53 protein-coding genes and 2 tRNA genes (1 of these 55 cut by a window edge) are annotated in these 56,146 nt (G+C 65.0%); 19 read left to right on the top strand and 36 right to left on the bottom strand.

Annotated elements, in window-relative coordinates:
- The 12 genes from ACSC1S_RS18520 to ACSC1S_RS18465 all read right to left on the bottom strand — a co-directional run.
- Positions 1-218: the beginning of a 5-formyltetrahydrofolate cyclo-ligase gene (locus tag ACSC1S_RS18520; RefSeq protein ID WP_435365582.1), read on the bottom strand. Its footprint begins 502 nt before the window's first position; 218 of the gene's 720 nt are visible here — the first part of the coding sequence; its start codon is at positions 216-218; its stop codon lies off the left edge, out of view.
- Entirely contained in the window at positions 215-1,039 is an 825-nt protein-coding gene (locus ACSC1S_RS18515) for an alpha/beta hydrolase (protein WP_435365581.1), read from the bottom strand. Before ACSC1S_RS18515 ends, ACSC1S_RS18520 begins: the two co-directional genes overlap by 4 nt.
- Positions 1,040-1,121: 82 nt before the next feature.
- Positions 1,122-1,712: a hypothetical protein gene (locus tag ACSC1S_RS18510; RefSeq protein WP_435365580.1), complete on the bottom strand. Its 591-nt coding sequence runs from the start codon at positions 1,710-1,712 to the stop codon at positions 1,122-1,124.
- Positions 1,713-1,887: 175 nt separating this feature from the next.
- A complete protein-coding gene (locus ACSC1S_RS18505; RefSeq protein WP_435365579.1) occupies positions 1,888-2,856 on the bottom strand; it encodes a sugar phosphate isomerase/epimerase family protein in 969 nt (322 codons plus the stop codon).
- A gap of 4 nt (positions 2,857-2,860) precedes the next feature.
- The gene (locus tag ACSC1S_RS18500; RefSeq protein ID WP_435365578.1) at positions 2,861-3,955 is read right to left on the bottom strand and encodes a Gfo/Idh/MocA family protein; all 1,095 of its coding nucleotides are present in this window, start codon (positions 3,953-3,955) and stop codon (positions 2,861-2,863) included.
- Between the two features lie 541 nt (positions 3,956-4,496).
- Entirely contained in the window at positions 4,497-5,564 is a 1,068-nt protein-coding gene (locus ACSC1S_RS18495) for a TrmB family transcriptional regulator (protein ID WP_435320583.1), read from the bottom strand.
- Positions 5,565-5,669: 105 nt separating this feature from the next.
- Positions 5,670-5,870: a DUF8005 family protein gene (locus tag ACSC1S_RS18490; RefSeq protein ID WP_435320582.1), complete on the bottom strand. Its 201-nt coding sequence runs from the start codon at positions 5,868-5,870 to the stop codon at positions 5,670-5,672.
- Between the two features lie 2 nt (positions 5,871-5,872).
- Positions 5,873-7,054, bottom strand: a complete 1,182-nt coding sequence (locus ACSC1S_RS18485; protein WP_435365577.1) for an ABC transporter ATP-binding protein — start codon at positions 7,052-7,054, stop codon at positions 5,873-5,875.
- Between the two features lie 6 nt (positions 7,055-7,060).
- Positions 7,061-7,990, bottom strand: coding sequence for a carbohydrate ABC transporter permease (locus tag ACSC1S_RS18480; protein WP_435320580.1), 930 nt, complete (start codon positions 7,988-7,990; stop codon positions 7,061-7,063).
- A 1-nt stretch (position 7,991) separates the two neighbouring features.
- Positions 7,992-8,954 (bottom strand): carbohydrate ABC transporter permease, encoded by a 963-nt coding sequence (locus ACSC1S_RS18475; protein ID WP_435365576.1) that lies wholly within the window; start codon positions 8,952-8,954, stop codon positions 7,992-7,994.
- Between the two features lie 8 nt (positions 8,955-8,962).
- On the bottom strand, positions 8,963-10,447 hold the full coding sequence (locus ACSC1S_RS18470; protein WP_435365575.1) for an extracellular solute-binding protein: 1,485 nt from the start codon (positions 10,445-10,447) through the stop codon (positions 8,963-8,965).
- A 281-nt stretch (positions 10,448-10,728) separates the two neighbouring features.
- Positions 10,729-11,352, bottom strand: coding sequence for an alpha/beta hydrolase (locus ACSC1S_RS18465; protein WP_435365574.1), 624 nt, complete (start codon positions 11,350-11,352; stop codon positions 10,729-10,731).
- A 101-nt stretch (positions 11,353-11,453) separates the two neighbouring features.
- Here ACSC1S_RS18465 and ACSC1S_RS18460 point away from each other — a divergent pair, with 101 nt between their 5' ends.
- From ACSC1S_RS18460 to ACSC1S_RS18440, 5 genes are all read left to right on the top strand, one after another.
- Positions 11,454-13,631, top strand: a complete 2,178-nt coding sequence (locus tag ACSC1S_RS18460; RefSeq protein ID WP_435365573.1) for a DNA/RNA helicase — start codon at positions 11,454-11,456, stop codon at positions 13,629-13,631.
- 206 nt (positions 13,632-13,837) lie between these two features.
- Positions 13,838-14,662, top strand: coding sequence for a methyltransferase domain-containing protein (locus tag ACSC1S_RS18455; RefSeq protein ID WP_435365572.1), 825 nt, complete (start codon positions 13,838-13,840; stop codon positions 14,660-14,662).
- Between the two features lie 119 nt (positions 14,663-14,781).
- Positions 14,782-15,732 carry a DUF7351 domain-containing protein gene (locus tag ACSC1S_RS18450; RefSeq protein WP_435365571.1) on the top strand — a complete coding sequence of 317 codons (951 nt, stop codon included), beginning with the start codon at positions 14,782-14,784 and terminating at the stop codon, positions 15,730-15,732.
- A 130-nt stretch (positions 15,733-15,862) separates the two neighbouring features.
- Positions 15,863-16,801 carry a DUF7351 domain-containing protein gene (locus ACSC1S_RS18445; protein ID WP_435365570.1) on the top strand — a complete coding sequence of 313 codons (939 nt, stop codon included), beginning with the start codon at positions 15,863-15,865 and terminating at the stop codon, positions 16,799-16,801.
- A gap of 49 nt (positions 16,802-16,850) precedes the next feature.
- Complete coding sequence (locus ACSC1S_RS18440; RefSeq protein ID WP_435365569.1) at positions 16,851-17,627, top strand: SDR family NAD(P)-dependent oxidoreductase; 777 nt, start codon at positions 16,851-16,853, stop codon at positions 17,625-17,627.
- An 18-nt stretch (positions 17,628-17,645) separates the two neighbouring features.
- Here ACSC1S_RS18440 and ACSC1S_RS18435 read toward each other — a convergent pair whose 3' ends face one another.
- From ACSC1S_RS18435 to ACSC1S_RS18425, 3 genes are all read right to left on the bottom strand, one after another.
- Positions 17,646-18,080 (bottom strand): MaoC/PaaZ C-terminal domain-containing protein, encoded by a 435-nt coding sequence (locus ACSC1S_RS18435; protein ID WP_435365568.1) that lies wholly within the window; start codon positions 18,078-18,080, stop codon positions 17,646-17,648.
- A 139-nt stretch (positions 18,081-18,219) separates the two neighbouring features.
- Positions 18,220-18,471: a hypothetical protein gene (locus tag ACSC1S_RS18430; RefSeq protein ID WP_435365567.1), complete on the bottom strand. Its 252-nt coding sequence runs from the start codon at positions 18,469-18,471 to the stop codon at positions 18,220-18,222.
- Positions 18,472-18,566: 95 nt separating this feature from the next.
- Positions 18,567-19,610, bottom strand: coding sequence for a M48 family metalloprotease (locus ACSC1S_RS18425; protein WP_435365566.1), 1,044 nt, complete (start codon positions 19,608-19,610; stop codon positions 18,567-18,569).
- 269 nt (positions 19,611-19,879) lie between these two features.
- On the opposite strand from ACSC1S_RS18425, the gene ACSC1S_RS18420 reads away from it, so the two are divergent.
- The 5 genes from ACSC1S_RS18420 to ACSC1S_RS18400 all read left to right on the top strand — a co-directional run bounded on the left by ACSC1S_RS18420 (position 19,880) and on the right by ACSC1S_RS18400 (position 25,044).
- Complete coding sequence (locus ACSC1S_RS18420; RefSeq protein ID WP_435365565.1) at positions 19,880-21,019, top strand: DUF4129 domain-containing protein; 1,140 nt, start codon at positions 19,880-19,882, stop codon at positions 21,017-21,019.
- Entirely contained in the window at positions 21,016-21,702 is a 687-nt protein-coding gene (locus ACSC1S_RS18415) for a DUF7269 family protein (RefSeq protein ID WP_435365564.1), read from the top strand. Before ACSC1S_RS18420 ends, ACSC1S_RS18415 begins: the two co-directional genes overlap by 4 nt.
- On the top strand, positions 21,699-23,045 hold the full coding sequence (locus ACSC1S_RS18410) for a DUF58 domain-containing protein (protein ID WP_435365563.1): 1,347 nt from the start codon (positions 21,699-21,701) through the stop codon (positions 23,043-23,045). Before ACSC1S_RS18415 ends, ACSC1S_RS18410 begins: the two co-directional genes overlap by 4 nt.
- Positions 23,042-24,571, top strand: coding sequence for a DUF7519 family protein (locus tag ACSC1S_RS18405; RefSeq protein ID WP_435365562.1), 1,530 nt, complete (start codon positions 23,042-23,044; stop codon positions 24,569-24,571). The genes ACSC1S_RS18410 and ACSC1S_RS18405 overlap by 4 nt, the downstream gene beginning before the upstream one ends.
- A 65-nt stretch (positions 24,572-24,636) precedes the next feature.
- Complete coding sequence (locus tag ACSC1S_RS18400; RefSeq protein ID WP_435365561.1) at positions 24,637-25,044, top strand: universal stress protein; 408 nt, start codon at positions 24,637-24,639, stop codon at positions 25,042-25,044.
- A gap of 111 nt (positions 25,045-25,155) precedes the next feature.
- On the opposite strand, the gene ACSC1S_RS18395 is transcribed toward ACSC1S_RS18400, so the two are convergent.
- From ACSC1S_RS18395 to ACSC1S_RS18375, 5 genes are all read right to left on the bottom strand, one after another.
- Complete coding sequence (locus ACSC1S_RS18395) at positions 25,156-25,536, bottom strand: aldehyde dehydrogenase family protein (protein ID WP_435365560.1); 381 nt, start codon at positions 25,534-25,536, stop codon at positions 25,156-25,158.
- A 91-nt stretch (positions 25,537-25,627) separates the two neighbouring features.
- Entirely contained in the window at positions 25,628-26,086 is a 459-nt protein-coding gene (locus ACSC1S_RS18390; protein ID WP_435365559.1) for a pyridoxamine 5'-phosphate oxidase family protein, read from the bottom strand.
- A complete protein-coding gene (locus tag ACSC1S_RS18385) occupies positions 26,086-26,520 on the bottom strand; it encodes a universal stress protein (RefSeq protein ID WP_435365558.1) in 435 nt (144 codons plus the stop codon). The genes ACSC1S_RS18390 and ACSC1S_RS18385 overlap by 1 nt, the downstream gene beginning before the upstream one ends.
- A gap of 81 nt (positions 26,521-26,601) precedes the next feature.
- Positions 26,602-27,549: a DHH family phosphoesterase gene (locus ACSC1S_RS18380; protein ID WP_435365557.1), complete on the bottom strand. Its 948-nt coding sequence runs from the start codon at positions 27,547-27,549 to the stop codon at positions 26,602-26,604.
- 316 nt (positions 27,550-27,865) lie between these two features.
- A complete protein-coding gene (locus ACSC1S_RS18375; protein ID WP_435365556.1) occupies positions 27,866-28,732 on the bottom strand; it encodes an MBL fold metallo-hydrolase in 867 nt (288 codons plus the stop codon).
- A gap of 91 nt (positions 28,733-28,823) precedes the next feature.
- Between ACSC1S_RS18375 and ACSC1S_RS18370 the strand changes: the two genes are divergently transcribed.
- Positions 28,824-29,135 (top strand): DUF5802 family protein, encoded by a 312-nt coding sequence (locus ACSC1S_RS18370; protein ID WP_261653092.1) that lies wholly within the window; start codon positions 28,824-28,826, stop codon positions 29,133-29,135.
- Positions 29,123-30,184, top strand: coding sequence for a CapA family protein (locus tag ACSC1S_RS18365; protein WP_435365555.1), 1,062 nt, complete (start codon positions 29,123-29,125; stop codon positions 30,182-30,184). Before ACSC1S_RS18370 ends, ACSC1S_RS18365 begins: the two co-directional genes overlap by 13 nt.
- A gap of 5 nt (positions 30,185-30,189) precedes the next feature.
- On the opposite strand, the gene ACSC1S_RS18360 is transcribed toward ACSC1S_RS18365, so the two are convergent.
- The 3 genes from ACSC1S_RS18360 to ACSC1S_RS18350 form a co-directional block, all read right to left on the bottom strand.
- The gene (locus tag ACSC1S_RS18360) at positions 30,190-30,618 is read right to left on the bottom strand and encodes a DoxX family protein (RefSeq protein ID WP_435365554.1); all 429 of its coding nucleotides are present in this window, start codon (positions 30,616-30,618) and stop codon (positions 30,190-30,192) included.
- A gap of 204 nt (positions 30,619-30,822) precedes the next feature.
- Positions 30,823-31,932: an RNA ligase gene (locus ACSC1S_RS18355; protein ID WP_435365553.1), complete on the bottom strand. Its 1,110-nt coding sequence runs from the start codon at positions 31,930-31,932 to the stop codon at positions 30,823-30,825.
- A gap of 86 nt (positions 31,933-32,018) precedes the next feature.
- Positions 32,019-32,873, bottom strand: a complete 855-nt coding sequence (locus ACSC1S_RS18350) for an MBL fold metallo-hydrolase (RefSeq protein ID WP_435365552.1) — start codon at positions 32,871-32,873, stop codon at positions 32,019-32,021.
- Between the two features lie 374 nt (positions 32,874-33,247).
- On the opposite strand from ACSC1S_RS18350, the gene ACSC1S_RS18345 reads away from it, so the two are divergent.
- The 3 genes from ACSC1S_RS18345 to ACSC1S_RS18335 all read left to right on the top strand — a co-directional run bounded on the left by ACSC1S_RS18345 (position 33,248) and on the right by ACSC1S_RS18335 (position 36,600).
- On the top strand, positions 33,248-33,910 hold the full coding sequence (locus tag ACSC1S_RS18345) for an RNA ligase partner protein (protein WP_435365551.1): 663 nt from the start codon (positions 33,248-33,250) through the stop codon (positions 33,908-33,910).
- A gap of 329 nt (positions 33,911-34,239) precedes the next feature.
- Positions 34,240-35,631 (top strand): metal-dependent hydrolase family protein, encoded by a 1,392-nt coding sequence (locus tag ACSC1S_RS18340; protein WP_435365550.1) that lies wholly within the window; start codon positions 34,240-34,242, stop codon positions 35,629-35,631.
- A gap of 804 nt (positions 35,632-36,435) precedes the next feature.
- Complete coding sequence (locus ACSC1S_RS18335; protein ID WP_435320554.1) at positions 36,436-36,600, top strand: hypothetical protein; 165 nt, start codon at positions 36,436-36,438, stop codon at positions 36,598-36,600.
- Positions 36,601-36,715: 115 nt separating this feature from the next.
- Here the strand turns inward: ACSC1S_RS18335 and ACSC1S_RS18330 are convergent, their stop codons facing one another.
- The gene (locus ACSC1S_RS18330) at positions 36,716-36,901 is read right to left on the bottom strand and encodes a hypothetical protein (protein WP_435320553.1); all 186 of its coding nucleotides are present in this window, start codon (positions 36,899-36,901) and stop codon (positions 36,716-36,718) included.
- Between the two features lie 107 nt (positions 36,902-37,008).
- Here ACSC1S_RS18330 and ACSC1S_RS18325 point away from each other — a divergent pair, with 107 nt between their 5' ends.
- Together ACSC1S_RS18325 and ACSC1S_RS18320 are read left to right on the top strand one after the other, a co-directional pair.
- A complete protein-coding gene (locus ACSC1S_RS18325) occupies positions 37,009-38,199 on the top strand; it encodes a CBS domain-containing protein (protein WP_435365549.1) in 1,191 nt (396 codons plus the stop codon).
- 111 nt (positions 38,200-38,310) lie between these two features.
- Positions 38,311-38,700, top strand: a complete 390-nt coding sequence (locus ACSC1S_RS18320; RefSeq protein WP_435365548.1) for a nuclear transport factor 2 family protein — start codon at positions 38,311-38,313, stop codon at positions 38,698-38,700.
- A 110-nt stretch (positions 38,701-38,810) separates the two neighbouring features.
- Here the strand turns inward: ACSC1S_RS18320 and ACSC1S_RS18315 are convergent, their stop codons facing one another.
- The 7 genes from ACSC1S_RS18315 to ACSC1S_RS18285 all read right to left on the bottom strand — a co-directional run bounded on the left by ACSC1S_RS18315 (position 38,811) and on the right by ACSC1S_RS18285 (position 47,642).
- The gene (locus ACSC1S_RS18315; protein WP_261653082.1) at positions 38,811-39,065 is read right to left on the bottom strand and encodes an MTH865 family protein; all 255 of its coding nucleotides are present in this window, start codon (positions 39,063-39,065) and stop codon (positions 38,811-38,813) included.
- Between the two features lie 273 nt (positions 39,066-39,338).
- Positions 39,339-41,285 (bottom strand): archaea-specific SMC-related protein, encoded by a 1,947-nt coding sequence (locus tag ACSC1S_RS18310; protein ID WP_435365547.1) that lies wholly within the window; start codon positions 41,283-41,285, stop codon positions 39,339-39,341.
- A 48-nt stretch (positions 41,286-41,333) separates the two neighbouring features.
- Positions 41,334-41,939 (bottom strand): rod-determining factor RdfA, encoded by a 606-nt coding sequence (gene rdfA, locus ACSC1S_RS18305; RefSeq protein ID WP_435365546.1) that lies wholly within the window; start codon positions 41,937-41,939, stop codon positions 41,334-41,336.
- 39 nt (positions 41,940-41,978) lie between these two features.
- Positions 41,979-44,084, bottom strand: coding sequence for a dipeptide ABC transporter ATP-binding protein (locus tag ACSC1S_RS18300; protein WP_435365545.1), 2,106 nt, complete (start codon positions 44,082-44,084; stop codon positions 41,979-41,981).
- Position 44,085: 1 nt separating this feature from the next.
- Positions 44,086-44,988, bottom strand: a complete 903-nt coding sequence (locus ACSC1S_RS18295) for an ABC transporter permease (RefSeq protein ID WP_435365544.1) — start codon at positions 44,986-44,988, stop codon at positions 44,086-44,088.
- The gene (locus ACSC1S_RS18290; RefSeq protein WP_435365543.1) at positions 44,988-45,968 is read right to left on the bottom strand and encodes an ABC transporter permease; all 981 of its coding nucleotides are present in this window, start codon (positions 45,966-45,968) and stop codon (positions 44,988-44,990) included. Before ACSC1S_RS18290 ends, ACSC1S_RS18295 begins: the two co-directional genes overlap by 1 nt.
- Positions 45,969-45,974: 6 nt before the next feature.
- Positions 45,975-47,642, bottom strand: coding sequence for an ABC transporter substrate-binding protein (locus tag ACSC1S_RS18285; RefSeq protein ID WP_435365542.1), 1,668 nt, complete (start codon positions 47,640-47,642; stop codon positions 45,975-45,977).
- 493 nt (positions 47,643-48,135) lie between these two features.
- On the opposite strand from ACSC1S_RS18285, the gene ACSC1S_RS18280 reads away from it, so the two are divergent.
- Positions 48,136-49,383, top strand: a complete 1,248-nt coding sequence (locus ACSC1S_RS18280) for a Zn-dependent hydrolase (protein WP_435365541.1) — start codon at positions 48,136-48,138, stop codon at positions 49,381-49,383.
- 248 nt (positions 49,384-49,631) lie between these two features.
- Complete coding sequence (locus ACSC1S_RS18275) at positions 49,632-50,453, top strand: IclR family transcriptional regulator (RefSeq protein ID WP_435320542.1); 822 nt, start codon at positions 49,632-49,634, stop codon at positions 50,451-50,453.
- Positions 50,454-50,627: 174 nt separating this feature from the next.
- On the opposite strand, the gene ACSC1S_RS18270 is transcribed toward ACSC1S_RS18275, so the two are convergent.
- The 5 genes from ACSC1S_RS18270 to ACSC1S_RS18250 form a co-directional block, all read right to left on the bottom strand.
- Positions 50,628-52,097 (bottom strand): TROVE domain-containing protein, encoded by a 1,470-nt coding sequence (locus tag ACSC1S_RS18270; protein WP_435365540.1) that lies wholly within the window; start codon positions 52,095-52,097, stop codon positions 50,628-50,630.
- 1,575 nt (positions 52,098-53,672) lie between these two features.
- On the bottom strand, positions 53,673-53,990 hold the full coding sequence (locus ACSC1S_RS18265) for a hypothetical protein (protein WP_435365539.1): 318 nt from the start codon (positions 53,988-53,990) through the stop codon (positions 53,673-53,675).
- A 3-nt stretch (positions 53,991-53,993) separates the two neighbouring features.
- Positions 53,994-54,067: transfer RNA gene (locus tag ACSC1S_RS18260), tRNA-Glu, on the bottom strand.
- Positions 54,068-54,322: 255 nt separating this feature from the next.
- Positions 54,323-54,398: transfer RNA gene (locus ACSC1S_RS18255), tRNA-Asp, on the bottom strand.
- Positions 54,399-55,078: 680 nt separating this feature from the next.
- Positions 55,079-55,894: a DUF7839 domain-containing protein gene (locus ACSC1S_RS18250; protein ID WP_435365538.1), complete on the bottom strand. Its 816-nt coding sequence runs from the start codon at positions 55,892-55,894 to the stop codon at positions 55,079-55,081.
- Positions 55,895-56,146 lie beyond the last annotated feature (252 nt).

Below are 56,146 nucleotides of genomic sequence, written 5' to 3'. Positions count from 1 at the left end.
AGCGCGGCCCGCCGGAGGGGCTTCTGTGGCGAGTCCGGGTTCGCCTTGATGGTCGTGGCGGCCTGCCACTCCTCGGTCTCGGTGATGCGCTCGGCGGCCTCGTCACAGCCCTTGAAGTTCGGGATGCGACCGTGGGGAGGGAACGGGAACCGGGCCTGATTCTGCGCCTCCAGGGCGTCCCAGATCCGCTCGCGGAGGTCCTGCTTGTCGACCGTCATTCGAGCAGGAACCGCATCGCGTTCGGGAATCGACGCGCCCACGCGGATTCGTGGTGAATCGCCCCCTCGTCGAGGACGAATTCGAGCTGGGAGTCGTCGTAGCCCTGTTCCCGAAGCACGTCGCGCATCCGTTTCGCGTCGGTCACGTAGGCCTCCTGCAGGTCCTCGTCGTCGTCACCTTCGGCCGTTCCCACGTCCATGTAGATGCGTCCCGAATCCCGGGTCTGGTCGGCCATGTAGTCGAAGATCTTGCCTTCGGTCCACCAGAACGCGGGGCTGAACACGCCGGCGAAGCCGAAGGTGTCGGGGTACTCGAAGAACCCGTACAGGCTCACCAGCCCGCCGAGCGAGGAGCCGGCGAGCCCGGTCGATGCCGTGTCGTCCCGGGTCCGGAACGCCTCGTCGACCATCGGTTTGATTCGCTCGACCAGCACTTCGAGGTAGTCGTCTGCGCCGCCACCGCCGAACTCCTCGTGGGCATACGGGGTGTACTCCAGCTGCCGGTCGTCGTCCGCGTTCGGGATACCGACGACGATGGCGTCGATGCCCTCGTCGGAGAGGGCCTGCATCGTTTCGTCGACTTCCCATTCGCCGGAGTAGCTCGCAACCTCGTCGAACAGGTTGTGCCCGTCGTGCATGTAGACGACGGGGTACGCTTTCCCGGAATCCTCGTAGCCCGGCGGGAGGTGAACCAGCAGTTCCCGGTCGGCGGCGAGCCGCGGGTCCGAGAACCTCGACGAGACGCGCAGGTCACCGACGACGGTCGCGTCGGGGTCGCCCTCGTAGGGACGCCAGTCGAGTGTCGTGCTCGTGGTCGTCATCGGAACTGGGTTCCCACGGGCCGGTGCTAAAACTTTGTGTCCGGTCACGGATTCCGGCTGTCTGGTCGGAGCTGTCTCCAGCCTACCGGTCCCAGAGGTCGTACACCTGGTCGGGGAACGACGAGAACCAGAACGTCACCGCGACGTACAGCCAGAACAGCTGCACGAATCCCGACGTCGACAGCGCCAGCTGGGCCGCCGGGAACACCACCACGCCGAGCAACACGGGCGCAGCTTTGACCAACCCGAGTTCCCACCGGCCCCAGTGGACTCCCGGCTCGAACGACAGGTAGGCGTCGCCGCCGAGGACCACGACCAGCGACTCGACACGCCCCCGGCAGATGACGACGCCCACCGCGTGGGCGAGTTCGTGGGCGACCGAGGCCGGGAGCGTGAACAGCGAGTAGAAGACCGCGACGTACGAGGGGCCGCCGGGTGTCACGCCGACCGGTTCGCCCCGGTCGCCGTAGAGGCTGATGGGCTTCGCGGCGGCAGCCGGCAGTGGCCCGGTCGCGACCGTGAGTGCGGCCGCGACCGCACCGACGCCCGAGACGAGGATCGCCAGCGTCAGCCAGGTGTTGGTCCCGCCCTGCAGCGCGACCATCACGCTCGCGAAGACGAGGATGCCGCCGTTGAGGGCGAGGTTGCCGCGGGCGTCGGCGAGTGGGTTCACTGTCTCTCTGTCTGTGGTCTAGGGGTCGCTCATGATAAGCACTGAGGTGAGGTATCAGAAAGTCGCTGAGTGTCACGCTACGTGGGACGACACTCCACGACCAGCAGGTTGGCGACGGCCCCTCCCGGGCGACGAGTGACTTGATTCCTGATGACACCGATGTTGGGCAGGCTCGCTACACCCAGAACGCGTCCTCCCACGGCTCCGTCTCGAAGACAGTCCGCTTGAGCAACTCGACTGCTTTCTCCAGTCCTTCCACCGAGGAGGTCAGCGAGTCCTCGTGTTCGATGCTCAAGGCACCGTCGTAGCCGACCATCCGGAGGGTCGAGACGACGTCCTTCCAGTGCTCTTCGCCGTGGCCGTAGCCGACCGACCTGAACAGCCAGGAGCGGTCTATCTCCTCGGTGTAGTCGGTAGTGTCGAGGACGCCCTTCACCTCAGCGTTCTCGGAATATACCTTCGTGTCCTTCGCGTGGAAGTGGTGGATGGCGTCCTTCTCACCGAGGAACCGAATCGCCTTCGTCACGTCGATACCCTGCCAGTAGAGGTGTGAGGGGTCGAAGTTCGCACCGACTCGCTCGTTGGTCGCCTCACGGAGTTTCATCATCCCGGTCGGTTCGTAGACCAACATATTCGGGTGCATCTCGATTGCCAGGTCGACGGCGTGCTCGTCCGCAAAGGCCGCGAGGTGGGACCAGTACTCCGTCGCGACCTCCCACTGGTACTCGTGGGCGTCGGCATGGACAGTCGGCCAGGGCGCGGTGACCCAGTTCGGAACCTCGTCATTTGGACCCCCAGCAGGAAGCCCCGAGAAGCAGGTGACGGTGTTCACATCCAGCTGTGCGGCGAGTTCGATCGCCTCGCGAAGTTCTCTATCTGCCGTCGCGGCCGTCTCCTCGTCCGGGTGCAGCGGATTGTTGTGCGTCGCGAGCGCGCTCACGGAGATGTCGTGTTCGTCCAGCAGCGCGTGGAGCTTCGACTGCGCGGCAGGGTTATCGAGGTGCTTCTCGCGGTCGAGATGGGGCCCTCCGGGGAAGCCGCCGCATCCGAGTTCGACGGTATCGACGTCGAGGTCCGAGAGATACGTCAGCGTCTCCTCGAGTGACCGGTCCCCGAATGGCGCGGTGAGCACACCGATGTCCATCGAGTCAGTCACCTCCTGGAATCGGCGGGGTGCTCTCGGTCACTGCGACGGTTCGGTCGTTCTCCGAGGACCGGTAGATAGCGTCGATGACACGCTGGACGGTAACGCCTTCTTCGACGGTGTTACAGCCGGGGTGTACTCCGTCGCTGACCGCCTCGAGGAAGACGGCCTGCTCGGCTCGATGCATATTGCTCTCACTCGTTTCGATGTCACTGTCGATGAGGCGGTCGGTGCTACCCTTCTCGGCGTCGAGCAGTGTCAGTTCCTGTGCCTTCCGGTCGAATCGTGCGCCACCCTCGGTCCCACGGATGAAGAACTCGTGCGTGGTCGGCCGATTGGCTGCCCAGGCGACTTCGAGCGAGATGCTTCGGCCGTCGGCACATCTGATGAAGGCACTCGTCGAATCGTCCACGTCAAATCCCTCGGGACCGGCATCCTCGCCCCACATTTCGACGAAGGCGTAGTCGTCCCGTCCGCCGAACTGCGAGCGCGTGACGCCCGAAACCTCGACGACTTCCGGGTAGTCGAGGAAGTGTAACGCGAGGTCGATGGCGTGTACGCCGAGGTCGATGAGGGAGCCACCACCGGAGACGTCTTTGGTAGTGAACCACGACCCACGGCCGGGGACTCCCCGCCGCCGGACGTAATTCGCCTCGATGTGCGTGACCTCACCGAGCCGACCCTCGCGGATGTACTCCGTGAGGACCTCGACGACGTTACTGAATCGATTGCTGAATCCCACCATACAGAAGCCGTCGGCGTCCTCGGCGGCGTCTGCGATACGCTCTGCACTCTCCAGCGAATGTGCGAGCGGTTTCTCCAGCAGGACATCGAGGCCCGCTTCGAGCGCACCGACCGCGTACTCCTCGTGGAAGCGATTCGGTGTGGTGACGATGACTGCGTCGACGGCGTCGTAGAGCGCAGCAGCGTCCTCGTACGCCTGCGCGTCGAACTCCGATTCGAACCGTTCACGGGCAGCAGGAGCGATGTCGAGGCCACCAACGAGGGCCGCATCGAGTTCCTGAAGTTGCGCGGCGTGGTGGCGTCCGATGTTCCCGAGGCCGACGAGACCGACCTGCGGCTGCTGTTCCGCACTCATTCGTGACACCCCCCATCGAGTCGGGTTCCCGTCGTCGGTCTCTGCTGCTGTCGCAGTCGGGAGACGTTCCGGTGACAGGTCTCGATTCGAATCTCTACGGTCTGTCGAGGTCTGTGTGTTGCATTCATCTTTGTTTCCGGTCCGCAAGCGACACGGTCCCTGTTAGAACGGTCAACGAGCCAGGGGCATATAATTCTACCGAACCTTAAACAAGTATTTGATTCAGATTTTTTGAAGTGGTGTTCGCACCCATCTCTGGCGCTGTTCGTACTCAGTTCATGTGCTACAGACAGTTCGCCACCGTCCACTCACAGATTTCCTGACCCCACAAGAGAGCAGCATTCCATCGCATCGGTCGCACTGATGCGACGAGTGGTTCAGCTACTACATGGTTCAGCTGCCGAATGATGCGTGAAGGGAGAGGTATTCGGGAGAAAACGCAGCACAAAATCTAACCCGGAGCTGAACGCGATCGTCCGCGAGAAGACCGTTCGAGAGAACCGACCGCACGGGTTCCCGGTTGCCAGAGAATGGTTCCGTACTACGCGCTCTCACTGAGCGTGACCGAGGTGGCCTCGTAATCTTCGATGAACGCCTCGGGTCCACCGAAGCTCACCTCACCGTCGTCGGTTTCGAGAGAGAGGCTCACCTCTAACGTGTAGTCGTTCGTCGTCGGCTCGACGAACGCCTGTTTCACCCGGCTTACGACCCCGGAGAACTCCTCACCGGATTTCGTCGTGACGGTGGCCGTGAGGTCGGTGCCCAGTTGCTGATGACGGAACGCCTGGAAGACCGCCTGTCGGAACCACTCGTACGTTCTCGGGAGCGGGTCGGGGTCGGACACGTACACCTCCGTCGATGCTGGCCAGTACGCACTGAGATACACACCGTGAACAGCACCCGTGAGATGGCGCTGTGAGACCGTCACGGACTCCTTGTCCATGTGCGGACCAGTGAGGAAGTTCGGGTCACCGATCATCGCAGATTCGTCGTCGACCGCGTAGAAGAACGGAAGTGCTGCATCCCAGCAACGAACGGCGTCTGCAGCCCCGGCAAATCGAGTCGCATCCGACTCGTATCGGTCCATCGTCTCCACGTTTGCGAGTAACAGAAAGACCTGGACGTCGCGGGCGAGCGCAGCCCGAAGTTCCGTCTCGATCTCGGGATAGATGGATTCGGGAACCGCGACTATCGCCTCCTTCTCGGCCTGCCCGATGGCGTTTCGAAGCCGCTTCAATGCCGTCTCACGCGACTTTACGATCTGAATCTCGGGAGCCTTCGAACTGACGTCGTTGAACCGGTCGTCCAGGGACGGGGTGAGCGATTCGAGTCGCGAAGAGAGATTCCCGATCGCTTCCTGTGGCGGCAACGCACGGATAGTGGTCGGTGATGCGTAGTCTTTCACCTGAACGAGTCCCTTCTTCTCGAGGCGGTCGGTGATACTGTAGACCGCCTGCTGTGAAACGTCGGCATCTTCGGAGATGGTGCTCGTGGTCGCTTCACCCCGGGACAGGAGCGCCAGATACACGTCTATCTCCTTGTCCGAAAACCCGAAGGTCCGCAGCTCTTCTCTGAGCTGTGGTTCGTCCTGTTTACCGTTCTGAGTCATTAGTCGTGGGTTGCGTTTCCGTGCTGATTTTTCTGTCCATTCCCCGGTGATCGACTCCTCGTGCGACCGCGTGACTGTGAGCGTGTGCGAGATTCCCCATATCGTTCAGTGGAGTCGTGGCTCGTTGTCAGCACGGTCCTGCTGGGCGTCGTCGGTTCGCATCAGTTGCCACCCCTGAACGAGCTGCCGAGCCTTCGGGGCAAGCGTTCGCCGACAGTCACGGACGAACGCGTAGATGCCGTAGACCCAGAAGAAGAACAGCACCGTCACCGCGCTGACGTACAGAGTGGTGATCGTGTCGAACATGGTCAGTCCGCAGTGGTGCCACTCTGGGTTGGCTGCTGTCCTTCGGAGACGGTCTCCAGGTTGTGGGTGATCGCCTCCCCGGTCTCCTGGTCGAACAGATGGAGGTTCTCTCGGTCGAAGAAGATTTCGACGTGCTCGTCCTCCGAGATCTCTGTGTCCGGGTCGACACTCATCATCAACTGGTTGGACTGCCGCTGTGCGTCGTCCATGTCGGTAGTCTCACTGTCTCCGTGCAGGAGGTAGACGAATATCTCGTTGCCCATCGGCTCCAGAACGTCAGTGACCGTGTCGAGGCCGGTCGTCGGGTGACGTACCTGGCCATCCTGTCCGGAGTGATGGACGTCCTCCGGGCGAACACCGAGCGTCACTGCATCGCCCACGGAGAGGTCGAAGTCGGCAGGGTCGAACTGGATAGAGACCGACGCAGATTCGAACCCGGTGGCCGAAACCTCGCCCTCGATGAAGTTCATCGACGGCGACCCGATGAAGCCGGCGACGAACAGGTTCGCTGGCTCGTTGTAACACGTCAGCGGCGGCGCGATCTGCTGCAGTTCGCCGTCGTTGAGGACCGCGATGCGGTCCGACATGGTCATCGCCTCCGCCTGGTCGTGCGTGACGTAGATGATGGTGGTGTCCAGCTCCTTGTGCAGGCGCTGGAGTTCCGTCCGCATGTGGACCCGAAGCTTCGCGTCGAGGTTCGCCAGCGGCTCGTCCATCAGGAACGCTTCGGGTTCCCGGACGATTGCGCGACCGATGGCCACCCGCTGGCGCTGGCCCCCAGATAGTTCCGAAGGCTTGCGGTCCAGGAGGTCCTCTATCTGGAGGATGTCCGCCGCACGCTGGACGCGGCGTTCGGTTTCAGCCGTCTCGAAATTACGGAGTCGTAGCCCGAAGCTGATGTTATCGAAGACGTCCATGTGCGGGAACAGCGCGATGTTCTGGAACACCATCGCGATACCCCGGTCCTTGGGTGGGAGATTCGTCACGTTCTTTCCACCGATGGACACGTCACCCTCGGTGGGCAACGTGAGCCCGGCGATGGTCTCCATGGTCGTGGACTTGCCACAGCCCGATGGGCCGACCAGACTGACGAACTCCCCGTCCCTGATGTCTATGCTCAAGTCGTCGATAGCCGTTACGTCTGCGTACCGTTTCGTTACGTGTTCGAGTTCAACGTTTCCCATGTGAAATCACTCCTTGACCGCTCCGGCGGTCAATCCGCTGACGATTTTTTCCTGTGCGACGACCACGAGTAGTGCGACCGGCAGGATGCCGATGAGACTCGCTGCCGCCATGTAGTTGTACAGACTCGTGTACTGGCTCTGGAAGGCCAGGATTCCCCACACGAGTGGTGCGCCGTTCTCGGGTTGTCCCGTCGTCATCAGGAACGAGAAGAAGAACTCGTTGTACACCGCGATGAACGTCAGGATGCCCGCGGTCGACAGACCGGGGGCCGAGAGTGGCATGATGACCCGGAACAGTGCGCCGAGTCGGGTCGTTCCCTCGACGCGCGCCGCGTCCTCCAGGCCGTCCGGAATCTGGCTGTAGAACGTCGTGAGGATGAACACCGAGAGCGGCAGGAACAGGCCACTGAACGGGACGATTATCGCCCCCACGGTGTTGAACAGGTCTGGGCTCTGGATGCCGAAGAGCATCATGTTCCCGGTGAACAGCTTGAACAACGGAAGGATGAACGCCGCTGGGGGGAAAAAGGAGATGATCAGCAACAGCAGTAACAGCCCGCCCTTCCCACGGAATTCGAGCCGTCCGAACGCGTATCCAGCCAGACTCGAGACGAGCAGCACGTAGACCGTCGTCGCGGTGGCGATGACGAAGCTATTGAAGATGTACAGGTGGAGCGGGACGATGTTCCACATGTCCAGGAACACCGAGATGTTGAACCCGCGTGGGACCGGCCCCAGGTTCACGATGAGGTCGTTCGGCGTGAGCGCGAGCACGACCAGCCAGTAGATCGGGAACAGCGTCGTGAACATGAAGAACAGAAGTGCGACGATGAACATCGCTCTGTGGACCGTCCCCGGGTCCTCGATGGCACGCCTGACCCACTGGGTGAACGGGCCACCGCCGTCCTGGTCGTCGGTTTGCTGGGCGGTCGCCATCTTAGACGCTCCCCCCGATTCCCCGCAGACTGCTCACGAACTTGACCAGGTACACCATGATGAACAGGCTGATTATCGTGGCGGTGAGGAAGGCCAACGTTGCCGACGTGCCGAACCGGTTCGAACGGAATGCCGAGATGACGAGACAGGTCATCGACGGGACGGTCCGGCAGCCCGACAACACCTCGATGACACCGTACACCTTCAGGGCACCAAGGGTCCGGAACAGCATGCCGACCATCACCGCAGGGAGCACCAGCGGAAGGGTGATCAGCCTGAATCGCTGCCAGGTGGTCGCACCGGCGACCTTGCTCACGTCGTAGAGACTTCGGTCGATGCTCTGCATCCCCGCGAGGATGATCAGCGCCATGAACGCGGAGGTCTTCCAGGCGTCGGTGAGCGTGATGAGTATCAGTGAGTCCTTCGTGTTCGACAGCGGCGTCGAAGAGAAGAGGCCCAGTTCCTGCAGAGGTGCGACCAGGAACCCGATGCTCGGCTCGAACAGGAGATAGAACATCATTCCCTGGACCACCACGGGTACGGCCCACGGAAGGAGAATCGCCATCCGGACCCACGCCCGGCCACGGAACTCCTGGTCGAGTATCAGGGCCTGTGCGAGCCCGATGAGCGTCTCCAGGGCCACGCTCCCGGCAGTGAACGCGATGGTGAGCCCGACGGCGTACCAGAACGAGCCCGGTAGCACCGCATTTCGTTCCCCAGTCAATACTGCAACGTAGTTCTCGGTGCCGACGAATTCGCCCACGGAGACGCCAGAGAGTGCGTCCGCGTGGAGTGACATGGTGAACGTATCCACGAGGGGCCACAGTGCGACCGCACCCACCATCAGGAACGCCGGCAGTATCAGGAGGTACGCGTACAGCTCCTCTGGAAGCGTTTCGATCTTGTTGGCGATGGCGTAATCCGGACGCGGGATGCCGTTCGCCCGTCTATTGTCAGTGCTCATTGGCTTGTTCACACGGACTGTTCTTCGATGTCCTTCAGCGTGGTCGCGAGCTTGTCCATTGCCTGTTGCGGTGAGTTGCCGCTACCCTTCTGCAGTGCCTTGTTCACGGCACTGGCGATGGCACCGGATTGGTCCGGCCAGGCGGTGGTTACGGGCCGTGGGATGGCGTTGTTCCCCGCGGTCTGCAGGGCGTCCATGTACCGCCCCATCACCGGAAGGTTCCGTGCCGAATCGGAGTTGAAAACCGCCGATTTGGGGGGCAAGAGCCCCAGGGTCTCGAATTGCCATAGCTGGAACTCCTCAGACATCTTCGCCTTCAGGACCTCCACGACGGCATCCTTCTTCTTCGAGTTGGGATTGACCACAGAGTTCCAGCCTCCCAGCGCGGATGCGGTCCCACCGGTGCCAGGGAACTGGGCCTCGCTTTCCGTGACGCCGTACGGCAGCGGCATCACACCGAGCTTCTCGCCCAACGCATCTTCCGCACCGTTGATGGCGATCGAGTAGGGCCAGTTCCGGTGCATGACGGCGTTGCCGTTGGTGAACGGCTTCCGTGAGGTCTCCTCGGTCCAGCCCAGGGTCGCCGCAGGGGCGATGTTCCCCGTGATGTCCATCCCGTACTTGTCGTCCTCGCCGTGGATGAACGTCCGGACCATCTCGATAGCTTTCACGGCCCCGGCTTCGTTGACCGTGACGGGTCGTTCGTTGACCGGTCCGAACAGATTGTCGACGCCACCGAAGTACGCACCGCCCCACGTGGTCATCCACTCGTTGAAATCACAGCACGACAGCCCGCCGTAGCTGTCTGCCTGGAAGGTGTAGCCGTACTTGACGCCGTTCTGTTCCTTGACGTCGGCGGTTATCTCGGCAAATCGGCTCCAGGACATCGGCTCGGTCTGCCAACCCTCGGTGTCGTACCCGGCGTCCTCGACGAGGTCCTTGCGGTACTGCATCGTCGGGAAGTCGGGGAACGATGGGACGCCGTAAAGCGTCCCGTCGGGCGAACTCGCCGAGGCGACGCTGGCATCGAAGTAATCGTTCTTGATGGTACTGACCATGCTGTCGTCCAGCAGGTCTTCCAGGCTCTCTACTTGCCCCCGCTGGATGAACGGAATCGTCCAGCCGGAGTCCATGGTGAGAATGTCCGGTTCGTCACGACCTGCCGATAACCAGGTCCGGTACTGGTTGAGCAGTTCGTCGGTCGTCGAAGGGCCGTCCACGACCTCGACGAAGATGTCTTCGGAGAGGCCCGCGTTCCACAACGACTCTCGCAGCTCGTCTTTGACCTCGGGCGATTCGTTGGCCCCGACGCCGGAATACTGCCGAACGATGGTCTGGTCAGCATCTGCTTTCTCCGGTCTGTCTCCACCGCCTCCGAACCCACCGATACATCCAGCGAGGCTGGCCACACTGCTCGTTGCGCCAGCCACCTGGACGAATCGGCGGCGTGATACCGTTGGCCGCCTCGTGTTCTCCTTGCCACTATTACTCATGCTACGTCTGCCATTGTGACACAATCCATAATAAAGATACTGAATCAAGTAATTGATTAAGATTTTCTGCGGTGGCGAGGAGGCCAGTTCACCACGGGCAGGCAAGAGCAGAATATCACGATGAGGGGGCAGAAGAGCATATAGTTCCACGTAAGGCTCCAGACAAGACTAATCCAGCCATCGAACCACTTCTTCCAGACCCGCCAGAACCTGATGACGACTGCCGCTCGGGGACTGTGAGTTGCACTCCAGAAAATCGCCCACGAGGACTGGGACGGCCGTCAGTCGCCCAGAAAGTCGACCGTCTCCTCGACGACTCGCTGCTCGTCGGTCCGGAACGAGTGGTTCTCACCGGGGAGTTCGACCACCGCTCCCTCGGGCAAGTGCTCGGCCAGGGCGGTCGCGTTCTCGACCGAGACGGCCTCGTCCTCGTCACCCTGCAGGATTCGGGTCGGTACGTCGACCTCGGCCAACTCCGAGGCGGTGATGGACGGCAACTCGTCGTGTTCGCCGAACAGGATGGCGGGGGCCCAGAGCACGAGGCGGTCGGCGCGGTCGGCGGGGAGGTGCCGGAGCGCGAGACGGCCACCGAAGCTCTTTGCGACGACGCTCACGGAGCCAGGGTCGCGGTCCCGCAGGAACTCGACGCCAGCACGAAGCTCCGCCCGGAAGTCCGCGGTCGTCTTCGCGTCGAGGTCGTCGTGGTCCTCCCAGGTGACGAAGCGCGCGACCAGATACCCGCGTTCCGCGGCGGCCTCGGCGACGCGGTCGAACACGTCGCCGTAGGGCCCGTGCCCTGCACCCGGCACCACCAGCACAGCGCCCTCGACCGTACCCGTCGGTTCGTTCAGGCGACCTGGGTAGCTCGTTCCATCGACCTCGAGAGTCACGTCGGTTCGGTTCATAGTGGCACATCCGACATGAGTGATGTAAGCGTTGTCCCGGGACATCGGTCCCGTCGTGCGGTCCCGAAACTATTTGCCTGCTCCGGGTCCAGTCGGCGGACGTGGAGTTCATCGCGTCGGGCGAAACCGCAGGACACGCGGGGGCGGATGCCGAGCAGTCGGTCTGGCAGGCCATCACGAGAGCCTTCGGTCCCGGTGACGAGGGCGTGGCGTACTGGCGCTACCCCATCATCGACCCGAACGGCGAGTCGTTCGACCGCGAGGTCGACTTCCTGCTGTTGCATCGCGACATCGGTCTCGTCGTCGTCGAGTGCAAGGGCTACCAGCCGGACCACATCGCGGCCATCGAGGGCGACCGCTGGCGACTGCAGGGCACCCGGCAGTCGAGTGCGACACCATACACACAGGCCCGTGACCAGGGGTTCCGGCTGGTCCGCCACCTCCGGAAGGAGCCCACCCTGGTCGACGACCGGGGGAACTGCACAGTCCCGCTGCACTTCTTCGTCGCACTCCCGAACGTCGACCGCGAGGCGTGGGACCGGCGATTCGGTGGCCTCCCGTCGGCCCCTCCCGTGATTACCGGGGACGAACTCACGCCTGGAGGGTTGCGCGACCGGCTCGAACGGACCCCTGGCGACGGACTGACCAGCGAGAAGTTCCGGGCCGCCAGGGCGGTACTCTCGGGCGGTCAGCCCATCTCGGGCGACCGTGACGGGCCGGCGTCGGGCGACGAACCGGAAGGCGAGAGCAAGGCCGAACTCGCCGCCCACGTCGACCGCGGGCTGAAGCGACTTGACCGCGAGCAGGAGGAGATGACGCTGCAGGTTCCCGACGGCCCACAGCAGATTCGGGGCATCGCGGGGTCGGGCAAGACCGTGTTGCTGGCAGGCAAGGCGGCCCAGTTGCACGCCCGGCACCCGGACTGGCGCATCGTGGTCACCTTCCAGACCCGGAGCCTCTACGAGACGGTCGTCGAGACCATCCGGCGGTACTACCGGCATTTCGCCAGCGGCGACCCGGACTGGACCCGGCTGCAGGTGATGCACGGCTGGGGCGGCAAAACCCGCCGTGGACTGTACTCCGAGGCCGCACAGGCTGCCGGGGTCGACCCGCGAACCTACAGCGAGGCCCGCGCAGAGTTCGAGGAGTCCGGCGACGAAGACGACGTGTTCGGGGAGCCCTCGGGCACTGGTGGGGACCCGGACCGCGACCTCCTGCACCACTGCTGTGCCGAAGTCCTCGACGAAGGCGACCCACAGGAGCGCTACGATGCGATTCTCGTGGACGAAGCCCAGGACTTCGACCCGGCGTTCTTCCGGCTCTGTCACGCGGTGTTGCGCCCGCCGAAACGGCTCGTCTGGGCCTACGACGAGGCACAGAGCCTGCAGTCGCTGTCGGCACCCAGCCCGACCGAGATATTCGGCACCGACTCGCGGGGACGACCCAGGGTCGACCTCAGCGGGGCCTACGAGGGCGGGGTCCAGAAGAGCCGCATCCTCCGGAAGGCCTACCGGACGCCCCGGCCCGCCCTCCTGCTCGCCCACGTCTTCGGGATGGGACTCTGTCGGGACACCGGCGCCGTCCAGGCGCTGACGACCCAGTCCGGCTGGGAGGACCTCGGCTACGAGATCGAGGGCGACTTCCGGCGGTACGGGGAGCCGGTGACGCTTCGCCGGCCACCCGAACACAGCCCGCATCCACTCGCAGGGGTTCCTTCGGCGCGCCCGTTCGTCCGGGTCGAGCGGTTCCCCGACCGCGGGGGCGAACTCGACTTCGTCGCCGATGCCATCGCCCGTGACCTCCGGCAGGGTGAGCTCGACCCGGCACAGGTCATGGTCGTCACCCTGGGCGATGTCGGGGAGTCCCGAACCGCGGGGAGCAGACTCGCCGACCGCCTTGGTCGCCGCGGTATCGACGCGAACCTGGTCTGGGACGGTGACCCCGACGTGTTCACCGAGGCCGGTGCCGTCACCATCTCACGGGTCAACCGCGCGAAGGGGAACCAGGCCCCGCAGGTCTACGTCGTCGGCGTCGACACTGTCGCCGACTCGACCCGACGCGCCTCGCTCGTCCAGCGCCGGAACGAGGCGTTCGTCGCCATGACGCGGACCACCGCCTGGGTGACCGTGTCGGGAAGCGGTGACGAGGAGCGCCTGTTCGACGAGCTGACCAGCGTCGCGGCGCAGGTCTCCGGCCAGGACCCCGTCGTAACGTTTCCAGCACCGGAACAGAGCGCCCTGGCGCGGACGATGCTGGACGCGACGCTCGACGTGTTCTGACGCCGATTCTGAAAGTTGTTGGATATCCAACCGTACTCAGCTACGCAGAATCGGTTTATGTCCCCCAAGCGACTGAATCGGTAACGGAAATCCGAGGATTTCGTAATGCCCAGGAGCCTCAGACCCACCAAGCGCGAACCGACGCAGACGAGCCGACCGTTCTCTTTGACGTTATACCTGTCACTTCCGATGAGGCGGTGTGCCTGATGATTCGAGACGACGAGTTGCTCTCGACGGCCGGGCGAACCGCGGACTTCACCGAGAGACTGTTAGACAGTCTGGCGGCCGCCGGATGTGACCTCGACGACCTCACACCCGCCGACATCACCGTCTTCGAAGACCTGCACGTACAGGGCTTCGAGGCGACCCTCGAACTGGCCGCGCTCGCGGACGTCGACGAGGAGAGTCTGGTCCTCGACGTGGCTGCCGGGCTGGGTGGTCCCACCCGTGCCCTGGCGGACGAGTTCGGCTGCCAGGTCGTCGGCGTCGACCTGACGCCCGCGTTCTGCCACGCTGCGACCGAACTCACCCGGCGCGTCGGCCTCGACGACCAGGTGACCATCCGCAACGAGCACGCCCTCGACCTCCCGTTCGAGGACGACACGTTCGACGTCGTGTTCCTGCAAGACCTGGCCAGCGACATCGAGTACAAGGCCGGCCTGGCCGCGGAACTCCATCGAGTCCTCGTCCCCGGTGGCCGGGTCGCCGTCCACGAGGTCGTCGCAGGCCCCGTCGAGCCCCTGCTGACGCCCATGGCGCTGACCGCGGAAGGGCCGGTCGGCTCGCTGGTCCACCCCGACGAGTTCCTCGAGACGATGACCCGGGCTGGCTTCGAACCTCTCGACTGGCTCGACGTCTCCATCGAGGCAGCAGAGTGGTATCACTCGATGATACACCGTGCCGAGACCGAAGGCTTCCCCCCGTGCTTCGATGTGGTCGTTCGAGACGATCTCGTGCCGGTCTGCCGGTCCATGCATCGGAACCTCGACGAGGACCGGGCGAGGGCGTACCTCGGGCTGTTCGAGAAGTAAGGTCCGCCGTCCACGATTGTGGACTCGAGCACGTCCAGAAAGTGGATGGGAGAGAATGACGCACACGGGACGCGATGGTATGGCGATTTATTATCCTCCTCCGAGAACGCTCCGAATAGATGTCGGAAGAGGGGTCTGGGTCATCGTCGTCGTTGCTGCCCGAGGAGGCGTTCTCGCTACTCGGCAACGAGACGCGGTTCAACATCCTGCGAGCGCTCTGGGAACTGCTCGACCCGCCGGAGTCCAGACCGATCAGTTACTCGAACCTGATGGACTACGTCGGCGTCCGGGACTCGGGGAACTTCAACTACCACCTCGGGAAGCTCGAGGGCCACTTCGTCGAGTCGACGGACGAGGGGTACGTCCTCTCCGACGCCGGCGAACAGATCGTCCAGACCGTCGTCGCCGGGACAGCCGTCGAACAGACCTCCATGGACCCGGTCCACATCGGTGTGATCTGCCCCGTCTGCCACGGGACCGGGACCACCATCAGATACGACGACGAGACCCTGACCGTCCAGTGCACCGAGTGCGACGGGATATATCCATCTCGGCCCGGCAAGCTTGCCGAGTTCCACCTCCCACCAGCTGGGCTCGCCGGACGCGACCCGGTGTCGGTGTTCGAATCGGCCATCACACGAGTCACGCTCGAGACTCGCTCGATGATCGCGGGTGTCTGTCCGCGGTGTGCCAGCGAGCCCACCGTCGAGGTCGACTGGTGTCGTGACCACGAAGGCGGAGATTCAGGGCTGTGTGACAAGTGCGACACGACCATGCAGTCGATAGCGATGTACCTCTGCCAGACGTGTAAGCACATCTGGCGGTTCCCGATATGGTGCAACGTGCTCTGGCACCCCACGACCATCGCGTTCTTCGACAACCACGACGTCGATATCGAGCCACTCTCGTGGAACTACTACCTCCGTGGGCGCGAGTTCGACCAGGAACTCCTCTCCGAGGACCCACCGCGGCTCGCCATCACGGTGCCGGCAGACGACGCGACGCTCCAGTTCACGTTCGACGAATCCATGACCATCCTCTCGGTCGAGCGGGACGGCCCAGACGCCTGAGCGACTGAATCTCGCTGAGACCGGTCACGTAGGGATGGCATTCTCCCCCTCGATTGCCTGGCCCGAACTACCACCGAGTAGACAGGTAATGGCAGGTCGATTTATTATCCCACTCTGAGAAGACTCCTGTATGTCGAAGACGGGGGCGAAGGAAGGGAGTGCGGTACGACCCGAAACGGCGTTCTCGTTGCTTGGCAACGAGACCAGGTTCGGGATTCTCAAGGCACTCTGGGATATCTCCGAACCGCTCACCTCCAAGCCGGTCAGTTACTCGGACCTGATGGACGAGGTCGGTGTCAGAGATTCTGGGAATTTCAACTACCACCTCGGCAAGCTCGAAGGCCACTTCGTCCGGTCGCTGGACGAGGGATACGAACTCACGGCCGCGGGCGAACAGATCGTCCAGACCGTCGTCGCCGGAACCGGCGTCGAGCACCCCTCGATGGAAGAGCAGCACGTGGGCGTGGTCTGTGCGGTCTGTGGCGGCACCGAGACGACCGTCCAGTACGACGACGAGATTCTGTTGCTCCGGTGTACCGAGTGTCCCGGCTCGTACCCCACGCCCCCGGGGAAGCTCGCCGCCTTCCAGATACCCCCCGCGGGCCTCACCGACCGGACGCCGCGAGAGGTCTTCGAGGTTGGTATCACTCGCGTCGCCCTGAAGACGCAGTCGATGATAGAGGGCATCTGCCCGACCTGCTCGATGGAACCCACCATCGACGTCAAGCTGTACGATGAGCATATGGACCACGACGAGCCTGCAGAGTTCGAGGACACGATGTGGGCCATCGCCTACTACGGCTGCCCGCGGTGCAAGCTCACCTGGCGGTTCCCCACCTGGACGACCGTGATGTGGCACCCGGCGGTCATCTCGTTCTTCTACCAGCGCATGCCCGACGTGGACCCACTGTCCTGGGAGTACTTCGTCCGGGGTCGCGAGTTCGACCAGGAACTCGTCTCCGAGGACCCGATTCGCATCGCCATCACCGTGCGATACGAGGGTGACGCCCTGCAGCTCACCTACGACGAGTCGATGTCGGTGGTCGACATCGACCCGGAGCCCCTGTGAGATGCCCGCAACCCGCACACTCTTGTAGGGTCCCCGAGACGCACACGGCATGGACCTCGGAATCTCCGACAGAACCGCACTCGTGACCGGCGGGGCGGGTCGCCTCGGTAGCGAAGACGCCCGACACCTCGCTCGCGAGGGCGTCGAAGTCGTCGTGCTCGACGTGGACGAAGCCGGTGCAGAGCGCGTCGTGAGCGACATCGAAGACGAGGGGGGCGACGCGCTGGCGGTCGCCTGCGACCTGACCGACCGCGCCGACGTGCGCGAGACGGTCGCCGACGTTCGCGAATCGACCGGCGGCATCGACATCCTCGTGAACAACGCGGGATTCGTGGATGCGGTCTCCCGCATCGGGGACTTCGACGACGACCTCTGGGACCGCGACCTCGACCTCAACCTCACCGGCGCGTACAACATCACCAAAGAGGTGTTCCCCCACATGCGTGAGCGTGGCTGGGGTCGGGTCATCACCATGGCCTCCATCGCGGGCACCCACGGCAGCTTCGGCCAGGTGTCGTACTCGACGACGAAGATGGGGCTCGTCGGCTTCGGGCGGGCGCTCGCGCTCGAAGGCGCGAAAGAAGGTGTCACCTCGAACGTGCTCGCGCCGAGCATCGTCGTCGATGACCTCGCCGACCTCCCGCCGGACCAGCTCGAACAGGTGAACCCGCAGTTCGAGCGCATCCGCCAGGCGACTCCGATGAAGAAACTTGGCCGCGAATCCGACGTGGCCCCGATGGTGTGCTACCTCGCCAGCGAGCACGCCGATTACATGACCGGACAGGTCATCGGTATCACGGGCGGCGCGGACCTGCTGTCGACCTGATCGGCCCCCGAAACAGCCCTACTTCACCAGCGCCAACAACACGCACGAGAGCACCGTCTTCTCCTCCTCGACAGTGACGACCTCGGCCCGGTACCGGACCACACCGGTCGCCGTCGGGTGCTCACGGCGTTCCTTGTCGACGACCTCCGTCTCGACGCGCACCGTGTCACCGACGAACGTCGGATTGCGGAACCGCACCTCGTCGACACCATAGAGGGCGACGAGGCCGCTGTCGGCGTCACGCGACTGCCAGAGCAGGCCCGTCATCACGGAGAAGACGAGCGCGCCGTGTGCGATTCGTTCGCCGAAGTCGGAGTCGGCCATCTCGGCCGCGTCCATGTGGAGGTGGTTGAAATCGCCGCTGACGCCCGCGAAGTTCACCAGGTCGGCTTCGGTTATGGTTCGACCTGCTGTCTCGAGCGTGTCGCCGACCTCGATGTCCTCGAAATGCATGCCGGGACCTGGGGCGGGGCCGGACGTAAACCCAGGTGGTACACGTGGTCCGTGAGTCGTGGCGGTACTCGGATACGGGAGGCAGAAACCGGACTGAGAGCGCGCCGTCGACGCAGCGTCTCGGTCCTCAATCTCGCACTCAGTTCTTCCTGAAGTACACGTCGAACCGTTCGCCGCAGGACCTGCAGTTCCCCCACACCTTCCCATCGGCCTTCTCGTGTGACTCGGAGAGATTGCTGTCTCGCGGAATCAACACGGTCGCGTTCGTGCTCTCGCAGTGGATACACCGGGTCGTGACCGACTTCGGCTCGCTGTCTGTCCCTCCGGACCCCTCGACGTCGGCAGACGTGGCCTCGGCCCGCCCGCTCCGGTTCGCCTCCTGATTGGCCATGGAAGCCACCAGCGCCTCGAGGCACTTCAATGGGACAGCCAAAATACACGATATCGTGACTGTACCGGAGCGATGCCCGGTCGACGAGCGCCAGGTCAGAGTTCGCGCTGGAGCGCCTGTAACCGCTCGATTCGCTTCTCGGTCGGCGGGTGCGAGCGGGTCTCGACAGTGAACTCGCCGTCCGACGCCGGGTCCCCGTCGGTGAAGCCATAGGGGAGCAGGCAGAGCCCCTCGACGCCGGCGTACTGCCGGCGGTCCGTCGTCGGCGTGGCGACGCTCTCGTCGAGCGTCTGCAGCGCGGTCGCGAGTGCAGCCGGGTTGCCAGCGAGCAACGCACCGGACCGGTCCGCGACGTACTCGCGGTACTGCGAGAGGTTCCGACTGAGGCCGAGCACCATCGCCCCGACGACGCCAAGGACGATGCCCCCGAGCACGGCCGAGAGGACGAGCATCATCACGAACGAGATGGTGTACTCCGCGGAGAGGATCGGTGCGTCGATGAACGCGGCACTCAGGCCGTACAGGACGACGAGGACAGCGCCCCAGAACAGGTAGCCGAGCGAGCGAGTGCCGAACAGGCTGAAGTCGTCGCTGACGAGCGCCGGGACGAACGAGGCGAGTGTCATCACGGTGGCGTCGCGGTTCCGTACGTGGGCGAGTTCGTGCCCGAGGACCGCGTCGAGCTGGTCGTCGTCGAGCGCGTCGAGCAGGCCGGTACTGACGACGATGGTGGCGTTCCGGAACCCGCCGATAGCGAAGCTGTTGGGGACCGACGTGTCCGCGACCGCGAGACTGGGTGGCTGCATGTCGGCCTGGGTCGCGAGGCGCTGGAGGCGGGCGTGGAGGGCCGGGTACTCGTCGGCCGAGACCGGTCTGGCGTCGGCCTCCGCGAGGAGTTCACGGCGACTGTACCGGAACTGGGCCCAGACGAAGGCGACCAGGACGGGGAGGACGACCACGGCACCCCACGCGAGCGAAGACGCCCCCTCGATGCCGAGTGCGCTGGCGAGCGCGGCCTGCGGGTACGCCAGCCACGGACTGAGGAGGTACGCGACGGCGGAGACCAGGGCGAGGTCCGCGACGAGGATGAGCGCGAGCGTCAGGAGGATGCGCGCGGTGAGGTCTGAATCGCGTTCCATTCGACCGACGATTTATTCCAAGAAACTAAAACATTTCCGACTGGTTTTGGTTCTCGACCCGCTCCACCTGTCATTCGGCCAGTCTCGACATCGTCACGTACCCGCGAAACGTGGATTCCGAATACTTCGTTTGCAAGGCTACTCGCGCCGTTCTGAGGGCCATTCGTCCCAACAGACCAACACGTCGTTACATCAACCAGGGATAATTCCCCGCCCGAAGTCATCAGATGATGAGAATATATTTAACCCACTGGACAAGTACAACTGTTGTGGCATACGACCTGAGTCGCGCGGCCGTCGCGGTCGTTGCCGTCCTGACGGTCATCCTCGCCGCCTCCCTCCTCCCCGCCTCCGGCTTCGGGACGTACCCGGCCGGCGTCGGGGGCGGCGCGGGCGATACCGCCGGGTCCGGCGACCCCACGGCCCCCGGGACCGACGGACCGACCAGCGAGCAGCCGCCCTCCACGGCGGATTCTGCGACGGAGACGACGGCGGGAACCGACGGCGGGACCGGCTCGGGCTCCGGGTCCGACGGCGGGACCGCAACCCCGACACCGACGCGGACGGCGACCACGACCGAGCGAGCAGCCGCCGGCGGGAGCGACAACGACCGCGGCGGTATCGACCTCGGAACCGTGGTGACGACGTTCATGGGACTCCTCACACTCACCGGTATCGGGGCCGTCCTCGTCCTGACCGTCGGGCAGGTCGAACGGACCTCACGCCCCGACTTCGACGGCTGGGTGCTCAAGCTCCCCGGCCTCCCCCCGCTGCACATCCGCGCCTCGTTCCTCACCATCCCGCAGACCACGATGGCGTTCCTCGTCGGCACCTCCGCGTCCGCCCCGCAGGTGCTCGACACCATCGGTAGCGCCGCGAACGACTTCGCTCGCGGGCTCGGAGCCGTCGGCAAGGGCCTCGGCTCCCTCAGCGCGAGCCTCTTCGTCGGCGTCCCCGCGGCCCTGGGGAAGGGCCTGCTTGCCATCCCCCGCGGCATCGGTGGCGGTCTCGGTGCCCTGGCCGGTGGCTTCTCGACCCTCTCGAGCGGCCTCGGCTCGCGGAACTGGCTGCGCCGCAACGAGGAGACCCCGGACGACCCCCGCGGCCGGGCAGCCGCGGCGACGGACGAGTTCACCGACCCCGGCGCACACCAGCCCTCGCCCCTCAGCATCGAGGAGGCGTGGGAGTACATGATCGACCAGCTCCCGACGGGTCGGAGCCCGTCGCGAACCCCTGCAGAGTACGCCCGCGCCGCCGTCGAACACGGCCTTCCCGCCGACGCGGTCGGGCGACTCACCAGGGCGTTCCAGGACGTCCGGTACGGCCAGTACCCGCCGGACGACTCCCGAACACAGGCCGCCCGTGACGCGGTCAGACAGATAGCCAGGCGACTGGAGGGTGACTCATGAGCAGCCGCGGCCCCTTCCGGAAGGCCAGTCACCAGACTGGACGCGCCTTCGGCAAGCTCTTCGACCGGAAGAGCGCCCTCCTGCTCGTCGGCACCGGCGCGCTGGTCGGCGCACTCGTGCTGGCGTTCCTGCCCTACCCCATGGAACCGAGCCGCCCCTACGTCGAGGGCATCCTCACGAACCGCGGGACCGTGCTGTTCCTCGGTCTCACCGGCGGTATCATCGGCGCGGTCCACCTCTACCGGACGGAACGCGACGAGACGACGGACGTCCTCTCGGGGGTGTTCCCCGAGGGTGCGAGCTACCAGGCACGCGAATCCGCCGGTGACTCGTTCGACAGCTCCGTCCAGAACCTGACGGGTGAGCTCCCCGATTCGAACTCGAACAGCTGGTGGCGCAGCCGGGAGCGCCTGGAGGTCAAACGACAGGTGCGGGCGGTTGCAGTCGAGGTGTTACAGTCGAGCGAGAGCTGGACGGAAGCGGAAGCAACAGCGCATCTCGAGCGGGGTACCTGGACGGAGAACCCGCGTGCGGCCAGATTCCTCGGGGGCGACGAGGCCCCCGAGCTCCCCCTCAAGATGCAGTTCTTCGACTGGCTCAGCGGCGAGGCGTTCGAGCGCCACGTCACCCACACCGTCGACGAACTCGCAGACCGTGCCGGCCTCCTGGAGGAAGACCGATGACGATAGAAGACACTGGACGCTGGAACGTCGGCCTGACCGCCGCCCTCGTGACGGGTGCGCTCGGGCTGTTCACCAAGAACACGACGCTGTTCCTCGCGGCCGCCATCGGCCTGAGCTACGCGGCATACGGCTACGCGACCCGGCCCCCGTCGCTCGACGTCGGGCTGGAACGGTCGCTCTCGACCACCTCTCCGATGCCGGGCGAGGACATCGAGGTGACGGTCACGGTCCGGAACGAGTCGGATTCGCCGATGGCGGACGTCCGGGTCGTCGACGGCGTGCCGGACACGCTGGGGGTCCAGAAAGGTGCACCCCGCTACCTCACCAGCCTGTTGCCGGGCGAGGAAGACGAGTTCACGTACACCATCACGGCCCGTCGTGGCGTCCACGAGTTCCAGCACGCGACCCTGGTCACGCGCAACGTCAGTGGCGCGACGAAGGCCCACACCACGGTCGACCTCCCCGAGCGCGTCTCCTGTCGGGCGGGCATCGACGGCGTGCCGCTGGGTGACCGGACCATCTCCTACACCGGGCGCATCGAGACCGACACCGGCGGCGAAGGCATCGAGTTCTACTCGGTGCGCAAATACCAGCGCTCGGACCCGATGAGCCGCATCGACTGGAAGCGGTTCGCGCGAACCGGCGAGCTTCGGACCGTGGAGTTCCGCCAGAGCCGGGCCGCGAGCATCGTCGTGGTCGTCGATACGCGGTACGAGTCGCGCATCTCGCGTCGTCCCGAGGAACCGGACGGCGTCGAGCTCTCGATGTACGCGGCCGGCCGCCTCTGCGGGTCGCTGCTGAAAGACGGGAACCGCGTCGGCCTCGCCCGCTACGGCGGCACGTTCGACTACCTCGAACCGGGCACCGGCGACGAGCAGGCGGTTCGCATCCGCCAGAACCTGAGTCTGGCCGCCTCGACCACCATCCCGGTCGCCGACGACGCGGAGGACCCGGCGAACGACGGCGGTGCCGACAGCTGGCAGGGTGCCCCCGAACCATCCGAGAGCGACGACGCAGCACCGACACCGGCCGCCGACGGCGGCTGGCGCGTCGACTGGCTGCGGCGGCGGATCCCGAACGAGGCACAGGTCGTCTTCGTCACCCCGATGATGGACGACGGCCCGTTCGAGACGCTCCGTCGCCTGCGGGCGGCGGGCCACGAGGTCCGCGTCGTCTCACCGGACGTGACCTCGGATGAGACGCCGGGGGCCAAGTTGGAGCGAATCAAGCGCGACACGCGCCTCAGAACGCTCCGGGGCCGGAAGACGAAGGTCATCGAGTGGTCGCCCGACCAGCCGCTGTTCGCTGCCATCGAGGTGGCGATGCGGAGGTGGTCGTCGTGAGCGACTACGAGTTCGACGACTCCCCGGCTCGCTTCAGCGGGAGGCTCGCCATCGGCGTCGCCGCGTTCACCAGTCTCGTCCTCGGCGTGCTCGTCGGGCAGCCCTTCAGCCTGCTGCTCGGACTCGCGGGAGCCGCCAGCGTCGCCTACGGTGCCAAGAAGCTCGACGCGGGCCAGAGTCGCCCCCGCGCCGAGGGAAGTGTCGCGTTCGTCGCAGGGGCGGTTGCTATCGTCATCGCCCTCCTCATGTTCAAACAGTCGCTTGCCGTCGCCGTCGTCGTCGGTGCGTCGATCGTCGCGGTGACGCTCGTCGCCATCGAAGCCGTCGTCGGTATCGACGACGAGACCATCGAGACGATGGGTGGGACCCTCTCACGGTCCATCCTCGTCCTCATCGTGGCGACCATCGTCGCCGCCGCCGTCCACGCGCGCTTCTTCAGCACCCTCGCGGTGGTCCTGGTGGTCGCGCTCGAGTCCATCGTGACGGCGAATCCGCTCGTGAGCTTCGTCACGCTCCAGCTGGAGGCGGTGTTGCTCGCGGTCCTGCTCTCGAAGGCGGTCACCATCCTCGACGACTGGCTGCCCGACCAGCGATACGACCCCAGAGCGAGCGGCATCGACCAGTTCGGTGTGGACCCCCGGACGGTTCCGTGGGGTGTCTGGGTCATCCTCGGCATCGAGGTGTTCGCCGCGGCGACCCCGACGGGCAGGGCCCTGTTCGACACCGCGCTGTCGCTCACGTACACGTTCGGGGCACTGGTCCGGGGCTTCCTGCTCTCGTGGGTACCCCACGCCGTCCTCGGGGTCGGTATCCTCGTGCTGTCGAGCGTCGTGGCGCTCCACCTCGCACAGCTGCTGTTCGTGGGTATGGTCGGCCGCAAGCCACCGAAGACGCTCGCCTACGCCACCGGTGGCGTGGTCTCGAGTGTCGTCATCGGCCTGCTCACCGCAATTCCACCGGTCGTGACGCTCGTGGCGGGTGCCGTCGGGCCGGAGACGCCGTACGCAGCCGCGTTCGGCACCTACGGGATGGGCGCGACGTTCCTCGGTATCGTCACGGGCGCGCTCATCGTCATGCTCGTCGTGATTCCCGTCGCGATGTTCGTCCTTTCGTTCGACTACCTCCCGGAGGACAGCAGCGGGTTCGCGCTCGGCGCGGTACTGCTGTTCGCCGCGACGGTCGCGAGCGGGCTGTCGAACGCGCTCCCCATCGCGGTGTTCGTCGGTATGGCGGGCACACTCCTGACCTGGGACCTCGGCCTGAACGCGACGCTCGTCGGCCACGAGGTCGGGCAGGTCGCCGAGACGAGACGTGGCGAGGTCGTGCACGCCGCCGGCGCGATAACGGTCGGCATCGCTGCCATCGTCCTCTCGCTGCTGGCCATCCAGTTCGCCGTGCCCGGTACCACCAGCATCGACATCCCGCGCTGGCGGGCTATCGCGGCGTTGACCCTGCTGCTCGTCTCGCTCGTCGCCTTCTCCCGGCTCGCGTCTGTCGACCGGGAGACCGGGGACGCGGACTCCTGAGCAGACCCCAGAAATATCAATTTTCAAACTCAAACGTTAAGTTCTAACTGTACGTATAATGAGGCATGACTGAAGTACTCGTCGCGGTGGACGGGAGCGACTACGCACACCAGGCGGCCGAACACGCCATCGAGGTCGCCGGCGAGCGCGGCGCGACGCTACACTGCCTCTGTGTCGTCGACGAGCGAAAGTACGGTGAGCCGGCGCTCAGTTCCGACGAGGCCTCGATGGTCCTCGCCGAAGACCACGGGCACAAGTGCGCAACCGAAATCAAGGAAATCGCCGATTCGAAGGGTATCCCTGTCGTCATCGACATCAGGCACGGGGTGCCCGACGAGGTCATCCTCGACTACGCACGAGACATCGGGGCCGAAGTGATCATCCTCGGCAAACACGGCGACCACAGCGAGCACATCGGTGGAGTCCGCCACCACGTCGAGCAGCGGTCGGACATCGATCTGATCGTCGTCTAATCAACACCCCGATACAATTACTTCTCGATAGTATCGAGTGGCCCAGAATAGACAGTCCACATATAGTTCTGCTTTCGTGGTCAGGGAACTGCCCGTGGCAGGGCGGCCGCCTCACCGGAGAATGGGATGACCGCTCCGCAGGCGTGGGCTCTCGACGTCCCGCTCTCGAACTGGAGTGAGCGGCGAGCCCGTCACGCCGGGCGAGTACCACGTCGTGAAGGTGCCAGGCGACCGCGGGTCGTGCCTCGGCGTCACGGTCCCCCACTCGCGCTGGTCGGTCCGGGCGTGCTCGACCGCACGGGCCACGTCCTCGGGTCCACACTCGGCCACCGCGGACACCGCGTTTCCGGTGAACGGGGCGACCGCCTCGCGTGTTTCCTCATGGGTCGGGTCGCGGGTGACGAGCGCCCTGAATCGGTCCAACAGGGCTGGAGAGAGATGTGGCGAGGCGATTGCGGGGTCCTCAGCGGTGGCAGCCACTGGATCGGTCATGCTGCCCCTGATACTGCTCCTCTCTCAGCCAGAGAATAGGTACTGCCTGCCGTCGCCTCGGGGCAGGCGACCAGTCAGGACCCCTTTCGCGTTACTTCGACCCGCCGCCCATCCGGTCGCTGAAGTCCCAGGTGTAGGCGCGCTCGATGGAGATGGTGATGCAGACCTCCTCGCGGTCGGGCGAGAGGAGCGACTTCGCCAGTCCGGAGTCGGTTCCCCCGAGGTAGCGCGTCAGCAAGCGCCGAAGCACCTCCTTGTTCTCGTCCGGAGCGATGCTGGCGGTTCCCTGGCCGCGGACACCACGGTACGGCACGTCGTTGGTCGATATCTCGAACGCGACCGTGTCGTCGGCTTCGAGGTACCGAACCACCTCGGCCGAGGCTGCCGTCGCACAGCGGAACGCACCCGTCGCGGGGTCGTACTCGTACCACAGCGAGAGCATCCAGAGGTTGCCATCCGGCGTGTGACAGGACAGGCGAACCGGGACCGTCGTCTCCGTGAGGAACTCGGCAGCCGCCTCGTGGTCCCAGTCGCCGCGAATCGCGAACATCAGCGGACGATGGTGACGGGGCAGGGTGCTCGTCGCACGACGGCCTCGGCCACGCTCCCGAGGAGGACCCGGCTGACGCCGGTTCGCCCGTGACTCCCCATGATGATGTGGTCCACGTCGTGTTCCTCTGCGTAGTCGTTGATGGTCCGCGAGGGACGACCGACGACCGTCTCGGACGTCAGGGTCACGTCGTACTCGTCGGCGATCGCCTGTGCGTCCTCGAACAGTTGCTCACCTGCCTGTTGTTGGCCCTCGTACCACTCCTCCCAGAAGCCGGGGAGTGTGCCGTCGATGGGCGTGCTGAACCCGGCATCCATCAGGTCGATGACGTGCACGAGCACGAGGTCATCGTCGGGGTGCTTCTCCAGTGCGTGACGAAGGGCATCCACGGACTGCGGAGAATCGTCGTAGGGAACCAGTATGGTGTCTGCCATACTAGATATGACACTGACTGAACTGATAAATACCACCCCTCGTTTCCGGTCGCTACGACTCGTTTCCAGTCCAGCAAGCACTCAGTACGGCTCGAACCCGAGACTCGCCCGGAGAACCTCGTCGAGTCTGGTGCGAATCACGTCGCGTTCTGCATGGAGGTTCGCGACACCAGCGTCGTCGTGGCCGCCGCCCGACCCGTCGAAGACGGCGAGCAGCGGGTCGAGCACCGTATCGACGTGGACCGACCCGTTCGTCCTGACGGCGACGCGAGTGCCGAAGTCGCGGCCCGAGAGGACCACAGCGAGGTCGGCACCGGCGTCGACGATGGCCGAGGCGGCGGTGCTGGCGTAGCTCCCGACGTATGTCACGGCGGCGACGAGGTCGTCACTGCGAAAGAGGTCGAGTCGCTGCATCGCCCTGAGGCAGGCGACACGCTCGCCTTCGCGCCAGGTCGGGCCCAGAACCGCCGGCAACTCGTGGGCCCGGTCGCCCGCCAGTGGCAGGAGGTCGACCACCACGTCGAACGTCGCCGGTTCGGCGAACGCGAGCCGCTTGGTGTCGCCCATGATACCCGCGAGCAGGTAGTACGCGGCGGTCTCTGAGACGTCCCAGCCGGCCTCCCCGGCGAGTTTGTAGACCAGTTCCGCGGTCGCGCCCGCGTCGGGGACCACCAGCGCCGCGTCGGCACGGTCGAGCAGGTCGCCGGGTTCGTGATGGTCGATGACGATGAGGGTGCCCGCCCGGTCGAGGTCGATGGGTTCCACTCGTCGAGATTCGGCCGCGTCGACGACGATGGTGAGCGCGAATTCGGCCGGGTCGGCCCGTTCGACCGTCGCCCGGGCGAGCGGCTTCGCCTGCATACCGATGCCACCCGGGGCGCAGACGGTCACGTCGGGGAGGAATTCGGCGAGCGCCAGAGCGGACCCGATCGCGTCAAGATCTGCGTGTCGGTGACAGACGACGAGCGTCGGGCCATCCGGTGGCAGGAACTGGACCAGTGCCGAAGGCGAGCCGAACGTCTCCCCCATACCGAATAGAAAGCGGTGTACGTACTTGGGCTAACCGGCGTCACTCGCTTTCGCCGTGCTGTCGGCACGGGGATTCACTGCGACAGGGCGGTGTCCGGGCGAGAAGGGTACGCCGGCGACAGCGGCGACCGCGGTCGAGACCGGAGCGAGGACTGGCGGCCGCTCGGTGGGGGGAGAGATACTGCAAGAACCGGACGACCGGAACATGGGGGGTCATAGTTTCGCTCGCCCGGCACCCCCAGAAAACGAGGGCAGTAGACCTAGTCTTCGAGGGAAGATAGCTTCGTCGGCCGACGTGACGGCCGACCGTTATGTCCTATCGGTCGGTCGCCAGGACCCCGACCACGTCCCGCTCGATAGTCGGACTCGGCCAGTCGGCCGACAGTTCGTCGACCACCGCGTCCACGTCGTCGCTGCCGGTCGACGCCACGGCAGCCTCGACAGCCGCGACCCAGTTCGGCAACAGGTCGGCGTACGCCTCGAGGGCCGCTCCCGCGTCCTCACGGGCCCCGAAGTGGCCGTAACAGATGGTCTCCGGGTCGAGTGCCCGGAGGCGCTCGATGGTGTCGAGGCTCTGCTGGAGGTCGAAATCGGGTGCCGGTGTGGTCGGCAGGAGCTGGTCGAACAGGAACATCCCTGCGGCATCCGCCGAGAACAGCGTCGCCGTCCGTGAATCGAGGGCGCAAATCTGGTGTGGGGCGTGGCCCGGTGCGTGGACGAGATCCAGTTGACGGTCGCCAAGGTCCAGCGATTCGCCGCCGGAGACGACCCGACAGCGGTCTCGCGGGACACGACTCGGCTCGCCGTACCCGGACGCGATGTCGTCTCCGACCGCCTCCCGGGCGCTCTCGTACAGCCGTGAGAGCTTCTCGGCGTCGGTGAGGTACTCCACACCGCGTTCGTGAACCACAACCTCGGCGTCGGGGCAGGCGTCTGCGAGCGTCCCGGCAGCACCCGCGTGGTCGAGATGGACGTGTGTCTGGACGAGGTAGGCGACCTCATTCGGGTCGACACCGCACTCCTCGAGCCCGTCGAGGACGTGTTCTGCGCCCGTGGCAGGCCCAGCGTCGAGTATCACCGGCTCCGCCGCATCGATGACGTAGACCGACATCGACCCCGGCATCCCGAGCATCTGCGCGTCGACCGCGTACGTCTCCGGTGCGACCGGATGGACCCCTGTCATGGCAGGCTCTTCGAGGTGGGAACCTATAACCCCCTTGAGGCGTGCGGGTGCGACCTAAATCGGATGCCCCCGTATCTCTGACAAGGGGGACATGTTCGAACAATTAAGTTCTGGTTTCGTCGTCGGTCGTCTGTCGGTCCTGCCGACGGTCGGGTCACGGCCCACGCTCGGGGAGCCCGAGTTCGCGGCTGCGGCCGATAGCACCGGCGACATGGGGGCATCGTACCTGGTTGCACACCTGCCGGGATGTTACCTCCGGGTCTGGGCAGACACGGCCACACCGGCCGAGACACTGGCCGTTCCGGCCGAGTCAGTCGACGAGTGGGGCCTGACCGAGGGGCCGATACCGGTCCTGTTCGCCCGGGCCGGGACGGCACGACGCCTCGACAGGTGGTTGGGGTGAACGGCGAGGGACCGGACGGACAGCGCCTCGCCTTCGCCGGCGACACGATGCTCGGTCGACTCGTAGACGAACACCAGTGGACACGCGACGCGACGGCGGTCTGGGGCGACATGCTCCCCACGCTCCAGGCGTGCGATGGCGTCTTCCTCAACCTCGAATGCTGTCTCTCGACGGGCGGCGAGCCCTGGACCGAGACGTACCACCCGTTCCACTTCCGGGCGAACCCGGAGTGGGCAGCCCCAGCCCTCCGACACGCCGGGGTGGACTGGGTGTCGCTCGCGAACAACCACGTCCTCGACTACGGCGTCGATGGCCTCTACGACACGCTCGACACGCTCACGTCCATCGGCGTCGCCTGCTCGGGCGCAGGTCGAACCGTCGATTCGGCCCGGACACCGGCGGTCGTCACCGCGGGCGATTGCACTGTCGCCCTCCTCGCGTTCACCGACAACACGCCCGAGTTCGCCGCCAGCCAGGCCAACCCCGGCACCGCCTACATCGAGATAGACGACGGTCCGGAGGTCCCGTCTGAGACCATGGAAGTGGTGAGCGAGGCGCTGCACGCGGCCCGGCGTGCCGACCCGGACCTGCTCGTCGTCTCGCTCCACTGGGGGCCGAACATGCGGACCGCCCCGCCTCGACAGTTCCAGCACTTCGCGCACTGGCTTGTCGACGAGGGCGTCGACCTCGTCTTCGGCCACAGCGCCCACGTCTTCCACGGCGTCGAACGCTACCGGGACGGTCTCATCCTGTACGACACCGGTGACTTCGTCGACGACTACGCGGTCGACCCAGGGCTGCACAACGACCGGGGGTTCCTGTTCGTGGTCGAGGTCGACGACGGCGCAATCACCGGCTTACGGCTGGTGCCGACCCAGATCGGCGAGTTCGTGGTCAATCACGCGCCCACCCGGGTCGCGAACTGGAGTCGCGACCGGATGCAGACGCTGTCGAGCCGCTTCGGGACGGACTTCCGACGCGACGGCGAAGACCTCGTCCTCGACCTCTCGGTGGAGGCCGATGCGGGGAAGAAGCTGGCTGGCGACTGACCCGTTCAGTCACGGCTGTCGGGCATCGGGCGCGTGTACCACCAGGCCCACAGGATGAGCACCGCCTGGAACGGAAGCCGCGCCCACCGGCCAAACGCAGACGGGTCCCTGATCGCCGCTGGTGCCCCCACGAGGACCACGTCACTGGTCGCCATGTAGAGGTTCGCCGGGAAGATGGCGACCAGCAGCGCAACCAGCCCCCAGGCGGCCACCCGGCGCGTTCTGGGAATCATGACGCCGATGCCGAGGCCGATCTCGGCCACTCCCGAGAGGTACACGAGTGCCAGCGGGGCGGGGAGCACCGGGGGCACTATCTGGGCGTACACATCCGGGACGACGAAGTGCATCACGCCCGCGACGACGTACAGGACCCCCATGACGTACAGCAGCGGTCGCTTGAGGCGAGCGAGAAGACGGTCGAGTGCGTCGTTCATTCAGTTCGTCGTCAGGTCCAGACACAGAAAGCGTTGTGCGTCACGGAACCCGACACGGCGGTCGAACCGAACATCGGGTGTCAGCAACCCCGCCCTCGACGGGAACCTCCTGGAACTCATCGCCGACCTGTCGGACGGCCCGCGACCCGACACGGGCTACCTCCCGCTCCGGAGTGGCGGGAACTCGTTGACTAGCCAGGTAGCTCACTCGCCGAAGGGTTGTCCGTCGAGATACGCCAGAATCGAGTCCGTGCTGGAGCGGTACTGCTTCGAGAACGCCAGGAGTCGCTCCCCATCGCGGGTCCGGTCCGACTCGATGGTAACGGTGAGCCCGAGGGTCCTGAGGTGTTCGAGCAGTTCGTCGAGGACGATCGGGTCGCCCCGGACGACGTGGGTCTCGGCGAGCACATCGCCGGCATCGACCGCCCGGATGGCCTCGATGAATGGTCCCAGAATCGCCTCGCCGACGGCGTGCTCGCGCTCGCGGCGCGTCTCCTCGTCGTCGTCCTGCTCGACCGCCATGAAGGCCTCGCGCAACACCCGCGGGAAGACGTACTCCTTCCCGTAGTCGAAGGGGTACTGGAAGCCGTAGCTGAGGTTACCCTGGTTCGCCGCCGAGGTTGTGTACTTCAGCAGTCGCTCGCCGTCTCCCGACTTCAGGACGACACCCTCGCGTCCCTCCGCATCGAGGTCCGCGATGACCGTCCGGAGGTCGGAGACGTCGTCGGGGTCGAACCGCCCGAACGACGGGACACGTGGGATGTCGAACCGGTCACAGCACTGGTTGCGGGCATCGACGGGGAACGGAGCGCCAGTCGCCCGGTCGCGCACGTCGAACGCGAAGAAGCCGATAGAGTCGACCTCGGGGTAGGCACACGTCGTGTAGGGGTTCTCCGGGCCGACCATCTCGCCACAGAGCATCGTCTCCGGGTTCGCGTCGAAGAAATCATCGAGCGAGAGGTCTCGGCGGACGACCGAGGTCGTGAACGGGCAGACGACCCCACTCCGGGTGAACCCGAGAATCTCGCCGTCGGGCAGTCGAACCACCCGGACGTTGTAGCCGTTCAGCTTCTCTTCGGCGACGAACCGGCCATCGAAGTGTTTGTGTACCCCTTCGGCGAGCTGGAGGGTCCGCGGAATGCTCGGGAACCCGCGGACGACAGCCCCGTCGACGATGGCGGTCCCGGTCGGGAACACGTTCGTCCGCTGGCGCAGGTGGTGGTAGGAACGACCGCGGAACGTGCGCTGGGTGAACCGGTCGGCGACCGCCTCGAAGTCCTCCCGTGACACGCCGAGTTCGTCCACGTACTCCATCAGCTAGGGTAGGGGCCGAGACGCCTTGAGATGGCTCTGTCGAGTCCCTCAGCGGTTGAGAGGAATGGCGAATCAGTCAGTGAACTTCACTCAGAGCCGAGGCGCGCGGGTGGGACGACGCCCGGCCGGCCGAGCCGGAAGCGGTCGCCAACCTCGACCTCTTCAATCACGTGCGGGTACTCGAACGTTGTTGCTGCCTTTGAGAGTGCACCGGGGTCTGCGTGGATCGACCGCCAGCGCCGCCAGTGCTCGGGAATCAGGCGGTCGATGCCGAGCGCGTTCGCGGCCTCAACGATCTCGTCAGCGTCATTGTAGAGCTTGCGCGTGATGACCTCGCCGTCCTCGACGAGGCGGGCATCAGTGCCGTAGGAGAGCATCCCGAGGTCGATGTCGAACTCCGCCCCAATGTCGTGAAATGCCTCGCAGGGACGGTTGTCGCCGCCGTGGAAGATGGTACCCGTTTCGTGCTCGATAACGTACGTCACCGTGCCGTTCGCGTCTGGATCGTACCCGTCCCGAACGTGGACGGTGAGGTCGCCAACCTCGTAGCTGTCGCCGGGTTCGGCGACCGTTCGCTTCTCCTCATCGATTGCGCTCACGTCGAAGTTCTCATAGCACTCGACAGGTGCGTGGACGGCACCGCCGTGGTCGAGGAGTGGACCGAACGAGGGCGGCCAGAAGTGGTCGCGGTGGTCATGGGTGCAGAAGACTGCGTCGCAGGCGTCCGCCCACTGTGGTTCCATCGGCACCGGCGACATCCGCGCAACGTACTCGCGGTCCCGCTCGGTACTAAAGTAGGGGTCGATATAGATGGCGGTCTCCGGCGTCCGAATCGCCCAGCCAGCGACACCGAGATACCACAGGGAGACGCCCTCCTCGACGGTGATGCCGTTGAGTTCCTCGCGCGCCCACCACTCGCCCCAGTCGCTCGTAATCGTCATCGTACACTCCGCGCCGCGCTGCCGGGTTCGCCGTGACAATACATGTGCCAGCCGTCCATTCGGGGACCAGTAATAACTTCCGACGTGACACCGCCTACCGATCGCGAGCAATCGATGATTGGGTGCTCCATGAACTGACGCCCGCACCGCCTACGTATGAGTGATACCCACGTTCTTCAATTCCGGCTAACACTGAGGGCGAATGAGAATGTGATGGATCTATGCTCTGAATCAACCGAACCAGCCAATCCCTGGCACGTCAGTTTTCATCCCCGAGTCGTGCCCCGTATTCAGCACACGTCCAAAAACACCCAGTGGCGAAGATATTCAACAGGGGCCTTGAGATATATCTTCGTCGAGCGCCAATCTCTACTATGTCTCCACACCCCCTCAAGCAGCGGTTCGTCGTGGACACCTCGACCTTTCTCACCCAGGAGATACGGCGCGACGGCGAGGACCTCGACGATACCCTCGTGCGGGTGCTGACCCTCATCTCGCGGGCCAAGCTCGAACTCAACATCTCGTGTTATATGCCACCATCGACCTACCAGGAGCTGGTGACCATGCTGGAGAACCGGGACACCTCCGACGACGTGCTAGCCAGTCTGAACACGTGGATAATCAAGAAAGCGCCCGCCAGGCTGGAGGTCATGATTCCCGCCGACCTGGTGTATGGCTTCATCGGCGAGATGACCGACCGAGTGAACCGCGGGCTCCGGGTGTCGGAGAAGGCAGTTCGGAAGGCCGAGGAGACGCGCGTCGACCGTGGAGACGACGCCGACGACACGATGACCGAGGTAGACTACGTCATCTCGGACCTTCGTGACGAGTACCGGAAGACGCTCCGGCAGGGGGTGCTGGATTCGCGCGAGGACCTCGACCTGCTGGTGCTGGCACGGGAACTCGACGCCGGCGTGGTCACGGAGGACCAGGGCATCATCAACTGGGCCGACGACTTCGGGTTGCGGTACCTGCAGGGCCGGGACTTCCCCCGGCTGCTAGAGGACTACCTCGACGCAGTCGACGGGATGAGCTGATTGGCAGCCGTCTGTGCAGCCTGCCCCTCGCAGCCGCGACCTGTCGGTGGAAGATGCAATCCGCTCTTCGTTCCCCGATTGTATGTTCAGCGCACCCGCGACCATCTATTAATCTGCCCGTCACCAAAAGGTGACCTGCAGTAGCGGTACCGACCAGCGACGTCGACGCGTTCTCCCCCTGACGTGAGACCGGCGTGTCAGCCACTACGCACTGGTGAGACCAAATGGGAATCAAGAATTCGCGGTCCGAATCGGAGTCGAACGGGGGAACGAACACAGCACCGACTGGAGACACCCGAAGCAGGACGCTATCACTCACCCGTCGGCACATGCTCGGCGTGACCGGCGGGACAATGACGGCTGCACTGATGGGTAGTATCGGGACCGGCACAGCCCGTGCCGGCACTGCAGGGGCGGGCTGGGTCCAACCTGAAACGGATGAAGAAGCCACGCAGAGCACGGGGAAGACCACCCTCATCACCGGCGCGAACATCTTCGACGGGAAATCAGAGACACTCATCGAGGGGATGGACGTCGTCATCGTCGGCAACAAGATACAGACCATCGGCCGGTTCGTCCGCCAGCCGGACGCCGACGTGGTCATCGATGCGGATGGGCGGACCCTGATGCCGGGGCTCATCGACGCCCACTGGCATGCACTGCTGGCCACCGTCCCCCAGGCGAAGCTCGTGCAGTCCGATGCTGGCTACATGAACATCGTCGCCGCGCAGGCGAACGAGGACGCCCTGTTGCGTGGCTTCACCACTGTTAGAGACACTGGCGGCAACGTCTTCGGTCTCAAGCAGGCCACAGACGAGGGTCTCGTCCACGGGCCACGCATCTTCCCGTCAGGGCCGATGATCTCCCAGACGGGCGGTCACGCCGACTTCCGGGGGCCACTCGACGTGCCTGAAGACCCTGCCCAGCCCCTGGACTACTACCAGCGTACCGGCCTCATGCTCATCGCCAACGGGGTACCCGAGGTCCTCCAGCGGTCTCGGGAGGCGTTCCGCATGGGCGCGTCACAGCTGAAGGTGATGGCAGGCGGTGGTGTGGCGTCGTGGTACGACCCCATCGACGTGGTACAGTACACGGCCGACGAACTGAAAGCGGCAGTCCAGGTCGCCGAGTCGTACAACTCCTACGTCACCGTCCACGCGTTCAACGACAAAGCTGTCCAGCACGCTATCGACGCGGGCGTAAAGTGCATCGAACACGGCCACCTACTGGAGGAAGGCCTCGTCGCCACGATGGCAGAGAACGATGTCTGGCTGAGTATGCAACCGATTCTCGACGACGAGGACGCGATACCGTTCCCCGACCCCAACAGCCGGAAGAAGTTCGTCGAAGTGACCAAGGGGACCGACACGGTGTACAAACTGGCGAAATCGACGGGCGTGAAGACGGCGTTCGGGACCGACACCCTGTTCGACCCGGAACTCGCGACGAAGCAGGGCAAGCAACTGGCGAAGCTGACCCGGTGGTACTCCCCGTTCGAGGCGCTGAAGATGGCGACCCACGACAACGCCCAGTTGCTCTCGCTCTCCGGGCCGCGCAACCCCTACCCGGGCACGCTCGGCGTCGTCGAGGAGGGGGCCTTCGCGGACCTGTTGCTGGTCGACGGCAACCCACTGGCCGACATCCAGCTGGTTGCGAAGCCTGAAGAGAAGTTCGTCCTCATCATGAAGGATGGAATCATCTACAAGAACACCCTGAAGTAGGGACTCCCTCACCCGACTTCTCGACCGTCGTGGTCCTGGGCTGGGGGGTCTAACGACGCTCCCCGGGCCCAGGCCGGCCCGGTCGCCGACCACCTGATACCCCGACGGCACCTGTTATATCGAACCCTTCCGGTACGAACTATCCAGTCACCAGACGGTCTCGACTCGAAATCACGTTTCGTTGGTTAACTCGGTGGTGTCCTGGTAATCGGGGCATACCGCGGCGATAATCCCTGAAAAGACCTATCGGGCCGGGAGGAATCGCGAATGAAAGGACCAATCGAACCACGACTCTCACGACGAGCGTTGCTGAAGACCGTTGGGTTCGGACTGGTCGGGCTCGGCCTCGGTAGCGGGACAGTCGCCGCTGCCGGCCAGCCCGGGAGTTTGCACTACCAGCGGGGCAGAGGACGAGGAGGTGGCAGACGCGGGAGGCCGAGCAGGCCGAGTAGACCATCCCGCCCAAGCACACCATCCAGACCGAGTAGACCGAGCAGACCTGGCCAACCTGGACGGCCCACCCGGCCAAGCAGACCCGGCCAACCTGGACGGCCTACCCGGCCAAGCAGACCGGACCGTCCAGACCGCCCAGACAGGCCCGACCGGCCAGACAGACCAGACCGGCCAGACAGACCCGACCGACCAGACAGACCTGACCGGCCAGACAGACCCGACCGACCAGACAGGCCCGACAGGCCCGACCGGCCGGGTCGCCCCGGCGGTCGTCCACGCCCGTACTACAGGCACTGGTACCACTACCGGCGGTACTACCCACGGAGACGGTTCAGCTACACCTTCATCCCGGTGTACGGTTCCTACGTCGACTGGTACGAGGACGACCTCAACGTGGTCTACGTCAACGGTCGTGCCTGCCGCGTCACCGGCGTCGACTACGAGCAGGAGATCATCGAGCTGGAGTACGGCCGCTGTGGCTACGTCGGCTTCGATGGCACCTACTACCGGGTCTGAGACCGGGACCCGCCTGGGGGCAGTCTCGACCGCCCCGCACGATATTTTCGCCGTCTCTGTTCGACCCACGAGGTGACGGTACGGCCTCCCAGGTCACCGGATAGCGGCACCCAGGTCATCCCCGCAGGCGTTCCGGCCGGTCCTCTAAGTCCCGCCCGACGAGCACCCCGCCCATCTCCAGCAACTCCTCGGCGTGCTCCCAGCAGGCGTAGGCGAGCCGGTAGCCCCGGGCGACCGCCACGTCCGCTCGCTGGCCGCAGGCGTAGCAGGGCTGTGTGTCCGGTGCGCGAACAATTCGCATGCTACTTGAAAGTAGGGGCGGAGCGGTTTTGAACGCTCCCATGGTCTGGGAATTCAGGTGATGGGTTATCACCTTACGGCGCGTATCTCGAACCGGTGAAACCGTCGATGGACATCAACAACGTCGTCACGACGAATTACCCGACGACCGACGCCGATACTCGTGTCTCGAAACTCACCGCCCATTTCGAGGATTCCTCGACGCGCGCGGTCGTCGTCATGGACGACGGCGAGGTGCTGGGTGTCGTCACTCGGCGGCAGTTCCTCTCGTCGCACCGGAACCCGAATGCGAAGGTGAAATCGCTGGTGTGGCACGTCCCGACCGTCGCACCCGACGACGACGTTCGCGAGGTCGCCGGCCTGATGCGTGACTCCGACTCCGGGCTCTTGCCGGTCGAGAACGACGGGACGCTCGTCGGTGTCGTCACGGTCGACGACATCGTCCGGGCCGTTCGGCCGGCCCTCGATGGCATCCGCGTCTCCGCGGTGACCACGGCCGACCCCATCACGTTCGAGCCGTCGAACACGGTCGGAGAGGCCATCAACCGCTTCCGCACCGAGCACATCTCGCACCTGCCCATCGTCGAGAACGGCTCGCCCGTCGGCGTCCTGAGCCTAATTGACGTCGTCCCCTTCACGGCCCGAAAGACCCGGCGGGCTCAGGGTGGTTCCTCGGGCTTCGAGCCCACCGGGACCAACCACGGCGGGTTCGGCAGCCGCGAGGGCGACTCCGACCGGCTGCTCGACGTGCCCGTCCGTGACTTCATGAGCACGCCCGTCGTGACCGCCGAGCCGACCGACTCGCTCGGCCACGCCGTCGACATGATGCTCGACCACGACGTGTCATCCGTGGTCGTCGTCGAGGACGGGAAGGTCGTCGGCATCGCCACGACCTCCGACCTGCTCGACGCGCTCGTCCGGGAAGCTCCCGGCCGCCGCGCCGTCCAGGTGTACGGGATGGATCTGCTCGACGATATCTCCTACGAGGAGGTCGTCGACCTCATCGAGGGCACGGTCAAGGACGCCCCGATGAGCCTGCTCGACGCCAAGGTCCACCTGCACGAACACGACGAGACGCTGCGGGGGACCCCGCTGCTGTACGCCCGGATGCGCCTGTTCACCGACGACGGCCGGTTCATCGCCTCCGGTGAGGGCTACGGGGCGGCGCAGGCCATCGCGGACGCTCGCGACGCGGTCCGCCGCCAGCTCATCGACGACAAGACCTACGCCAAGTCGAAGAAGCACATGGACCCCGAGGAGAAGGCCAAGATGCGCGGCTGGGAGACCGGCGCCGAGTGAGCACGAGGCCGAGCCGAAACCCGTCAGTTCGATTTTTCTTCCAGACGACCGGTTCCGAAACCCAAGCGATGCCCTCACACGTGATCCAGACGTAGGTTCATCTGAGAGAGCATGGCATCGACACAGCGACAGACCAACGTCGAGATAGTGCAGCGCATCTACACCGCGTTCAACGACGGGGACCTCGACACAGTCGTGGGCACGTTGGCCGACGACGTCGAATGGACCGAGCCAGCCGGGTTCTTCATCGGCGGGACCTTCAACGGTCCCGACGCGGTGCGAACAGAAGTCATGGAACCCTGTGCCGAGAAGTTCGAGACGTTCACCGTCGACCCCGAGCGGTTCCTCGAGGACGGGAACACGGTCGTCATTCTCGGGGCGTTCCACGCCACGACCCCAGACGGCGAGCACATCGAGAGTCCGTTCGCCCACGTCAGCGAGGTGGCAGACGGGGAGATCATTCGGTTCGAGAACTTCACGGACACCGCGCTCTGGCCGTAGGTCAGACGACCAGGGCGACCACGGTTCGCGCCGCAGCGCAAGCGCTACTGAGTCAGTCGGCCTGAAAGAATGGAAGCCACGGACACGACGTGGCGAAAATCGGTGAGCGTTTATTCGAGGTGGCCGCCGTCTTCGAGGTTGTCCATGACGTCGTCGACGAACGCGTCGACGGAGTCGTACGGGAAGTCGCCGCCGGGCAGTTTCGTCTGGAGCTCCATCGCCGTCATGGAGAAGTCGCCGGACTCGAAGCGGGTGCCGGGGCCGTTCGGGAGTGCCGGGACGAGGTCCATCGGGCTGGAGATCGGGTAGTTCGCGCCCTCGAAGGCGTCGATCATCTGTTGTCGGAGATCGTCTTTGTCGACCATACTCCCCCATTCACACAGATAAATAATAAATCCTTGGGTAGTTGGGAGGCCGGCGGTTCCCGGCACGCACGCGAAGCCCCAGTGAACGGTTCGCAACCGGTACCGAACGGTCGAGTGGGTCGTTACCGACTGGAAACCGGTCACTCACGAGAAACCGGCACAGCATAGATATATCTGTCTCGTGTCGTACCAGTACTTGCACAGCAACTGACCAACTATCGCCGCTCTCACCGGTTTTTTCTGAACCTGCGAATCCCGACAGCACCGTCCGTATCAGATTTCAGTCACACGTCGGTACTCGTCCGGGAGCGCAGCCGCATCCTCGTGCAGCAACGCGACCACGAGGTAGTCGGCGTAGGACTCGAAGTACTCGACGACGGCGGCGATGCGCTCTGCGTCGACGGCCTCCAGCGAGTCCAGCAGGACGGCCGGCACCGTCTCGTACACCTCGTGGGCGAGGTAGCCCGCGAGGGCGAACGTGAGTCCGGTCACGGTCCGCTCGGACTCGCTCAGGTGCATGACGCTGTCCTCGTAGCTCGCGCCCGTCTCGTCGCTCCTGATGACGTGCAGGTCGAAGCTGCTCCGGGTCACGTCCGTTCCGTCGTCGTGTTTCCGCTCGATCCAGATTCGTTCGACGTTCTCGTACCCGAGGATGTCCAGCAGTTCGGCCATGTGGTCGTTGAACGACTCGACCACATCGGCTTCCAGCCGGTCGATTCGGGTGCGCTGGGCTTCGAGGTCGGCGGCGACCTGCTCTCTGCGCTCGCGGAGGTCCGTCTCGCGTTCGAGTTCCGATTCGAGGTCTGCAATCTGGTCGGTCAGGTCGGCACGGCGTTCGTGCAGTCGCCCGAGTTCGAACTCGAGGTCGTTCGCGCGCTCGTGGAGCGCGACGAGTTCGTCCTCGTCGGTCGCCCGCCGCTCCTCTACCGCGGCCTCCAGCGACTCGACCTCGGCCTCTAGCTCCGCCCGCCGACGCTCCATCTCCTCGATTCGCCGTCGGCGCTCGACCAGTTCAGCCTCGATGGCTTCGATATCCTGTCGGAGCGACTCGCGTCGGGTCTGCTTCCGTTCGACCGTCCGCTTCTCGGCCTGGACGTCGTCGAGTTCTGCGACGACGGTCGAGCGTTCGGCCCGCGCGTCCTGGTACGCCGCCTGGAGCCGGTCGACCATCCCGTCCAGCTGGTCGGTCTCGACGGTCGTTCCGCAGGTCCAGCACAGCGCCTCGTCGGGCGCGAGCGCGTCAGGGACCGGAGTCCCCGCAGCACCGCTGTCTGTCTCCCCGCCATCGCCGCTCTCGGCGGACGCCAGCCGCTCGAACAGCTCGGCGTGTTCGCCGTCGAGCATCTCGCGGTTGAACGAGAGGAGGTTCTGGAGCGTGCTGGTCACCGAGTCCAGTCGTCGCTTTCGCTCCCGGTAGCGTTCCAGGTCGCCCTCGAGTTCGTCGAGTCGGGCCGCGGGCTGCTCGGGGAGCGATTCGAGCTCCTCGCGCAGCTCCTGCTGTTCGGCTTCGAGCGAGGACGCGCTCTCGCACTCGCTGTCGAGCTGGAACCGAACGTCCTCGAGGTCGCCACGGACCTCGTTCAGGTCGCCGAGCACGTCGTCGACGGTCTCGTCCGCCAGGTTTCCCTCAGCCGATTCCAGCTCCGCCTCCACCGATGCCAGCTCCGCTTCGGTCTCCTCGATATCCGCGTCGACCGCGTTCCGTCGCTGTTCGAGGTCCGGGAGTCGCTCTTTCACCGCCCCGAGTTCGTCGAGCTGACGGTCGAGCTCCTCCTTCTGTGCCTCCAGCCGGGTGGCCTCAGCCTCGATGGCGTCGGTGTCGACGGGGCGCATCACCAGTTCCCAGAGGTCGTCGCCACGCTCGACGGCCTGTCTGGCCGGGTTGTCCTCCAGCAGGAAGGCGAACAGGTCCGCCACCTCCGGGTCGTCGAGCAAGGGGGTCCCCCCGAAGCGGACCCCTTCTGGCCCGCGCTCGAGCGTCCGTGTGTACGTCCCGTCTGGCGTCTTGAGTTCGACCCGACCCGCCTCTGCGTCGCCTTTCAGTGAGACTCGCTCGCTGCCGAGGCCCGCCATCAGCGCCTGCAGGAACGAGGTCCGGTTCGTCGCGTTCCGGCCGGCGAGGACGGTGACCCCCGCGTCGAGTTCGACCGTCGTCTCGTCGATGCCGCCGACGTTCTCGGCCTCGACGCTGACGGGCGTCTCACGCAACCGCGAAGTCATGCCGTAACCTCGAGTGGTATGGCAAAAAAGTCTTGTCTCGAATCGGTGTCAGGACTGCTTACACGTGCAGCCGCCGCGGTCGAGCAGGTCGCCGACCTGGTACGACCGTCCGCACTCCCCGCAGGTCACCGAGACGGACACCAGCACGTCGAAGTCGTCGAGCGCGAGCGTCGAGTTCGCGAGGGAGTCGACCGTCGATTCGGTGACGGCCTCGGTCCGGCTCTGGAGCGCGAACAGCGTGTCCTTCGCGCGGTCCGTCGGGTCGCCGTCGGGGCCGGTCTCCTTCTCCACGTCCAGGCACTCGCGCAGGTGCGTGTGGACCGACTGGTGCGAGACGAAGGCATCGCGAAGCGCGCCCACGTCGAGTCCCGCACGCGAGAGTCGGTTCTCGACCTGGACGCGCTCCCCGCTGGAGACTGCGTCGTCGGTCAGCGCCTCGTACGTCGAGGCGACCTCGTGGCCGAGCGGGTCCTCGCCCGCGGCCCGCATCGCCGCCGTCAGCACGCGCTCGTCGAAGTAGCGCGCGAGTTCGCGGAGGCTGTAGTCGTCCCGGTCACGGACCCAGCGGTCGGCGAGCGACTCGTGGACGCCCGCGATGTCGAACTCGTCGGCGACGCGACCGACCTTGCAGTCACAGACCTGTCCGTCGGTCATCTGTTCGAAACTGAACGACATGTGAGTAAAGGGGTTTCGCTAGTCGCCCTGTGCGCTCTGTGGCGCGTCGGCGACGTAGGACTCTCGCTGGCTCATCTCCGCCTCCGAGAGGTGACAGGAGATGCGATGGCCGGTCGCAGAGACCGACTCCAGTTCCGGCTCGTCGGTCTCGCAGACCTCGCCGATCTTCTTCGGGCACCGTGTCCGGAACGGACAGCCCGACGGCGGGTCGATTGGACTCGGCACCGTCCCGTCCAGCAGGATGCGGTCGGTGAGCTTCGTCGGGTCGGCGTGTGGCACCGCCGAGAGCAGCGACTCCGTGTAGGGGTGGAACGGCGGCGAGAACACTTCCTGGACCGTGCCGAACTCGGCGATCTTGCCGAGGTACATCACGGCGAGGCGGTCACAGATGTGCTTGACGACCCCGATGTTGTGCGAGATGAACAGGTACGACAGTCCGTAGTCCTCCTGCACCTCGTTGAGCAGGTTCAGGATCTGGGCCTGCACGGAGACGTCCAGCGCCGACACCGGCTCGTCACAGACGATGAGCTTCGGCTCGACCGCCAGCGCGTGCGCGATGGCGATGCGCTGCTGTTGCCCGCCCGAGAACTCGTGCGGGTACTTGTCCGCGGCCGCGGCCGAGAGCCCGACGCGTTCGAGCAACTCCGCGACCCGTTCTTGCTTCTCCTGGCCGGTCGCGACGTCGTGTTTCTCCATGGCCCGCCCGATGATGCGACCCACGGTCTTGCGCGGGTTCAACGAACTCTGGGGGTCCTGGAAGATCATCTGGAACTCGGCGCGCAGGCTGCGGACGTCGCTGTCGTCGAGTTCGTGGAGCGGGTGACCGTCGAAGTACACCTCCCCGTCGGTGGGGGCGAGCAGTTGCAGGATGGTCCGTGCGACCGTGGACTTCCCACAGCCGGACTCGCCCACGAGCCCGACGGTCTCGCCGGGGTAGATCTCGAAGTCGACCCCGTCGACCGCCTTGACCTTCTGGCGCTCGATGCTCGGCAGGCCGCCGTCGGTCGACAGCGTGAGGCCGTCGAGGAAGCTGTCCCCGGCGTCGAAGTGCTTCTTCAGGTCGTTCACCTCGAGCAGCGGCTCGCCGGACCGGTCGACGTCGGCTCGACCGGCGGCGTGGCCATCGGCCTCGACACCCTCGGAGAGGTCGAGTTCGTTCGCGTGGACACAGGCAGCCGTCGAGCTCGTCCCGTCGACGTGCTCGAGCTCGGGGTCGCCGCCCTCACGACACTCGGCCGTGGCGTGTGGACACCGCGGCGCGAAGTTACAGCCCTCCGGCAGCTCCGTGAGGTCCGGCATCGCGCCGTCGAGCGTCGGCAGCTCGTCGTACGCCTGGTCGGTCTGCGGGATGGAGTCGATGAGTCCCCTGGTGTAGGGGTGGGTCGGGCGCTCGAACAGGTCGTCCATGTCCGCCTTCTCGACGAGGTTCCCGGCGTACATCACCCCGACCGTGTCGCAGGTCTGGGCGACGACGCCGAGGTTGTGCGTGATCATCAGGATGGCGACGCCCTTCTCCTCCTGCAGTTCGTTCAGCAGGTCGAGAATCTTCGCCTGCGTCGTCACGTCGAGTGCGGTCGTCGGCTCGTCCGCGATGATGACGTCAGGCTGGCACGAGAGCGCGATGGCGATGAGCACGCGCTGGCGCATCCCACCGGAGAACTCGTGCGGGTAGTCGGCGAACCGGTCTTCGGCGTCCGGAATCCCCGTCTCGCGCATCGATTCGATGGCGATCTCCCGGGCCTCCTCCTCGGTCACGTCCTGGTGGCGCTCGACCGTCTCGACGATCTGACTCCCGACCGTGAGGACGGGGTTCAGCGAGGTCATCGGGTCCTGCGGGACGAGGGCGATCTCCTTGCCCCGGATGTCCTGCATCTCCTTCTTCGACCGCTCGAGCAGGTCCTCACCGTCGTAGCGGATCTCTCCCCCGGTGATGTGCCCCGGCTTGTCGATGAGCTGGAGCAGCGAGCGTGCCGTGACCGACTTCCCGGCCCCGGACTCGCCGACCAGTCCCATCGTCTCGCCAGCGTGCAGCGTGAACGAGACGTCGTTACTCGCGACGACCGGTTCCGCGCCGGTCTTGAACTCCGTGCGGAGGTTCTTCACCTCCAGTACTGGGTCTTTCATCTTAGCGCTCCTCCGTATCGACCTTCGGGTCGAGCACGTCGCGCAGGCCGTCACCGAGCATGTTGAACCCGAAGACGGTGATGGCGATTGCCAGCCCGGGGAAGATTATCATCCACGGTTCGGTCTGCATGAACTTCCGGCCGTTCGCTATCATCAGGCCCCACGACGGCGTCGGCGGCTGTGCGCCGAGGCCGAGGAACGACAGCGACGCCTCCGCCAGCATGGCGAACGCGACGTTGATGGATGCCTGCACCAGCAAAGGTGCCATACAGTTCGGCAAGACCTCGCTGAAGACGATTCGGGTGTCGGATTCACCGCGGGCGACGGCCGCCTCGACGTACTCCTCGTTGCGCTCGGAGATCGCCGCGGACCGCCCGACGCGGGCGATGTACGGCGTGTAGACGAACGCCAGCGCGAGGATGACGTTGTTGAGCTGTGGGCCGATGACGACCATGATGGCCAGGGCCAGCAGGATGGGTGGGAACGCCATCGCGGCGTCCATCACCCGCATCAGTATCTCGTCGACGAGGCCGCCGTAGTAGCCGGCGAACACCCCGATAGCTGTCCCGACCACTAACGCGCCACTGATGGCACCGAAGCCGACGTACAGCGAGATGCTGCTGCCCTTCAGCACGCGCAACAGGATGTCGCGCCCGAGCTCGTCCGTCCCGAACGGGTGTTCGAGCGACGGTGCCTCGGAACGCTGCTCGATGTTCGTCTGCGAGATGTCCTCTTTCGAGATGGTCACCGTCGAGATGCCGGCGGTGACGACGAGCGCCAGCACCAGCACCAGTCCGACCATCGCCTTCGTGTTGCCGCGGAACTGTGCCCAGAACCGCTTCATGCGCTCCAGCTTTGCCTTCTCGATGGAGAGGAAGCTGCTACGACTCGTCTCGGTCGACATCAGTTCTCACCCCCGTAGCGGATACGCGGGTCGAAGTAGGCGTACAGCACGTCGGCGACCAGGTTCGAGATCATGTACATCAGCGCGATGACGATGATACAGCCCTGCAACAGCGGGATGTCGCGCGCCTTCACCGCGGTGAGGGTGAGCCGGCCGATACCCGGCCAGAAGAACACCTGCTCCAGCACGACGACGCCACCGAAGGCGTAGGCGAACTGGAACGCGACGACCGTGATGACCGGGATGACGGCGTTCCGGAAGGCGTGACGCATGACGACGACCCACTCGGACATGCCCTTCGCCCGGGCGAGCTTGACGTACTCCTCGGAGAGGACTTCTAGCATCGACGAGCGCGTCATCCGCATGATGTACGCGGTGAGCGCGAAGCCCATCGAGGTCGCCGGGAGCACCAGGTGTCGCAACGTCATCCCCCAGCCCTCCTCCGACGGCGCGGCGTAGCCGGTCGTCGGGAAGAAGTCGATACCGAAGTACTGGGCGGGCCAGATGGCGAACACCAGGATGAACACCAGCCCCCACAGGAAGATGGGGATGGAGACGCCGACGAACCCGAACGTCGAGGCCACGAAGTCCGGCCACTCGTTCTGCCGGTACGCCGCGATGATGCCCAGCGGAATCGAGAGGAAGACCGCGACGCCGGTCGCTCCCACCGCGAGCATCAGCGAACGCGGTAGCTTCTCGACGATGAGCGCCGAGACGGGCTCACCGAACTTGAGCGAGCTGCCGAGGTCGCCAGTCAACAGCCCAGCCAACCAGTCGAAGTACTGGGTGTACAGCGGTTTGTTCAGCCCCATCTGTTGTTGGAGGGCTTGCAGCTTCTCCTCGCTGGCGTTCGGGCCCAGGATGAGCAGGGCCACGTCGCCGGGGAGGATGTTGGTGACGGCGAAGGTGATGACCGTGACGAGCAGCAGCGTCACGGCCAAGAACCCGACCCGTCTCACGAGGTAACTTGCGAGGGACATTCGTGCCTACTGTTCGAGGTAGTTGTCAGCGAACGACAGCGTGGAGCCGTCGGCCGTGCCCATGTCGCCCTTGTAGTTGGGCTGTGCACCGTACAGGTTCGCCTGCCAGAACAGGAACAGGTGGCCTGCGCGCTCCTCGTGGAGGATTTCGGTGGCTTTCTGGTACTTCTCGGCACGGGCCTCCTGGTCGTACATCCGGCGGGCGTCCTCGACGAGGGTGTTGTACTCGTCGTTCTCCCAGCCGGTGAAGAAGAACGCCCCGTTCGGGTGCAGGAACTTGTAGAACGACACGTCGGGGTAGTACAGCGCGAGGTAACTCGACGTGGTCGCCTGGAAGTTCTGCTTGGAGTAGACGTCCGAGAGCCAGGTGCTCCAGGTGATCTTCTGGATGTTCAGCTCGATACCGGCCTCGCTGGCGTCGTCGGCGATGACCTGTGCGGCCTGGACCTGTGCCGGGTAGGACTGCGGAATCTTGAACGAGACGGAGAAGCCGTCGGGCATGCCCGCCTTCTCGAGGTGTTCTTTGGCCTTGTCGATGTCACGCTCGCGGGGCTGGATGTCCTCGTTGACCCACGGGCTGCCGGGGGCCGCCGGGGAAGCCGTCGCCTGGCCGGTCCCGTACAGCGCTGCCTCGGTCGCCTTCTCCTTGTCGATGGCGTAGTCGAGGGCGAGCCGAGCGTGCTTGTTGTCGAACGGTTCCTCGTTGCAGTTCAGGCCGAGGTAGACGAGCGCCTTCGGGAACTTCTTCTGGAAGTTGACGCTGTCGTCGCTCTGGACGCGCTCGACGTCGCTCGGCGGGATGCCGTTGATGAAGTCGTATTCGCCGGCCTTGAACGACTGCAGGCGGACGCTGGGGTCGGTGACCTCGGACTTGACGACCTTGTCGAGGTACGGCCCGTCGATCGAGTCGTCCCAGTAGTCCTCGTTCTTCGCCATCGTGAACGAGGTCTCGATCTCACGGCTCTCGAACTTGTACGGCCCGGTGCCGATGGGTTCTTTGATCTCGCCCTTCTCGGCCTGCTCCTTCGGCAGGATGGCGAGTTCCTCGGTGGACATCTTCGCGATGAACGGCGCGAGGGGTTCCTTGAGCGTGAGCTCGAAGGTGTAGTCGTCAGGTGCCGCCATCGAGTCGACGTTCTGCATGAAGCCGTTCGCGAGGAACTTCTCGTTGTTCTTGACGCGCTTGTAGGACGCGAGCACGTCGGCCGAGGTCATCTCCTTCCCGTTGTGGAAGGTGACGCCCTCTTCGAGTTCGAAGGTGAACTTCGTGTTGTCCTCGGAGGTCTCCATCGACTTCGCGAGATGTGGCGAGAACGAGTAGTCGTCGTTCAGCTTGACGAGGCCCTCGACGATGTTCTCGAGGACGCGGGCCGTCGCTGCTGCACTCTCGAGGTGCGGGTCGAGTCCCTGAACGGGGACTGCGCCGCCCCACTGGAGCGTGCCGCCGGACTGCGGGGTTCCGCTGTTACCGCCGTCGCCACCGGAGCCGCCGTCGTCGTTGCCACCGCCACCGCCGCCACTGTCGCCGCCGTCGTCTCCACCGGAGCCACCGCCGAGGCAGCCCGCGAGGCCGAGGGCTCCTGTTGCGGTCGCGCCGAGGACGCCACGGCGACGGAATTTACGGTACGATTCTGCCTTGTCACTATTGCTGCACCCACTGCTATCCCGTGACATACAAACACCGTCTGAGTAATAGATAATAAAGCTATGGTGAGCTATAGACAAGGCAATATTAATACTCTTCTAACATCCCCCCTCTGAAATTACCCTAATACACCCCGTGAGTGTACGGATCCTCCTCTAGAATAAAACGAACGTCCGAAAATACTCTGGATTAATCCGAGAAAATAGATGTTCATACAGCTGGGTCGCGTTGGTCATCGGTAACATGCAACTCGCCTGCCTCGCACCCCCGAGTCGGGACGACCATCCGAGCGCCATCGAAGCGTGCTCGGTGCACAGCTCCCCGACCAGCCCGAGATGGAGCGAGTCCGGGGCAACCGCCGAGAAAACCGACGAGACGGCCGGAACGCGCGGGCACAGCGAGCGAGCGTCGTGCAAGCCCGGGGGCGTGCGGGCAGGCGGACGGTGAACATACTTGTCAAGATGTTGTTTTGTTGGTGTGTAGAGAAACAGTGAAGTACGGGTTCCATAGATAGCTGATAGCATGGAGGTCAGCGAGGCACGGCTGCGGAGAGACATCGAATCGAACGCCGAGTTCGGCTCGGTCCCGGTCGAGGACGGTCACGCACGAACCGTCCTCACGGGGACCGACGCGAACCGGGCGGCCCGGGAGTTCTTCATCGAGCGGTGTCGCGATGCCGGGATGACCGTCAGCGTCGACGCGGTCGGGAACATCGTCGCACGGTGGGTCCCGGAGAGCGCCGACCCCGACGCCGACCCGGTCGCCGCGGGCAGCCACCTGGACTCGGTGCCGGAGGGAGGCATCTTCGACGGGCCGCTCGGAGTGTACGCCGCGCTCGAATCCGTCCGGGCCATCCAGGAGGCGGACATCGAACTCGCTCGTCCCGTCGAAGTGGTAACCCTCACCGAGGAGGAGGGCCAGCGCTTCGGGGGTGGACTGGTCGGGTCGGCGGTCGCCGCGGGGGACATGACCGTCGAGGAGGCCCACGAGCTGTCGGACGACGGCCAGACCCTTCGCGAGGCACTCGACGACATCGGGTTCCTCGGTGAGGGAGCCATCGACGCCAGCGAGTGGGATGCCTGGCTCGAACTCCACATCGAACAGGGCACCCGACTCGAAGACGCCGGCATCGCCGCGGGCATCGTCACGAGCATCACCGGCCTCTCGCGATGTGCCATCGAGGTGTCGGGCGAGGCCGACCACGCCGGGACGACCCCGATGGGCCAGCGCGCCGACGCCCTCGCCGCCGCCAGCGAGTTCGTCCTCGACGTGGAGGACGCCGCCAACGAGACGGTCGCCGTCGAGTCTTCGTCGGCGGTCGGGACCGTCGGCAAGGTCGGTGTCGGGCCGAACGCACCGAACGTCATCCCGGGCAACGTCGACCTCAGCCTGGACGTTCGCGACGTGAACCCGGACGCCATCGAGAGCATCGTGGACCGGGCCCGGGCCAGCCTGGCCCGCATCGAGGAGGACCGCGACGTCGAGATCACCTTCGAACGCCCATGGCACCGCGACCCCGTCCCGATGAGTGACCGGGTCCGGGACGCCTTCAGTGCCGCGAGCGAGTCCGCGGGCGTCGCCGCGACGGCGATGCACTCCGGCGCTGCCCACGACACGATGTTCATGGCCCAGGTGACCGACGCCGGCCTCCTGTTCGCGCCGTCCCGGGACGGCATCTCCCACAACCCCACCGAGTGGACCGACTGGGAGGACTGCGCGGCCGCCACCCGCGTCCTCGCCGGTGCCATCGCACACCTCGCCAGCGACTGACCACCTGTTCTCTTCCAACGAACGCCGTCTTCCGCCGTGAGCACCGCGTATCTCGGCCTGTGACCAGCTCAGCCACCCCAGAGAACGACAACCAGCGTTCTCGAAATGAGAACGCAGAGAATCGCAGGACGTGAGTAGGGTATCGTCGGTGAGTCCATCGAAAACCGACGACACAGACGGGGCGTTCAGCTCGGGGTGCGATGCACATAACGGGAACACCTATGCGAATCCGTGCTCTGCCTCCTGCTATGGCAGGGCGAGCGAACACCGGCGGCGAACCGTCACGGACCCTGAAGACAGTCTCGCGTGCGTGCGACATCATCCGAGTCCTGGAGGAACTGGACGGGGCAGGCGTCACAGAACTCGCCACCCACCTCGACATGTCCAAGAGCGCAGTCTACAGTCACCTCTCGACGCTCCGCGAGGAGCACTTCGTGGTGAAGGAGGGGGACACCTACAGACTGGGACTGCAGTTCCTGCTGTTGGGCGAATTCGTCCGGAACCAGCACGTCCTCTACCACCACGGCAAGGAGGAGATCGAGAAGCTGGCCGAGGAGACCGGCGAGTACGCCCACCTCGCGACGGAGCAACACGGCCTCGGGGTGAACCTGTACAAGGTGCAGGGCGAGAAGGCGGTCGGCCGCGACTACCAGACCAACAAGCTCCAGAAGCCCGATTACCTCCACTTCTCGGCGACCGGCAAGTCCATCCTGGCCCACCTCGGCGACGAGCGCGTCGAGGGAATCATCGACGAGTACGGTCTCTCCGCGAAGACGGAACACACCATCACGGACCCGGACGAGCTGTTCGCAGAACTCGAACAGATACGCGAACAGGGCTACGCGACGAACGAGGAGGAGGAAATCAAGGGACTGCAGGCCATCGGCGCGCCGGTCCTCGACAAGGACGACACCGTCCTCGGGTCGGTCTCGGTCTCCGGCCCGGTCAACCGGATGCAGGAACCGGCCTACCACGACCGCATCGTCGACGCCGTCACGAGCACGGCGAACATCATCGAGGTCAACATCAATATGGCCGACACGGACACCGAGCTTCCCGATTTCAACTGAGCCGCGACCCAACATTTGCTTTACAAGCCTACTTCTGTAAAGCACATGACTGCCGACTTGTTTTACAGCCCTACCGCCGTAAAGTCGTTCCTCGATATTCGCCGCGAACCGGTCGTGTGCACATCGAGAACGGAGCAGAGAGGGGTTTGCGCTGCTGAAGCCGCCCTCACGCACTCAGAACCCTCGAATCTCGTCGAGAACCGCGTCCTCGCGTTCGGCGTACACGACGAACTCGACGATGTCCGCGGTCCACCCGGAGATGTTGTAGACGCCGTCGTGGCCCTCGGGCGTCGCCAGGTCACCGTACGCCTGCAGGTCGACCATGTAGAGGTTCGCGTCCGGCGCGACCGCATCGCGGTAGCGGGTGAACCACTCGCGAACGCTCTCGTCCGAGCCCCACGTGGAGTCCCAGACCTGCACGTCCGTCAGGACGACCACGCGGTCGTACTCGGCCGCGTTCTCGACGAGATGCTGGAAGGCGAGCCACGCGTTCGTCGCCCCACCGACGCGCTGGTCGCGAATCGTCCGGGCGCGCTCCAGGGTGGGGGTGTCGGTGTGCGTCGAGACCGTGTCGAAGTCGCTCGCGAACACACCCACGTCGGCTCCCTGTGCCTGCAGGACCGCGCCGAAGAACGACGCGATCTCAAGGTAGGTCATCTCGGAGCGCCCGGAAAGCCGCGAGTCCATCGACCCCGAGAGGTCGACCGCGACGAACGTGTTCCCGAGGTCGTCGGGCAGGTTCGTCGCCGTCGCGTCGACGGCGCGCGAGAGCCAGCGCTCGGTGTGCTCGTCCGCGATCCCTGCCGTGGTAACGGCCTCGTAGGCCTGGTAGAACCGGAACGGGTAGAGCATCGAGTCACGGACGTACTCGAGGTCCTCCTCGGTGAGGATCTCTGCCCCATCGAGGCCGGCCGCCAGCATGTTCCGGAGGTTCCGGATGGTGGCGAACAGCCCCATCTTCGGCAGGACCTCCCGCCACGCTTCGGGCGTGTTCCCCTTCTCGGAGATGACGACCTCCCACGTCTCGGGCGGGTCGAGTGGCTGGACCTCCGGATGGTCGTCGAGGTCCCCCAGCACGAGCCGCTCGAAGACCTCGTCCTCCTCCGGCGTCTCGGGCTTCGGGTGGACGAGGTTCATCACGTCGCGGAATTTCACCGCACGGTTGCGGTTGTCGTACTTCGCGAACTGGTAACGGTCGAACTCGTGAAACGAGTCCGCGATACCCTTCTTGAGCGGCTTGGGAATCGGCTTCCCGAACAGTTCGAGCTGCATCGCCGTGACCGTGGTCAGTTCGTCGGCGCGCCGGATGACCCGCGGCGCGTACTCACGGACGTACGTCTTCGCTTCCTCGTGCTGTGCTGCGAGCACGAGCAGGAGGTTCGAGACGTCGCGGAGGTACAGCTCAGTCCGGGCGTACGCCGCCAGCTTGAGCACGAACTCCGGGTCCTCGTCAGCCGCCGCATCGAACCGCCGGACGAGCTTGCGCAGCCGGTCCTCGTCGGACTCGTAGAAGCTGTCCTCGAGCAGGTTGTTCACGACGACTTTGTACAGGCCCAGTTCCGGACTCTCCGGCTGGTACGCCTCCGCACCCTCGAAGTTGGTCGTACGCTGTGCATCGGTCGAACTGGTGCGGTTGAAATTCATCGCTATCACGGTGGGAAAGGTGGCCATCGCTGGCCGTGCGCCCACCAGCGCGTTCGGGGTGGAAACTGCGACCCCGGTATGGAAAACTGTGGAAGTGCGGGGAAAACCGCGGGAGCGTGGCCCGTTCGGGCCGGGTCAGGATGAAGTATCGCTCCCGCTCGCCCCGTGTCTCCAAAGAATGTTGGTTTCGTAATAAGTTTTCAGCCGTCGTGAGAAGGTGTATCACAGTTGGCTACTCCATCTCACGGCTCCCTGTCGGTCGCCGGAGAGTGAAAGGGCCGGGCGGGATTCGAACCGGAACGAGACGGTCCGGGGCTGCGACTCGTAGGGCTCGAATCCCTCGCTTCATCTCACGACTCCCTGTCGGTCGCCGGAGAGTGAAAGGGCCGGGCGGGATTCGAACCCGCAATCTTCCGATTACAAGTCGGCTGCACTTGACCTGGCTGTGTCTGGCCCGCGATTCCTCGACTGCCAGCACACCTCGTTTCCGGTGAAAGTTGCCAGCAGCAGAGCGGAGCGGGTAGGATTCGAACCTACGTTGGCCACTGAAGTAGCTCCAGACCTCGCGCCAGTGGCGAATACCGGTCCGGAGACGCTACCGCTCCGACGCGCGGGTCCCCGTGACGAGCGTCGCTGCGCCAGGAATCGAACCAGAGCGAGACGTTCTGGGCGTGCGGCCCTCCGGGCCGTTCCCAGCTGCGACTCGCAGGGCTCGATTCTCCGACGCCGATTGTTCCTCACGTCTGTTCGTCACAATCGGCCATGGCGGGAATCGAACCTGGAACGTTCGATAGGAACGAAGCAACTCCACGACTCGCACCGGCCTGCCGGTGAAAATACGTGTGGAGGGTTGTGTCGCGGCTACCAGCCCTGCATCGGTCTCGTCACGACCGCCCGCGGCGGGAGTCGAGTGTGCAGGCCTCGACTCCGGAGGACACGGGTGGGAGTCGAACCCACCACGACCGTCGCGCACGTCGATGCGCGACCGTGTCAGGTGCCTCGGCCTCGCGGCGTCATCGGCAGTTTGCGAATTTCACACGGTGTGCACTGTCTACACTGTGTAGGATGTTCGGTTGTTTCAGGCCGTCAGGCCTGCGTATTGTCGTTCGCGCACCTCGACGGGGCGGGCAGGAATCGAACCACGGTCTCTCGACCGCTCCCTGACTCGACCCTCTCGCATCTGCTCACCGTGCTCACTGCCGTTCGCACGGTTCGAAGGGGCGAGCAGGAATCGAACCAAGGTCTCTCGACCCCTCCCTGATTCGACCTCCTCGCAGCACCGCATCGCGCTCACTGTCGTTCGCGCACCTCGACGGGGCGAGCAGGATTCGAACCTGCCTCTTCTGGTTTGCGACCAGATGGAATGTGCCGAAGGAACTCCACGACTCGCACTGACAGCAGTGAATAGCTGTGTGGAGAGAAGTGTACTATCCTATCGCCCCGCACGTATGGAGGGGCCCGGAGTGACCCGGGCGAGCGGCGTGTTCGCCTCGCGAACACGCCAGCGTCAGCAAGGGATGGCAGCGTCGGCAGGTGGGATGACTATGGCTATGGGACGGCCGCGCTACGCCAGGCTCAGGCCGTGGCGGCCTGGGATTCGATTGCGACCTCGTGGACGGCTTCGACACCGAAGCCCTCCTCCAGGTCGGCTCGGACGGTACTGTCGTCGGGTTGTTCGGACAGCAGCGTAACGGTCACCTCGACGTCCACCTCGATGGCGTTGAGGCTCGGCGTGATACCGGTGATACGTTGGACATCGACCGCGTCGAGGTCGTCGATACGGGCGATGACGGTCGCAGCGCCGGACATCAGGTCGCCCGGTGCGCCGTCGGGAACGCGGACGCGCAGGTGTGCCGTTACGGCTGTCTCGTGGCTGAGACGAGTCTGTGCCATAAGTGCTCCCGCCGAGATTCGAACTCGGGTCCCGGCCTCGAAAGGGCCGTGTGATTGTCCAGCTACACCACGGGAGCAGGTCCCCGGCGCAGCGTCAGCTGCCACCGAGGACGAAAGGGTACGGGCGCGTGAGGGCGTGCTTCGAGACCCGGGCGACGGGAACCGCCTCCCGACCAGGTCCCGGGATTCCCACACCTCGGGCGCGAGCCCATCGCCGGTTCTCCGGCCCGCGGCCGTCTCTGATGGGGAACCCCAGCGGCTGACAGCGATGCCTCTCTGCGACGAGGCGGTGTGCCCCGGCAGCGAGCATCGCGCCCCACGCAGGGGGCGAGCGCCCAGCGAGGGATTCGAACCCTCGTCCGACCCGCGACAGGGGTCGATGATCCAGCCTGGCTACACCAGCTGGGCGAGCGTGTACGAGCGACGGTAGCGTGACACAGGGGCGGCCACGCGAGCCAGCACTCGCGACTGTTGGCACTCATCACGGAACCGTCACTACCGAGTACCTATCAGACCAGAGTCGTGACCCGCCGATGGTGAGTCGTGGAACGAATTCCGTTCGATCCAGAGAACCCGTCCACCGGCGCGCATGGCGTCACCTCGACAGCTGAGGTCGAGAGAACGCCCAGAGCCACGAAACGGCCTTATGCGGCACCGGCAGAGACGGACCGAACGGCGGGGCGACCGGTGAAGGCCACGTACCCGGTGCGTTCGCCCATATTGCCAGTGCCGCACTGGCGGCCGACAGGGAGGGCATCACCCGTCCCATTGGCATAGGCGGACTCGCCACTGGAAGTCATGGCGAGCACCGGATTGGTGGTCTTCGTTTGAATCATGCCGATCACCCCTGCACGGGTTGGAAAGCCGTGCTAATGAGGTATCAGCATCTACCAGAAGACACTACTTAAATATACCGGTATAACCCCCATTACGCATCTGAAGCTATCTGATTCCCTTGAGTAATACGTAGTCGACAGGTCACTCGTCCGAATTATTGATTCCCGCGTGTACGCACGGGTTCTTGCCAGCGGAACCGGGGGTCCCGTGAACGACGGATTACAGAGAGTGAGGTGTGGCTGTCGCCCAGCTCAGTGGTCGGCCGCGTCGACGACCTCGTACCCGATGTTGCCGTCACGCAGGCGGTCGGTATGCCGTGAGAGTTCGTCGGTTACGACCACGAGCAACACGTCGAGTCCCTTCGTCGCTGCCTCGGTCACCGCCTCGGCAGTTCCGAAACGGATTTCTGGTTCCTGTCCGGCGCACCGGCACGCCACCAGCGCCTCCGTCCCGGCTGCGGCCAGCAAATCGTGCCCACCTGCCTGCTCGACGAGCACCTCCGTCGGAACCTCACGGCTCCCACCGCGCTGGATGCGCGGAATCGATACCAGGGTCACCGTCCCGAGGTCGTAATCGAGCACCCCCTCGAAGTCGGTGACCCCCACGTCCTCGTCCACGGTCGCACTCGTGACCGCGACCGCCGTCGCCGACCCATCGTCTCCCGGCGATGCGTGCATCACCCCGTCCTCCATGGTCAGCGACACCGACTCACCCTCCGCGATGTCCCCCGTCGCGATGGCCGTCTCGATGTCCACCTGACCGATGACCTCCTCGGAGACGTGGTCGACGTACCGACGCAGGTCCTCGGTCCGCGAGATGAGCCAGTCCACCCCCTCCTTCGTCACCTCGTAGCGCCCGCGACCGTGTTTGGTCACGAACCCGCGCTCGACGAGGTTCTGCAGATAGTCGCTGACGGCCTGGGCCGTCACCCCGATCTCGTCGGCGATCTCCTGCTGGCTCACCGCCGGCTGGCGCTCGGCAATCTGGGACAGTATCTGGTACTGTGTCGCGTTGCGCTTGCTCTGGAGCACGCTCAGTTCGTCCGTGTCGGCGGCGTCCTCGGGCATCGTTTCGGCTTGGAAGGTCGAACACAAGTAGCTTTGCACTGAGGTAGCCTGCAGTTGGGAAGTCCACCGCGTGTGGCGACCCCGGAATCCTGGGGGCGGCGCGGCGCGGGGGCAGCGGGGTTGGGCGCGAGAGGGGGAAGAAGGGGAAGAGCGCGAGAAGGGGAAGAAGGGGAAGAGCGCGAGAAGGGGAAGAAGGGGAAGAGCGCGAGAAGGGGAAGAAGGGGAAGAGCGCGAGAAGGGGAAGAAGGGGAA

It is taken from the genome of Haloarchaeobius pelagicus, assembly GCF_051207375.1.
Classification (GTDB): Archaea; Halobacteriota; Halobacteria; order Halobacteriales; family Natrialbaceae; genus Haloarchaeobius.
The sequence above is the reverse complement of the archived record's forward strand: the minus strand, read 5'-3'. Positions and strand labels throughout refer to the sequence as shown.

What these genes read in the sequence shown, in the direction of transcription:
- rdfA (WP_435365546.1), bottom strand. Translation starts at nt 41,939, where the DNA reads ATGACCGACGGACAGGTCTGTGACTGCAAGGTCGGTCGCGTCGCCGAC.
- ACSC1S_RS18475 (WP_435365576.1), bottom strand. Translation starts at nt 8,954, where the DNA reads ATGAGCACTGACAATAGACGGGCGAACGGCATCCCGCGTCCGGATTAC.
- ACSC1S_RS18395 (WP_435365560.1), bottom strand. Translation starts at nt 25,536, where the DNA reads ATGACCGATCCAGTGGCTGCCACCGCTGAGGACCCCGCAATCGCCTCG.
- ACSC1S_RS18440 (WP_435365569.1), top strand. Translation starts at nt 16,851, where the DNA reads ATGGACCTCGGAATCTCCGACAGAACCGCACTCGTGACCGGCGGGGCG.
- ACSC1S_RS18470 (WP_435365575.1), bottom strand. Translation starts at nt 10,447, where the DNA reads ATGAGTAATAGTGGCAAGGAGAACACGAGGCGGCCAACGGTATCACGC.
- ACSC1S_RS18435 (WP_435365568.1), bottom strand. Translation starts at nt 18,080, where the DNA reads ATGCATTTCGAGGACATCGAGGTCGGCGACACGCTCGAGACAGCAGGT.
- ACSC1S_RS18515 (WP_435365581.1), bottom strand. Translation starts at nt 1,039, where the DNA reads ATGACGACCACGAGCACGACACTCGACTGGCGTCCCTACGAGGGCGAC.
- ACSC1S_RS18300 (WP_435365545.1), bottom strand. Translation starts at nt 44,084, where the DNA reads ATGAAAGACCCAGTACTGGAGGTGAAGAACCTCCGCACGGAGTTCAAG.
- ACSC1S_RS18410 (WP_435365563.1), top strand. Translation starts at nt 21,699, where the DNA reads ATGACGATAGAAGACACTGGACGCTGGAACGTCGGCCTGACCGCCGCC.
- ACSC1S_RS18415 (WP_435365564.1), top strand. Translation starts at nt 21,016, where the DNA reads ATGAGCAGCCGCGGCCCCTTCCGGAAGGCCAGTCACCAGACTGGACGC.
- ACSC1S_RS18320 (WP_435365548.1), top strand. Translation starts at nt 38,311, where the DNA reads ATGGCATCGACACAGCGACAGACCAACGTCGAGATAGTGCAGCGCATC.
- ACSC1S_RS18355 (WP_435365553.1), bottom strand. Translation starts at nt 31,932, where the DNA reads ATGGAGTACGTGGACGAACTCGGCGTGTCACGGGAGGACTTCGAGGCG.
- ACSC1S_RS18450 (WP_435365571.1), top strand. Translation starts at nt 14,782, where the DNA reads ATGTCGGAAGAGGGGTCTGGGTCATCGTCGTCGTTGCTGCCCGAGGAG.
- ACSC1S_RS18340 (WP_435365550.1), top strand. Translation starts at nt 34,240, where the DNA reads ATGCTCGGCGTGACCGGCGGGACAATGACGGCTGCACTGATGGGTAGT.
- ACSC1S_RS18485 (WP_435365577.1), bottom strand. Translation starts at nt 7,054, where the DNA reads ATGGGAAACGTTGAACTCGAACACGTAACGAAACGGTACGCAGACGTA.
- ACSC1S_RS18455 (WP_435365572.1), top strand. Translation starts at nt 13,838, where the DNA reads ATGATTCGAGACGACGAGTTGCTCTCGACGGCCGGGCGAACCGCGGAC.
- ACSC1S_RS18390 (WP_435365559.1), bottom strand. Translation starts at nt 26,086, where the DNA reads ATGTTCGCGATTCGCGGCGACTGGGACCACGAGGCGGCTGCCGAGTTC.
- ACSC1S_RS18265 (WP_435365539.1), bottom strand. Translation starts at nt 53,990, where the DNA reads ATGGCACAGACTCGTCTCAGCCACGAGACAGCCGTAACGGCACACCTG.
- ACSC1S_RS18430 (WP_435365567.1), bottom strand. Translation starts at nt 18,471, where the DNA reads ATGGCCAATCAGGAGGCGAACCGGAGCGGGCGGGCCGAGGCCACGTCT.
- ACSC1S_RS18465 (WP_435365574.1), bottom strand. Translation starts at nt 11,352, where the DNA reads ATGAACCGAACCGACGTGACTCTCGAGGTCGATGGAACGAGCTACCCA.
- ACSC1S_RS18330 (WP_435320553.1), bottom strand. Translation starts at nt 36,901, where the DNA reads ATGCGAATTGTTCGCGCACCGGACACACAGCCCTGCTACGCCTGCGGC.
- ACSC1S_RS18495 (WP_435320583.1), bottom strand. Translation starts at nt 5,564, where the DNA reads ATGACTCAGAACGGTAAACAGGACGAACCACAGCTCAGAGAAGAGCTG.
- ACSC1S_RS18490 (WP_435320582.1), bottom strand. Translation starts at nt 5,870, where the DNA reads ATGTTCGACACGATCACCACTCTGTACGTCAGCGCGGTGACGGTGCTG.
- ACSC1S_RS18285 (WP_435365542.1), bottom strand. Translation starts at nt 47,642, where the DNA reads ATGTCACGGGATAGCAGTGGGTGCAGCAATAGTGACAAGGCAGAATCG.
- ACSC1S_RS18480 (WP_435320580.1), bottom strand. Translation starts at nt 7,990, where the DNA reads ATGGCGACCGCCCAGCAAACCGACGACCAGGACGGCGGTGGCCCGTTC.
- ACSC1S_RS18400 (WP_435365561.1), top strand. Translation starts at nt 24,637, where the DNA reads ATGACTGAAGTACTCGTCGCGGTGGACGGGAGCGACTACGCACACCAG.
- ACSC1S_RS18325 (WP_435365549.1), top strand. Translation starts at nt 37,009, where the DNA reads ATGGACATCAACAACGTCGTCACGACGAATTACCCGACGACCGACGCC.
- ACSC1S_RS18295 (WP_435365544.1), bottom strand. Translation starts at nt 44,988, where the DNA reads ATGTCGACCGAGACGAGTCGTAGCAGCTTCCTCTCCATCGAGAAGGCA.
- ACSC1S_RS18350 (WP_435365552.1), bottom strand. Translation starts at nt 32,873, where the DNA reads ATGACGATTACGAGCGACTGGGGCGAGTGGTGGGCGCGCGAGGAACTC.
- ACSC1S_RS18280 (WP_435365541.1), top strand. Translation starts at nt 48,136, where the DNA reads ATGGAGGTCAGCGAGGCACGGCTGCGGAGAGACATCGAATCGAACGCC.
- ACSC1S_RS18310 (WP_435365547.1), bottom strand. Translation starts at nt 41,285, where the DNA reads ATGACTTCGCGGTTGCGTGAGACGCCCGTCAGCGTCGAGGCCGAGAAC.
- ACSC1S_RS18375 (WP_435365556.1), bottom strand. Translation starts at nt 28,732, where the DNA reads ATGACAGGGGTCCATCCGGTCGCACCGGAGACGTACGCGGTCGACGCG.
- ACSC1S_RS18270 (WP_435365540.1), bottom strand. Translation starts at nt 52,097, where the DNA reads ATGAATTTCAACCGCACCAGTTCGACCGATGCACAGCGTACGACCAAC.
- ACSC1S_RS18275 (WP_435320542.1), top strand. Translation starts at nt 49,632, where the DNA reads ATGGCAGGGCGAGCGAACACCGGCGGCGAACCGTCACGGACCCTGAAG.
- ACSC1S_RS18385 (WP_435365558.1), bottom strand. Translation starts at nt 26,520, where the DNA reads ATGGCAGACACCATACTGGTTCCCTACGACGATTCTCCGCAGTCCGTG.
- ACSC1S_RS18360 (WP_435365554.1), bottom strand. Translation starts at nt 30,618, where the DNA reads ATGAACGACGCACTCGACCGTCTTCTCGCTCGCCTCAAGCGACCGCTG.
- ACSC1S_RS18445 (WP_435365570.1), top strand. Translation starts at nt 15,863, where the DNA reads ATGTCGAAGACGGGGGCGAAGGAAGGGAGTGCGGTACGACCCGAAACG.
- ACSC1S_RS18370 (WP_261653092.1), top strand. Translation starts at nt 28,824, where the DNA reads ATGTTCGAACAATTAAGTTCTGGTTTCGTCGTCGGTCGTCTGTCGGTC.
- ACSC1S_RS18290 (WP_435365543.1), bottom strand. Translation starts at nt 45,968, where the DNA reads ATGTCCCTCGCAAGTTACCTCGTGAGACGGGTCGGGTTCTTGGCCGTG.
- ACSC1S_RS18250 (WP_435365538.1), bottom strand. Translation starts at nt 55,894, where the DNA reads ATGCCCGAGGACGCCGCCGACACGGACGAACTGAGCGTGCTCCAGAGC.
- ACSC1S_RS18425 (WP_435365566.1), bottom strand. Translation starts at nt 19,610, where the DNA reads ATGGAACGCGATTCAGACCTCACCGCGCGCATCCTCCTGACGCTCGCG.
- ACSC1S_RS18315 (WP_261653082.1), bottom strand. Translation starts at nt 39,065, where the DNA reads ATGGTCGACAAAGACGATCTCCGACAACAGATGATCGACGCCTTCGAG.
- ACSC1S_RS18500 (WP_435365578.1), bottom strand. Translation starts at nt 3,955, where the DNA reads ATGAGTGCGGAACAGCAGCCGCAGGTCGGTCTCGTCGGCCTCGGGAAC.
- ACSC1S_RS18345 (WP_435365551.1), top strand. Translation starts at nt 33,248, where the DNA reads ATGTCTCCACACCCCCTCAAGCAGCGGTTCGTCGTGGACACCTCGACC.
- ACSC1S_RS18505 (WP_435365579.1), bottom strand. Translation starts at nt 2,856, where the DNA reads ATGGACATCGGTGTGCTCACCGCGCCATTCGGGGACCGGTCACTCGAG.
- ACSC1S_RS18380 (WP_435365557.1), bottom strand. Translation starts at nt 27,549, where the DNA reads ATGGGGGAGACGTTCGGCTCGCCTTCGGCACTGGTCCAGTTCCTGCCA.